This is a genomic window from Natronococcus sp. A-GB7 (assembly GCF_029688865.1).
Taxonomy (GTDB): Archaea; Halobacteriota; Halobacteria; order Halobacteriales; family Natrialbaceae; genus Natronococcus.
Map to the genome: position 1 here is coordinate 1 of NZ_JARUKV010000030.1, position 57,519 is coordinate 57,519.

Below are 57,519 nucleotides of genomic sequence, written 5' to 3' on the forward strand. Positions count from 1 at the left end.
CGGTGGTATACTGAATAAAGTCCGTCGGTCGGGACACTCGGCCGTTCGCCGCCCGAGACCCCCTACACCGGACCCGGTAGAGGAGGGAATCTCGCGGAGAAGCGGCGGGCGGTAGCCGTGGTTCGGCGTTTTCCAGGGCTGGACCACGGCTCGCCTCGGTGTTCAGTGGTTACTGCGGTGCAAAAGGCGTGAGCGAGGGCTATTCTGGGATGGGTTGTCAGTCCTGCTGTTCTTCAGGGCCCGCACGTCGGCGCAGCCACTCGAGGCCGAGCACGCCGCCGGCGATCCCGGCGCCCGTCGTGAATCCGGGCGTTGCCTCGGCGTCGTCCTCCTCGGGCTCGGGATCGGCGTCGTCGGTCACGTCCTCATCGTCGTCGGCTTCGTCCGCGGAAGAGTCGTCGTCGCTCGGGTCGTCCGCCGTTCCCTTCCCTTCGGCTTCCTCCTCGTCGCCGTCCTCGCCTTCTTCCTCTGTTTCTTCCGTCCCGTCGTCACCCTGCGAGTCGTCCGCTTCGCCGCTTTCCGACTCCCCGTCTTCGTCCGCTTCCTCGTCGGCGTCCTCGCGCTCCTCGAGTTCGGCCTCCGAGCGAATCGCGAGCAGTCGATCGCTGCCTCGTCCGTAGACGGTTCCCTTGACGAGGGTCGCGTCTAGTCGGGGTACCCCGTCCTCATCGTCCGGAACGACGGACCACTTCACGGCACCGTCCTCGTCGAACACGAACAGGCCGTGCTCGTCCTCCTCGACGTCCTCCTGACTGCCGTCGATTCCGACGTAGATCCCGTCGGCGGCGACGACCGGCTGCTGGGCTTGTTTGATCGGCTGGTCGGGATCCCACACCTGTTCGCCAGTTTCGCGGTCGAAGCCGGCCGCGTCGTACGTCGGGTTCGTGTAGACGCGATCTTCGGTGATCGTCGCGGGAACGTTGCCGTCGTACCGCTCCCCCTCCTCGCCGGTTTCGGTGTCGTACAGGACGACGTTACTGGGGTACGGCCCCTCACCGTCGTCCATAGCGACGGCGACGGAGCCCTGGGCTGCGATGATCGGATCGTGACTGACGGTCCGTTCCATCTCGTCGGGAATCTCGGACGTCCAGCGCTCGGAGCCGTCCTCGAGTTCGCGTGCGAAGACGTACGACTCGCTGCACGCGAACACCGCCCCGTCGGCGACGGGCGGAGCACCGTTCGTGTAAAACTCCTCTTCGGCCTCGAAGCTCCAGCGCTCGGAGCCGTCCGAATCGAACGCGTACAGCGCCGTCTCGGAGAGGGTGTACACGCCACCGTCGTAGACGTTCGGGGGCGTGAGCTCCCCCTCGTCCTCGAGGTCGGCTTGCCAGCGAACGCTTCCGTCGTCGGCGTCCAGCGCGGTCAGCGAATCGCCGCCGACGTAGAGGGTTCCGGAGTCGATCGCCGGCGTTCCGGACGCGCCGACGGCGTCGCTCTCCCAGCGTACCGACCCGTCCTCGGCATCTAGCGCGTGAACTTCCTCGTCGGTCGTCTGGTACACTGTTCCGTTCCGAACCGCGATCGGACCGCCGCGGTCGCGTTCCCAGTCGATCGCGACGGGCGCCTCCGGGCCGGACCGATCGGGGAAGTAGGCGTTGTTGCCGGGGGTTCCTCTGGTCGACGTCCAGCCGTCTTCGGACTCGACGTTCGATTCGTGGCTCTCGCCCGTGGCGGCCGTTCCGACCGACCCGAGAATCCCGCTGACTGCGAGCGCTCCGCCGCTCGCTGCGAGGAGCTTCCGGCGCGTTGACAACAACATACGTTAGGAGTCTGGCAGGCCCCATCATAATTACCGACGACGTAGAAACTTTCGACCCGAAAACAGTCGGGCCGAACGGTTGTGCCGGAGTTCGAACGAGGTACGAGCGCCCGCTACGGCGAATCGATCCCTCAAGGCCAAACGAATCGGGCGACGGAGATCACGCTTTCGCCGCTAGCAGCGCGCTCGAGGGAGGAGACTCTGCAACGGTACTGTCTTTGCGGGGTGGCGTGACGACGGTCACTCTGCCGGCGGAACGGACGTGAAACAGTTGCCACGAGCCGAACCGTCCGTTCACCGGACGATCGTCACCGGTACCGGCGATCGTCGGGCGACTGTCTCGGCGATACTGCCCAGCAGGATTCGACTCGCACCGGTTCGGCCGTGGCTGCCGAGCACGACGTGATCCACGCCGCGGTCCTCGGCGTAGTCGACGATCGTCTCCGAGACGTCGCCGATCACGTACTCGGTCTCGAGTTCGACGTCGGCGTCTGCGGCCCGTCTGCGTGCGGTTTCGAGCAGGTTTTCGGCCTCCGTTTCGTGCTCGTCGCGGATCCGTTCGTAGTTCGACAGCGATCCGGTCTCGAGCCCGGTCGCCGCGTAGATCTCGCTGGGATCGATCACGTGAAGGGCGGTGAGCCGAGCCGACGGGTACTCCTCGAGCGCGAACTCGAGGGCGTCCATCGATCGATCGGAGTCGTCGAAGGGAACCAGAACGCGGGAAACCATAGCTCCGGGTTCGGTCGGTTCGATTATAAAGCTCCGCCGTCGGCCGGATCCGAAACGTCGATCTCGACTACGAAACGCTCACGGGGACAGTCACGCTCGGCTCAAAATGTGCTAAGTACTCTCGAGCGGTACGTCCAGACATACCATGGACACCATCATCATCGCAGTGGTGGTCATCCTGCTCGGGGCGTGGTGGGCCAGACTGCTGGTCCGCCAGCGCGACGCCGACAACGACGACACCGCTCCGGAATCCGGTGACGGCGAGGACTCTCTCGACGGGTTCGCATCTGGCGGATACCAGCCCGCAGGCGTGGAGTACTGGAGCCAGACTCACGAGCGGACGGTCGACCCCCACCCGCCCGCTCCGGGGGTCTGCCCGACCTGCGAGACCGAGAACGACCCCACCTACACGTACTGTCGGAACTGCGTCGGGCGTCTTCGACCCGCGTAGCCGACGTCCTTTTCCCAGGGTTGTCCTTGGTTAGATCATCTCTTGGGTTGGTATAGAGAGATTGTTCAGGGTTGTTTTTATTTCCCTACCCTGTCATCCAATTAGTGTGTTGAGCAGGCGATATTTATGTGACGAGTCGGGCTCACCGTTCCGCTGTCGACCTCGTCAGTCCCGAAGTACGGTTTCGCCCGTGTCCCGTCCCGCGAGCGGTCGGGTATAGTATTCTTTCTTGGTTGTGCGTTATCACACACGACCGCGCAGGATCTTCACTATTCTTCTCCTTACTGTGGATCGCAGACCTATCATGAACGACGACACCCCAGAACGCGACACCGAATCGCCTCGCTTCTCACCCGTCACACGCCGGACGGCTCTCGGCGTCCTCGGTACCAGTGCGGTCGGCATCGGCGCGGCCGGCTCCGCCAGCGCGGACGGCCACGAGGACGAGTTCCACATCGAGGCTGCCGGGCCGAACGTGGACGCGATGGTCACCGCGGACGGCGAGGGCCTGCCAGATGAGCCGGACCCGGAGACCGAACTCTTCGACGCGGAGCCGGAGTTTCCGCCGTTCGTGAACTTCGAGCAGATGCGGGAGGAACACAACTCGGGTGCCGTCAACCGCTATCTGCAGGAACACGGCGTTCCGAACCTCCTGTCGTCCCGGCGACTGGTCGTTCAGCCGGACGCCGAGGCCGACGGCGCGGCGACCTGGGAGGAGTTCAGCGGCGCGAGCGCGACCGCCACCGTCGAACCCGCCAGCGCGAGTCAGGGTGGACGAAACTGCTCGCACGTTACCGTCGAGTTCGACGGGCTCTATCCCGATGGCATCTACACCGTCTGGGTCGTCCACGAACCCGGGAACCACCGACCGCTCGGCGGTAACGACGGCGGCGAGAACGCCTTCACCGCGGACGGCGATGGCCACTACACCCTCGAGGCCGTCGACCACCCCGACGAGCTGACCCTGCCGCCGGCCGAGAGCGGCGACGACTTCCCGATCACACAGCAGCCGCTCCACGAGATTCCGGGCGAGTTCTTCTTCGTCGTCGCCTACCACTACGACAACCGGACCTGGGGGCCCCAGCCGGGGCCGTTCTGGGTTCCGCAGCTGGTCATCAACCAGTTCGACCACTGATCGCTTCGTTCGCTCAACGAGCCGTCGTGGGTCCCGTGGCGATCGAGCTCGATCGTTCGAACGGCGGGAACGACCGCGAAACCGCGTTGTACACACAGCGCGAAGGAAACGACGATGAACACCGGGTCAACGACGCGGCGAGCGGTTCTCCGTACCGCAAGCGTAGCCGCTACCGCGGCGATAGCCGGCTGTCTCGGCACGCTCCGCGAGGACGATCCGGAGAACTACACGACGCCGGCAGCCGCCGAGTTCGACGATGTCGTCGACAGCAGCTGGCTCGAGGACAATCTCGAGTCGGTGAAGCTGCTCGACGTGCGAGACGAGTCCGAGTTTACCGAGGGTCACGTCGCGGGCGCCCACCGGCTCCCCGACACCGAGCTGATGCGGAATCACTACGAGGAGACCGACGACGGCTACGAGGCCTCACCGGAGGTGATCGCAGAGATCGCGGCCGACGCCGGAATCGAGCCCGACGACGACGTCGTCGTCTACGGCGAGGGGTCGAATCTCTGGGAGACGTACGCGATCTACACGCTCCGGGCGATCGGCCACGACGGCACCGTCGCCCTGCTTGACGGCGGGTACACCGTCTGGGAGGCCGCCGACGGGGCGATCGAGACCGGAACCCCAGACGCCGAGAGCGCGCGGTACGAGCCCGAACTCGACACGAACGTCGTCGCGACGCGTGCTCGCGTCGCCGAGCGCGTCCACGAGGACGGCGCCGACGTCCAGCTCGTCGATAACAGAACTCCCGAGGAGTACCGCGGGGAGGACGACGACGACCGCGTGACCCGCCACGGTCATATCACCGGTGCGATCAACGTCGACTTCCCGCAGAACCTCGTCGACGACGGCGCGAGGCTGCGTTCGCCCGAGGAACTCGAGCGGTTGTGGCTCGAGGACGCCGGTCTCGACCCCGGTGAAGAGACGATCTCCTACTGTACGACCGCCGTCCGCGGGTCGGTCGGCTGGTTCGTAATGGAACAGCTCGGCTGGGAGGAGTGTCGGAACTACGAGGGCAGCTGGCTCGACTGGGGGCTACTCACCGAGGACGACGGCTACTACTACAGCTCCTGTGCGGATTCCGGCACCGTGGTCGACACGTTCGCCGACTGAGCCGGCCTCGGTTCGAAACGAACGGGTAGCCACGCGGCCCGCGAACGACGAACGCGGGTCCGCTGCACTCGTGAGGGCCGAACCGGCGGAGCCCGTTTAGACCAACTGAATGATGTTCCCGTTGTGGGTCACGTGGAGATCCCGCCCCATCTTGTATCCCTGGTTGGATGCGAGGTCGACGTACCCCGAGAAGCCGCTCATGTTCTGGTGAGCGGGGATGAGATGCTGGGGCTGGAGCGCGTCGAGCATCTCGTAGTGGCCCTCTCGACAGAGGTGGCCCGAGACGTGGACGTCGTCGTAGACGCGGGCGCCCTGCATGCCGAGGAGCTTCTCGGCCTGGTAGCGCTGACCCTCGTTCGTGGGCTCGGGGATGACACGGGCCGAGAAGACAACCTTGTCGCCCTCCTCGAGATCGTACGGGGTCTCGCCGCGGGCCATCCGGGTGAGCAGCGCTCGCGGCTCGCCCTGGTGGCCCGTCACGACGGGCAGGAAGTTGCCCTTGCCGTCGTTCATGATTCGCTCTAAGGTCTGGTCGATGGATCGGCGGTAGCCGACCATTTCGACGTCCGACGGGAAGTCGATACCGACCTGCTTTGCGGTACCGGAGTACTGCTCCATCGATCGGCCGAGCAGGATCGGCTGGCGGCCGATCTCCCGCGCGAACTCGATGATCGACTTGACTCGAGCGATGTGACTCGAGAACGTCGAGGCGACGATCCCGCCGTTGTAGTCCTCCATGCTGTAGAGGACGTCCCGCAGGTGTTCGCGAGCGACGTTCTCGCTGGGGGTCCGTCCCTTCTTGTTCGCGTTCGTACAGTCCTCGATGTAACACAGCACGCCGTCGCCCTCGCGGCCGATCTCGCGGAACCGCTCCATGTCGATCGGGTCGCCGATGACCGGCGTGTGGTCCATGCGCTTGTCCAGCCCGTAGACGACCGCACCCTCGGGGGTGTGAAGCACGGGGTTGATCGCCTGGACGATCGAGTGGGTGACGTTGACGAACTCGAGGTCGACCGCTCCGGAGTCGCCGATCGACATCGTCTCGCCGGCCTCCATCTCGACGATATCGTTGTCGAAGCCGAACTTCTGCTCGTCGTCGACCTCCTCGCGGACCAGTTCACAGGTAAACGGCGTCGCCACGACCGGCGCGTCGTACCGGTGGGCCAGTTTGGAGATGGCACCGATGTGATCTAAGTGGCCGTGGCTCGGGACGATCGCCTGAACGTCGCCCTCGAGGTCGCTCATGATCCGGTCGTCCGGGATCGCGCCCATGTCGATCAGATCCAGACTGTGCATCCCTTCCGTCCGGAGGTTGTCGTGTATGAGGACCTTCGACAGGTTCAGCCCCATGTCGAAGATCACGATGTCGTCGCCGGCGCGAACCGCGGTCATCTGTCGGCCGACTTCCTCGTAACCGCCAATCGTTGCAATTTCGATTTCCATTGGTAGACCCGATCATAGCAGTCCTAGCGAACAGTCCCGGAGCCCGAACGGCTGCGGTCGAAGGAACGAAACGGCCGGTGACGTGAGAATTCACGTCCTTGGCGTTACACTGTTCCCGACTGTGCCAAGGACAGCGCCTCTTTCGGTTACTCGGACGGTGACGCCCCAGACGTAAGTACTCCCGGGGTCTCGCCGCGGAACCGCGCGACGGCCGGATCACTCGAGCCAGTCGACGAACGCCTCGCCGGCCGTCGCCCGCCGGATGTACGTCCGCTGCATCCCCGCTACTGCGCTCTCGAACGTCGCTCCGTCATCGAGTCGGCGTCGAACCTCGCGGCGTTTCCACGTGCTCGGGGACGTCCGGGCGTCCCACCGCGCCTCGATCGGCTCGAGCAGGGCGTCGATGCGGGCGGACTCGAGGCCCCGGTCGTCGAGTCCGAGCCGAGCCAGTTCGAACAGTTCCTCGTAGATCTCCGCCGGTTCGCCGGTTCGGGTTCCGTCGCGGGTAACCCACTCGAGATCGGCCTCGAGACCGTTCTCGACGGCCGCGTAGAACGACTCGCGGGCGGCCGTCCAGGGGAGCGCCGCCAGGGGGTGGTCGGTCGCGACGATACCGTGGACGAGGCCGACGACCAGCGCCTGGAAGCCGATCACGTCCGCGACGGCGGGCTGAGCCGCGAGCGGGCGGTACTCGAGGCGCGGCCCCTCGGGACCGAGGATCGGCCGGATCCACCGCCAGCAGGTGCCTTGCTTGTGCAACAGCTCCCAGTAGTCGTCGGCAAAGCCCTCGCGAGAGTCCGCTCGGAGCCACTCGCGCAGCGCGGGGACACACGGGCGGTCCGCGACGATTCGATCGATCGCGTCGACCGGCGCCTCGAGGTCCCGGGGGAACCTGACCTTCCCCGGGTCGCAGACGTTCATGGACTCGAACACCGGGACGCGGAGCTCGACCGGTCCCTCGAGGGCGGCTTCGGGATCGTCGTACAGCTCCGGCGGCAGGAACGGCGCGTTCGCCGCCAGGGCGAGTACGGGACCTGCCGTGCGCAACGCGACGTTGAAGGCGTCGGGAAAGCTCGGAGTCGGCACCTGGAGGTGGACCTGCATCGAGGCGGCGAGTGACTCGATGAGGATCGTCGGGAACGACCGCCGACAGCCCGTGACGTCGAGTTCGACCGGGCCGTGAGCGGTGATATCCGCGTCGAGCGCGTAGTAGCGCGGCCTGGGTGCGACGTTCGTCGGAACGCGGGTCCCGTCCTGGTCGCTGTCGACCGCATCCAGGTAGGCTCGAGCCCCCTCCGGCGGCGGAGTCGTCCACAGTCCGTCGGTGACGAACCGCACGTCCTCGCGTTTGCAGACTTGGCTCACTGCGTCGACGCGGTCGGCGAGTTCGTCCGCTTGAGCGTCGATTCCCGCCGGATCGAACCGCGAGACGGGCGTGTTTACCTCCGCGTTGTGTCGGCCGAGTTCCCGCTCGCAAACGCCGTCGAACGCCGGCTCGGGAACGGCCGCGAGCCGCCCCTCGGAATCGGCGGCGTACCCCTCGAGCTCGAGGCCGAGGCGGAATCCGCCCTCGAACGCGCCCGCGGCGAACGCCTCGCGAAGCGCGTCGGCCTGCTCGTCCACTCGTCGAGCGAACTCGGCACGGGTGCGGTCCCGCCGCGTCTCGCGGACGAACTCCACAGGATCCATTTGCCATATATGGGGTGTGTTAGCACATTAATCTACTCCGTCGGCAGAGCCGACGGCCATTTCGAGCTCGCCGGCGGGGAGTAACCGTTCGAGACCGACTTCCGGCGCGACGCTCGAGGATCGAGGCGTCGCTACGGGAGTCGAGAACGAGAGGCGACGTTCGACCGAAGATCGGGTCCGAACTCGCCGAAAACGGCAGGAAAGAGCAGAGAGACGCGACCGTCGCCGTTCTCAGCCGTGAACGGCCGGCGCGTCTCAGTAGCCGAAGTAGACGTCGAGCGCGAGACCGGTCGAGACGAGGAGGGCAAACGCGATGACGAAGGCGAGCAGCGCGGTCTGACGCTGGAGAAGCGGTTCGTACGATTCTACATCAGGAGTGCCTGGAAGATAGGGCTTTGTCCTCATGGATGTATAAAGGAACTGCAGGCATAAAGTGTTGTTTCGAGCTGCGTCACCACTACTCACTTGCGAAACCGTGTTTCGAGAACCGTCAACACATCTCGAATGGGGCCGGCGATCAGTACTCGATCGAGACGAACACGATCAGAAAGATCACACCGGCGAGGGCGCCGATACCGAGAAACGCCTCGTCGAAGTAGCCGCGGTCGGCGATCGCACCGAAGACGACCGGGCTCGCCGCACCGATCGCGAGGTAGACGGTTCGGAGCGCCCCCAGATTCGTCCCCTGGGTCCCGTCCGGCAGTCGCTGCGTGAGATCAGAGATCACGACCGTCTCGAATCCGAGGAGGCTGCTCGCGAGCACGGTCACGAGGGCGAACGCCCAGACGGTCTCGACGAAGGGGAGCACCACGAGGGCCAGCCCGGCCGAACTCACGACCGTCAGCAGCGGGACTCGGACGCCTAGACCGTCGTAGGCACGGCCGGCGATCGGCTTCAACACGATTCCGAGCGCGAAGAAGAACCCGAACAGGACGGCCGCCGTCTGCGCCGAGAACCCCCGCTCGTCGATCAGGAACGTCGGGTAGAACCCCATGAACGCCTGGATGATCACCCCCCACAGCACGAGCAACAGGGTACCCCGGAGCACGACCGGCTGCGAGAGCGTCGGGACGACGTCCTCGAGTGCGAACTGCTCGCGCAGCGGTGCCGCCGCGGTCGACTGACTCGGAAGCGTCCACCAGAGCCCGACCGCGGCGACGAGAAAGAGGGGAACGGCGAACCCGAACCCGTACTGCCAGCCGACCGTAACGGCGAGGACCCCGGCGAGCGGTGGCATCACCGCGTTGCCGACGTCTCCGGCGGCCATCGTCGCACCCGTCGCCGTGCCGAGCTGGTCGGGGTAGATCTTGTCGAGGATCGTAAACCGGGAGACGCCGTACAGGGCGGTCCCGGCGCCGAACAGGGCCGTGGCAGCGAAGAGGACGACCGCCGAGTTCGCGAGGACGACGAGCGCGAGCATCGTCGCCGCGAGCAGGGAACTGACGATCAGGAGGATACGTTCGCCGGCCCAGTCGGCGAGGATACCGCCGGGAAGCTGCCCGAACGCGTACGCGATCCACAGTACCGTTAGGAGGAAGCCGGCGGTCGTGAGCGTGAGTCCGTACGAATCGCGGATGTGGGGCAACAGCGTGGGGTAGATCATCCGGACGCTGATCGACAGGAACCAGCCGAAGGCGACGGCGAGCAGGATCCTCCCGCGCCCATCGCTCCGGAGGTCGGTGATCGCGTCTCTCACCGTCGCGCGATAGTTCACGAGGGGTGAACGCTCGGTTGCGGTCTTGAGTCTTGCGACCTCCGTCGGACGCCGGCGGACGAGCCGACGCCGCGCTCGCTCAGTGTCCGCTCCGGCGCATCGCCCAGAGGTCGTCGAAGTCGATGACCTCGACGTCGTCGCCCTTCCCGTCGATGTACTCGAGCAGTTCCTCGTACTCCGATTCGGACACCGTATTGTGCTGATCGAAGGCGTGGAAGTTCAGGATCGTACACTGTCGGTGGGCCGCGGCGCGGTCGACACACCGCTTGGCGATCCCCAGGTCGTGGCCGATCGTCCGGGGCATCGCCAGCGGGTCGAAGCCGGCGACGCCGGTGAGGTTGACGTCGCCGGCCTGGTTGAACCCGCCCGCATAGTAGTAGTTCGAGACGATATCGAGCACCCGGTCGTCGAAGTCGTTGTGCGGGAAGACGAGGTAGTGGCCTCCCTCGAGTTCGGCGTTGACGGCCCAGTTCTTGTCCGTTCGCAGTGCGTCGTCGAGGTCCCCGTCGCTGAGATCCGAGAACTCGGTGTGCGTGCCGTGGGCGACGATCTGGTCGCCGGCCTCCTGGCGCTCCTTGAGTTGGCCGATCGTCATAATTCCGTCGCGCTGGCCTCTCGTCCACTGACGAACGGCGGCCTGAACCGCGTTGACGCCGTACTCGTCGTGCATCGGACTCGCCGTCTCGTAGAAGTCCTCGAACCCGTCGTCCCAGCACAGTACCACGTACCCCTTCTCGGGTTTCGGGTGGGTGCGCAGGTCGTCGACCCAGACCTCCGCGTCGCCGGTGTTGTGAACGGTGATCCGGACCGTATCGATGGCGTCACGCTCGAGCGGGGTCGAACTCTGTTCGAAAAGGCCGGGACAGGTCCGGAACCAGCCGACGTCCGACGTGCGGTACGTGACCGACCGGAGCTGGTGACTCGCGTACCCGCCGTAGAGATCCAGAAGCTGGATGTCGATCGCGATGTTGCCCGGCGTCGACGTTCGAACGGCCATCGAAACGTCGAGATCGGTCATATCTGTCGTCTCGATCTCGGTTTCGACGACGGCGTTACCACCGTCTTCGGCCGTCAGCCGGAGACTCTGGGAGCCGTCGAAGTAGGTCCCCTCGTCCGGCTCGGCCGTCCCGTCGACGACGTCCCAGTCGTCGGAATCCTCGAAATTCTCGAGCTGTTCGCCCGGTTGGCGGAACTCCTCGCGACTGTCGTACTCCGTTTCGACCGCGAGTTCGGGCGATTCGACGCCATCGTCGGTTGTCGGCTCCGCACTGCTCGTCTCCTCACCGGTACCGTCGTCGTTGTCGCCGTTGCCGTCCCCGCCGTTCGGAAGCGCGGAGTTCATCTGATCCATGCACCCAGCCACGGCCGCGAACGCCGTTGCACTGGAGGCAGCGAGGAACCGTCGTCGGCCGTTGGATTTCTCGGTCATCGATACTAGTTAGATATCAGAACAGTTTCTTTGTTATACAGTGATTAGTCACCGATAACACGTACATTAGATATCATCATTTAAAATCTGGAAAGATAGGTTCGTGAAACATCTCGCGGCATATATCAGTAATAGTGAGCTCGGCCCCAATTGGTAATAATGGAGTTAATTCTTCTCTAGGTATGTGTATCGCCGGCTCATCGAGGCCGTGGAAGTGGGTACGTCCTCGCCCCGAACATCACTCGACCAGTGACCACGAGCGTATGCCGTATCGTGGCAAACCCGCCGAAACGCCTCTCCGAGGGGACGTTGCCACACCGGTCGTCGTCTCGGACGTCGACGAGCAGGAACGCTCGAGACACGTCCCCCGTTTCCGGCTCGAGTTCGGTGTAGACGCCGCGCTGGTCGAGGGCGCCGACGGCGTCGGTTCCCGCCTCGAGTGCGGCGATCCGTGCGGGGCCGTCGTACTGCCAGCGTTCGGATCCGTCGGCGTCGTACGCGGTCACGCGGCCGTCCAGGTCGCCGACGTACAACGCCTCATCGGAACCCCGCATCGCCCGGACGAAGCCGTCGGTCTCGGTCTCGCGTTCGTCGTCACCCCGGTCGCTGGCGAGGCGATCGCGGATCGTTCCCGACGCCGGATCGAACCCGACTACCGTTCCGTCCTCCCGGGGGATCCACCCGCTCCCGGCGAACGAGACCGGGCTGCCGGTCCAGTCGACGCTTCCCTCGAGGTCTCCCTCCCACCGTCGATCACCCGTCTCGGGGTCGACACCCACCAGCGTTCCCGCTCGCGTGGCGACGACGACCGTCTCCTCGAGCAGCCCGAGCCCGTTCGAGACCGGCGCGTCGAGTTCGGTCGCCCACCGGAGCTCCCCCTCGCTCGCCGAGACGCCGACGACGACGTTCGACCCCTCGAGCTCGTCGTGATCCGGATCGTTGACCGAGGCGACGACGGTGTCGTCGTGGACGAGCGTCGCGACGCCCATGTGTCCCTCGACGTTACCGCCCGCGTCGAACTCCCACTCGAGCCCGCCGGTCTCGCGGTCGAACGCGAGCAGTGTGTTCTCGCCGGTCGAGGCGAACACGCGGTCGTCGGTCGGTCGGGGGCGTCCGATCCCGCCCGCGAGTTCACGCCTGGCGACCCACTTCGGCTCTCCGCTCGGCTCGAGCGCGAGCAGCCGGAACATCCGGGATCCGGAGCTCATCTGTACGATTCCCGCTCCGCCACCGACGAAGACCGTCGTGCTGTCGACGACCGGTTCCGACCAGGCGTCGAACGTCGACTCCCAGAACTCCCGGTCCGGCTCGAGGAACTCCGGACAGTCCACTGTGTCGGAGCCGCGGACGTACCAGTAGCCACCCCCGGCGAGCCCCGCAGCGCTGGCGCCCAGCACGCCGAGCAGTTGTCGTCTGCTGAGCGACTCCATACTCTCAGAGCCCTCCACCACCACGAAAGTCTTTTGAAGGAATGTATGTGGGGAACCGTTCCACAACGGAACGCCGGCGAACGCTTAAGCCTCTCATTCGTGATTGATCGTTCATGCTCCGCGCGAAAGGGCCACTGCTGACCGTCGACGTCGGCGAGCGAACCGCGACCGAGACGACCATCGACGACCATCTCGAGGCGTGCGTCGGCGGTCGGGCCGTCGCGACGGCGCTGGCCCACGACCGCATCCCGTTCGAGGCGGACCCGTTCGGACCGGAGAACCGGCTCTACCTCTCGACCGGACCCTTACAGCAGTCGAAGATGTCGTTTACCGGTCGGATGAACATGACAGGGCTGTCGCCGCTGACCGACGGCCTCGTCTCGACGAACGCCGGCGGCTACCTCTCGCGGAACTTCGTCGACACGGGGATCAGCGCCCTCGAGGTCGTCGGCGAGAGCGACGAACTGCTGGCCGTCCACGTGACCGACGGCGCCGACGAGTCGCACTCGTCGGGCGGCGAGACGGCGTCTCGCCCGCGCGTCGAGTTCGAGGCGGTTCCCGAACTCGAGGGGGCGACGGTTCCCGAAACTTCCGATTACATCGAAGAGCACCACGACCTCGGCCCCGAGCACTGCGTCGTCGTCGGGCCCGCCGGCGAGAATCAGGTTCGGTTCGCCTCCGTGATGACGTACGACCACCGGGCGTTCGGCCGCGGCGGACTGGGCGCGGTGCTGGGCTCGAAGAACGTCAAGTGCGTCACGTTCGAGGGTGAGTCAGCACCGTCGGTCGAGATTCCGGACCCGCCGGAGATGGACATCCACGGCGAGGCGGCCCAGTCCGAGGACCTGATGCGCCGACAGGGGACGACCGGCAACACCGAGATGATCAACGAGGCGTTCTCGTTGCCGACCCGGTACTTTGCGGAGTATGAGTTCGAACACGCCGACGCGATCGGCGGCGACGCCGTCGAGGAGAAAAAGTACAAGAAAGGCGCCTGTTCGGCCTGCGCGTACGCCTGCAAGCTGCCGACTCGAGACGAGGAGAGCGGGCTCGAGACGGAGGGGCCGGAGTTCGAGACGGTCTACGCCTTTGGCTCCCTACAGGGCGTCGGCGACATCGTCGACGTCATGAAGAGCAACGACCTCTGTGACACCCTCGGGATGGACACCATCTCCGCGGGCGTCACCGTCGCGGCCTACCTCGCGAGCGAGGACGAGTTCGGCAACGCCGAACTCGCCCACGACGTGACCGAGCGGATCGCCCACCGGGAGGGGATCGGCGACCTGCTCGCCGAGGGCGTCGAGCGCTGTCACGACGAGCTGGGCGTCGACAGCTACGCCGTCAAGGGCCTCGAGCTGGCCGCACACGACGGGCGCGTCCTCAACGGACAGGGGCTCTCCTACGCCGTCGCGAACCGCGGCGGCGATCACATGTACGAGTCGCGGGTGATGTCCGCCGAGTACGGCGGTCGCATCGACCCCGAGGGAACGCTCGGCAAGGCCGAGGCCCTCGTCGAGGGGGAGAACGAGGCCGCGTTCCGCGACACGGGGATCGTCTGTGCGTTCGGCAGCGGCTACGTCACCGACGAGCGCCTCGAGGCGCTGTTCGACGCCGACCACGAGGACCTCCTCGAGATCGGCGCGCGGACGGTCGAACTCGAGCGTCACTTCAACAATCAGCGCGGCTTCGACCGGGAGGACGACCGACTGCCGTACGAGCTTCCCGACCTCGAGGCGGCCATCTCGGAGTACTACGAGGCCCGCGGGTGGAACGACGACGGGACGGTACCGTCTTCGGCGATCGAATCGGTGGCGTCAGCCGACGACTGACGAACGAGTCTCGATTCTCCGCCGAAATACCAACGAAGCTATACTACTTGTTGCTATAGTATTGTGGGAGGCTCGAAAGCTCCCGTGAGTTCGAAAGCGAATCGACCGGTCGACCGGTCACAGGAAATTCGGTTCTTCTGGTGTTCTATCCCCTCGAGCCGCGGGTCATGGCATCGGTCGACCCGAACGGGGATCGATCCCTCTTCTCGGCGGAGATACGGTACAGACAGCCGATTGTCGCGGATTAGAGGCGATGAACGGCCGATCAGACGCGACTCACTTCGATTCAACTATCGTGCTTTGTGTTCAGCTATTTATGAACAACCATTTTGGAAAGGAATGTAGATCGATGGTTCAGCTACCGAACCACTGAACGTCCGTAGGCCGAGAGGTGAACCGTTTTGTACGCGGGGTCGAGAGACGTCGCCATGAGCAGCGTACTCGTCCTCGCCGACGACTTCACGGGCGCGATGGATACCGGACACGGGTTCGCCGCCCGGGGCTGTGCCGTTCGGGTCGTCGTCACGGAGCCGAACGCCGACGACACAGACCGACCGTCCTCGGGTGAGTCGGACGTCCTCGCGGTCGATCTCGACACCCGCGACCTCGAGCCCACCGCCGCCTCCACGGCCGTCGCTTCGTTCCTCGAGCGTGGCCCCGTTCCAGAGGTCGTCTACAAGAAGATCGACTCGACGCTACGTGGAAACGTCGTCAGGGAGGTCGACGCCGCCCTCGAGGCGACCGGGGCGGAGCTGGCGGTCGTCGCGCCTGCCTTCCCCGGAACCGGCCGCGTGACGGTAAACGGGCGCCACCTCGTCGACGGACGGCCGCTCGAGGACGCCGGCTACGGGACCGACTCCGATCTTCCAGCGCTGTTCGAGAGTTCCGAGTACGACGTCGCGACCCTCTCCCTGGAGAGGGTTCTCGAGGGGGCCGACGCCGTCGCGGCCGCGCTCGCCAATCGCGGACGTGACGGCCCGGAGATCGTCGTCTGCGACGCGGTCCACGATCGCCACCTCGAGGCGATCGCGGCGGGCGCCCGGCGCTGTGATCGCGAGGTCCTCTACGTCGGCAGCGGTGGGCTGGCGAGTGCAGTGTCGGTACCGGATGCGTCGCGGTCGCCCCCGGAAGCGACCCCCGAGGGCGAGAGCGCCCTCGGGATCGTCGGCAGCGTCAACGAGCGCACGCTCGAGCAGCTCGAGGCCGTCCCCGACGACTGGCTCGTCGAACTCGATCCCGCTACGGCCGTCGCGAATCCCAGCGAAGCGGGCCGGGACGCCGCAGCGGAACTCGAGTCGGTCCGCCGAGCGCACGGACGGGCTGTTCTCGCGGGGGCGACTACGCGAGGCGACGTGGACCGCGCGAGCGAGGTCGCAGCCGAGCGCGGCGTCGACGCGGGCCCGAGGATCGCGCGGGCGCTTGGCGTCGCGACCGCGGAGGCGACCGAGACCGATCCGCCGGCGGGACTGCTGCTGACGGGCGGGGCGATCGCCCGAGCCGCACTCGAGGAGCTCTCTGCGAGCGCGATCGATCTCACCGGCGAGGCGGTCGTCGACGGCATTCCGGAGGGCGTGATCGGAGACGGCCCGGCGGCGGGAACCCCGATCGTGACGAAAGCGGGCGGGTTCGGCGACCGGAGGAGTATCGTTAACTGTCTGAGTTTCCTTGCTTCGAGCGATGAGCCAGAGTGAGCGACCAGTCGTCGCTGTAACGATGGGCGACCCCGCCGGCATCGGGAGCGAGATCGTTGCCGCCGCCTACCCGGCGTTGCTCGAGTACGCGAACCCGATCGTCGTCGGCGACGCGAGCGTGGTCCGTGCCGGCGTCGACGTCTCGGGTGCCGACCTCGAGATCGAGGCCGTCGACGCGGTCGCGGACGCGACGTTCGCCGAGGACGCGATCCCCGTCCTCGACCTCGACGCCGTCGCCGACCTCGAGTACGGCGTCGTCCGCGAGGAGTACGGCGAGGCGAGTCTCGCGTACATCGAACGCGCGATCGAACTCGCGGTCGACGGCGAGATCGACGCGATCGCGACGGCACCGATCAACAAGCAGTCGACGCGCCTGGCCGGCAGCGAGTACGCCGGCCACACCGGGATGTTGGCCGACTACACCGACACCGAGAACTACTCGATGATGCTCGTCGAGGACGACCTCGTCGTCACCCACGTCAGCACCCACGTCCCGCTGCGGGAGGCCTGCGAGCTGGTGACGACCGAGAACGTCCTCGAGACGATCCGGGTCACCGACGAGGGGCTGCGCGACCTCGGTATCGAGGAGCCGACGATCGCCGTTGCGGGTCTCAATCCCCACGCCAGCGACGGCGGCCTGCTGGGCGAGGAGGACGACGCCGAGATCCGCCCCGCCGTCGAGCGCGCCGCCGAGGAGGGGATCGACGTCCACGGTCCCGAGTCGCCCGACACCGTCTACGTCCAGGCCGCCCGCGGGGAGTACGACTGTGTCGTCTCGATGTATCACGACCAGGGCCACATCCCCATCAAGACGCTGGGCTTCTCGAGCGACGACGCCGTCTCCGGGGTCAACGTCACGATCGGCCTTCCGATCGTCCGTACGAGCGTCGACCACGGTACGGCCTTCGACATCGCCGGCGAGGGGATCGCCAGCGAGGCGAGCCTGATCGACGCGGTCGAGGTCGCCGCGGAGATGGCCGAGCGTCGACGCGAACGGGACAAAGTGCCGCCGAGGGGTGAGGGATGAACCTCGAGTTCCCCGACGCCGACGTCCTGCGGGCGACCAACGACCACACCGTCGCGGACCTCCCGCGGTTCGCCGTCGCCCGCCGCAAGCGGGAGCTCGAGTCGGTCGACGACGTCGAGGCCGCGGCCAGGGCCGCAGTGGACGAGATCGACGCCTTCGACTCGCTCCCGGCGGGTGCGGAGGTCGCCGTCACGGCCGGTAGCCGCGGGATCCACGACATGCCCGCGACGCTTGCGGCCGCCGTCGACGAACTCCAAGAGCGGGGATTCGAACCGTACATCATCCCCGCGATGGGGAGTCACGGCGGGGCGACCGCCGAGGGCCAGCGCGAGACTCTCGAGGCGCTGGGCGTCACGCCCGAGCGGATGGGCTGTGAGATCCGTTCGTCGATGGCCGTCGAGGCCGTCGGCGAGGACGCGCTCGGCCGTCCCGTCTACGCCGCGAAGGACGCCCTCGAGGCGGACGCCGTCCTCCTCGCGAACCGTGTGAAGGTCCACACAGACTTCAACGGCGCCGTCGAGAGCGGACTCTCGAAGATCGCGGTTATCGGCCTCGGAAAACATCGCGGCGCCGAATCGCTGCACAACGCCGCTATCGCCACCGAGTTCGCCGACGTGATTCAGGACCGGGCGGGGATCCTCCTCGAGGAGACGCCGATCGTCGGCGGCATCGCCCTGCTCGAGAACGCCGCCGACCGCGCGGCCCACATCGAGGGCGTACCCGCCGCCGAAATCCCCGAGCGCGAGCCCGAACTGCTCGAGAAGGCGCGGGGCTACTTCGCGCAGCTCCCCGTCGACGACCTCGATCTGCTCGTCGTCGACGAGGCCGGGAAGGAGAAATCGGGGACCGGGATGGACACGAACGTCCTCGGGCGGTACTCCTTCCACGGCGAGGACGAACCCGAGTCGCCGTCGATCACGCGGGTGTACGTCCGCTCGCTGACCGAGCCCTCCCACGGCAACGCCCTCGGGGTGGGCCTCGCGGACTTCGTCCACCGCGACTACGTCGCCGACATCGACTTCGAGGACACGTACGTCAACATCGTCACGAGCGGCGAGACCGATCGGGCGAAGATACCCTTCGTCGTCCCCGACGACGCGACCGCGTTCGTCGTCGCCTGTTCGACGACCGGGATCGCGGGACCGGAGGAGCTTCGGGCCGCCAGAATCCCGAGCACGATGGAGCCCGACTCGCTGGTCGTCTCCGAACCCGTTGCCGAGGAGTTGGCCGAGCGCGAGGACGTTGAGGTCGGCCCGCTCGAGCCGCTGTCGTTCGCGGACGAACGGCTGCCGCCGGATCCGTACGGACTCGAGTAGCTCCGGTAGCGGGTCAGCGCTCTTTTGGCTCTTCGGGGACGACGACCACCGGGCGGTCGGCCTCGAGGAGCACCGACTGCGTGACGCTGCCGAACAGCGCCTTCCCGACCCGGGAGCGCTGTCGGCCGCCGATAACGACGTACTCGGCGTCGACGTCGCTCGCGTACTCGAGAATCTCCGCTGCGGGATTGCCGCGGCGGCCGACGGTCTCGAACTCTCGGGTGAGGTCGGCCGCGGCGTTTTCGGCGGCCGTGGTGGCGACCCTCGATCGCTCCTCCTCCGAGAGCGACTCTCCCGCATCGAGGGCCTGATTGAGGAGGTGTTCGTGTTCCGAGTGCTCGTAGACCGAGAGTAGGTGCAGGGCTGTGTCGGACTGATCGGCCAGCGTTGCAGCCGCCTCTGCGACCGTCTTCGCTCCCGTCCCGCTGTCGACTGCGGCGACAACTGTCATGAGTCAACGGACAACACATTACTGCAAGTAAATTACGATTCGAACGCAAGACGTTGCGTTCTCCGATCACGTGTACCGTCTATTATGTTAATCAATAAGTACCCGTGATATGATGTTCCTCGTGCATGGTACTCTCAAACCCGCTTATACCGTTCGTTATCGGGTTGGTCATCGCGGTGGTACTGTTAGTATGGGTGAAGCTCCCGGCGTTCGTCGGGTTGATCATCGCGGCGATGGCGATCGGGGTGGTGACGCCACAGATCGCGTTCGACGCGGTTCCCGCGCAGGTCGCCGAGTCGTTCGGCGATGTGATGGTCTCGATCGGGATTCCGATCCTGATGGCCGCGATCATCGGCAAGACCCTAATGGACAGCGGGGCGGCCGAACGGATCGTCCGCGCGTTCCGGTCGCTCACGGGCGAGGACCAGTCCGAGTGGGCGCTGATGGGCAGTAGCTACGTGCTGTCGATTCCGGTCTTCTTCGACAACGTGTTCTTCCTCCTCGCACCGCTCGGACGGTCGATGAAGGCGCGGACGGGCGTGAAGTTCTCGCTGTACATCTCCGTGTTGTGTGCCGGGGCGCTGGCGACGCACATGCTCGTCCCGCCGACGCCAGGTCCGCTCGCGATGTCTGCCGAACTCGACGTCGACGTCGGGCTCGCGCTCCTGGTGGGGGTCGGGCTCGCGCTTCCGACGTCGCTGCTGGGCGGGATCGTCTACGGCCGATTCCTCCACAGCCGCGAGGACTTCCCGCTCCGTGAGGCGATGGGGTCGTCCCCGGAGAGCCTCAAGGAGAAAGCGGAGACGCCGGTCGACCAGCTTCCGGGGCTGTTCGAATCCTCGCTCCCGATCGCCGTCCCGGTCGTCTTCATCGCGTCCGCGACGATCACCGACGCTCTCTTGGGAGACGGATCGTTCGTCGCCGACCTCGCGGCGTTCCTCGGCGATCCGAACTTCGCGCTGACTGCGGCGGCGATGCTCTCCGCGTTCACGTTCTTCCGGATGGAGATGGACGGGGACCGCTCGCTGTTCAGCGACGAACTGACCGAGTCGATCAAGTCCGGGGGGAACATCATCGCGATCACCGCGGCCGGCGGGACCTTCGGCGCGATGCTCGAGATCGCCGGCGTCGGCCAGTACATTGCCGACGGACTCGTCGACTTCGGCCTGCCGCTACTGTTCGCCGGCTGGCTCGTAGCCGCCGTGATCCGCGTCGCCCAGGGGTCGGGCACCGTGGCAATCCTCACCGGCGCCGCCATGATGGCACCGCTGACCGGCGATCTCACGGCACACCCCGTCTACATGATGATGGCCGTCGGCTTCGGCGGGATGATCGCGCCGTGGTACAACGACAGCGGGTTCTGGACCGTCAGCAAGATCGCGGGCATCACGCAGGCCGAGACGTTCAAGACGTACTCCGTCGTCGCGACGATTATGTCCGTCTCCGGGCTGATTCTCGTGCTTGCGGCTTCGGTCGTCATGCCGCTCACCTAGGGAACGTCGTTTCGCTCACCCGGAGAACTTCGTTCCAACTTCGCTTCGAAGCCGTAGTTGGACCTCGTTTGCGGTCCCCGCTGCCAGATCTGGTAGCGTCTCCGTAAAGTACTCGCCGCTCAGTCGGTTCTCCGGGCCGGCGACCGCGATCGCACCGTACAGATCCTCCTCCTCGAGGACGACCGGGCTGGCAACGGCGCGCCAGCCGTCGATGTTCTCGCCGTCGTTGAGCGCGTACCCCCGTTCTGCGATTCGTTCCCGAGCGTCCTCGAGCTCGCCGCGGGTCGTGATCGTTCGCTCGGTGTGACGCTCGAGGCCGTGCTCGGCGACGATCTCGTCGACCCGATCGTCCGGTAGCGCCGCGAGGATCGCCTTTCCGCCCGCGATGGTGTGGAGGGCGCTTCGCGTGCCGATCGAGGCGTAGGGCTGGAGCGCGTCGCGTCCGAGCCCTCTCCCGGCGTAGACGCCCCGGCCGCGCTCCTCCACGATGTACCAGACGATCTCGCCCGTCTCGTCGGCGAGTCGCTCGAGGGCGGGCTCGACGCGATCCGCGTAGGCGACGCCGTCTCTCGCGTAGGTGCCGTGCGTGAGAAACGCGAGGCTGAGATCGTACTCCCCGCCGTCGTTCGTCAGGTACCCCAGCCGGGTGAGCGTCGTCACGTAGTCGTGGACCGTACTTTTGGGGAGTTCGAGCGCGTCGGTCAGCTCGCTCACGCTGGCCCCGCCCTCCTCGCGAATGTGCTCGAGTATTTCGAACGCCCTGGCGACGGTGGTCAGCGGCACGTCGGCTGTCATTGGGCAGTTCTGGCCCGCTCGAGTCAATAAGCGTTCCGTCTTTGTAGAGCGGTGTCGTCCGCACATTTCGGACGTCTCTTTGCTACGTCTGGCTCACCGGAGAGTGCGACTGGAGTATCGGTCTCGAACGGGCGGTAGGGCGACGGTCCGAAACGCGCGTACTCCAAGCGGCCGGAACGCTTCGGGCGCACTACGGAGGGTCCGAAATAACCGGATAAGACGGCACAAAACCGTTTGAACGGGGAGGCTCCCTGTCCACCGTAGTGCCCGTTTCCGCGAGGGAAGAACGCATGGAGGAGTCGGTCAGCGAAACAGGAGCCATCGCTTACATCCATATGGCCGTAAATCTACGTTACGGTCCGGAACTGACGGACGTGTTCACTCTCAGAGATTCCGTCCTGCGACGGATTTTTGATCCGCAGATTCGGTCGGAAACCGCAGATGGCACCATCTGGACGGACACGTTGTCGGAGTTCTGCGAATCGGTCGAGGTATCGTCCGGCCATTCCGGACGGGCTTCGCGAGGGAGATTTGCCACAAGACGCACACGACCGTTCACGCTGCGGCGGGGGGAGAAAACACGTCGTTTCTCTTCCGGCGACCGATCGCCCGGTCGGAGCCGTCGCATCGCCCGAATCGGTCGAATCGAACGTCACGGATCCGTTGTGACTCCTACGTCTCTTCTTGCGCGTCGACCGTCGCGACTGCCGCCAGGTTCACGATGTCCCTGACGTCGTCCTCGCGCTGGAGGACGTGGACCGGTCGATCCATCCCGGCGAGCATCGGCCCGACCGCCTCCGCGCCGCCCAGCCGCTGGAGCAGCTTGTAGGCGATGTTGCCCGCCTCGAGGTTCGGCAGAACCAGCACGTTCGCCGGCTTCTCGAGCTCGGAGAACTCGAAGGTGCCCTCGAGGAGGTCCTCGACGACGGCGGTGTCGGCCTGCATCTCGCCGTCGACGGGGAAGTCGATCACCGGATCCTCCCGGAGCTTCCTGGCCGCCTGCCGGGGTTTTCGGGTTCCCTCGTTGTCGACGCTGCCGAAGTCGGAGTACGACAGCAGGGCGGCGCGGGGCTCGACGTCGAACCGTCGGGCGATGTCGGCGGCGTGGCGGGTGACCTCCGCGAGCGTCTCCTCGTCTGGATCCTGGTTGACCGTCGCGTCCGCCAGGAAGACGACGCGGTTCTTGAAGGTGAGCATGTAGACGCCCGCGGCGTACTCGACGTCCTCGGCGGTACCGATCACCTGCAGCGGCGGGCGCAGCGCCGAGGGGTAGTGGTTGGTCAGTCCGGTCAGCATTCCGTCGACGTCGCCCCGCTGGACCATCACCGAGGCGAAGTAGTTGCTATCCCGTACGAGTTCGGTCGCCTCACGCCGGGTGACGCCCTTGCGCTGTCGCTGCTCGTAGAGCGCCTCGGCGTACTCGCCGTTCGTCCCGTCGTCGGGGTCGACGACCTCGGGGTCGAACGCGAGCCCGAGGTTCGCCGCGGTGCGGTCGATCTCGGCCTCGTCGCCGATCAACACCGGCTCGGCGAGCCCCCGCTCCTCGAGCTGGTAGGCCGCGCGGATGATCTTCTCGTTGTGGCCCTCCGCGAGCGCGATCCGCTTGGGGTCGCTTTTCGCCTTGTTTCGGACGATCCGCGTCATCTCACGGGACTTTCCGAGGCGGGCCTCGAGCTCCTCGACGTAGGGCTCGCGCTCGAGGTCGACGCGGGCGGCCCCCGACTCCATCGCGGCCTCGGCGACCGCGGGCGCGAGCTCGAACAGTACGCGGGGGTCCATCGGCTTCGGCAGGATGTACTCGGGGCCGAACTGCAGCGGCTGGTCACCGTAGGCCTCCCGCACGCTGTCGGGGACGTCCTCGCGGGCCAGCGCCGCCAGCGCCTCCGCGGCGGCGACCTTCATCGGCTCGTTGATCTCGGTGGCGCGGACGTCCAGCGCGCCCCGGAAGATGAAGGGGAAGCCGAGCACGTTGTTGACCTGGTTCGGGTAGTCGGAGCGTCCGGTGGCCATGATGACCGTGTCGTCGCGGGCCGACTTCGCCGTCTCGTAGTCGATCTCGGGATCGGGGTTGGCCATCGCGAAGATGATCGGATCGGCGGCCATGGACCGCACCATCTCCGCGTCGACGATCCCGCCCGCCGAGAGGCCGACGAAGACGTCGGCGCCTTGCATCGCCTCGGCGACCCCGCCCGCAGGGACGTCGCGGGCGAACTCCCGGCTGTGGGGGTCGAGGTCGCCCGACTCCGCGCGCTCGGTCGTGAGGATCCCGTCGATGTCGGCCATCGTGATGTTGTCGCGCCGAACGCCGAGCGAGACGTAGAATCGGGCGGTCGCGATCGCCGCCGCGCCGGCGCCCGCGAAGGCCACCTCGAGCTCCTCGAGTTCTTTCCCCGCGATCTCGGCGGCGTTCAACAGCGCCGCGCCGCTGATAATCGCGGTGCCGTGCTGGTCGTCGTGGAAGACCGGGATATCCATCCGCTCGCGGAGGCGCTGCTCGATCGTGAAACACTCCGGGGCCTTGATGTCCTCCAAGTTGATCCCGCCGAACGTCGGCCCCATGCCGGCGACCGACTCGATGAAGGCGTCGGGGTCGTCGTGCTCGAGCTCGAGGTCGAAGACGTCGATATCGGCGAAGCGCTTGAAGAGGACGCCCTTCCCCTCCATGACGGGTTTCGAGGCCTCGGGACCGATATCGCCCAGCCCCAGCACGGCAGAGCCGTTCGAGACGACGCCGACCAGGTTCCCGCGGGCGGTGTAGCGGTAGGTGTCGTCCGGGTCGTCGGCGATCGCGCGACACGGACCGGCGACGCCGGGCGAGTACGCGAGACTCAGCTCCCGCTGGGTGTTGGTCGGTTTGGTCGTCTCCACCGCGATCTTTCCGGGCGGGTCAGCCTCGTGGTAGTCCAGGGAGTCGTCTTCTAGTGACATGGGCAGTCATTTCCCGTAGGCCTACAAAAACGTACGGTTGACCGCATCGCTGTCCGACAGGCGTCACCCAATACTGTTCGCAGGTGTGCATTTCGCACGCTTTTGTAGTAGCAGCGAAAGGGGGTGATCGGTCCGATCCACCCTCGCCCTGTTCCGTATTGACGGCCGTCCTAAATGGGTATAGAACACAGTATTGTACATTTCCGAATGCGAATATCGGGGGAGGGACGCTCGTTCGAAGTTCCGGTTCCGTACGAGTTCGACGCTCACTCACCGCTCACCGGTATAAAAGGGATCGAATCGATTCCACAGAAGGATCGAGATATCGGCGGTTTTCAGCTCGACAGGATACCGATCCCGAAGGAGGCCCAATATTGTGTGATAGACACATACCTCTGGCTCAGAGTGCGAGGTTCCAGTTCGGTACGCTACTGATTTTGAATGCCCCGCCGCCGACACCTCCGAGCGAGACGCATCGAACGGATTCTGACTCGAGCGCACCGCGCCCGAGCGCCCGTCCTCGGGACCCACCGAGCTACTCCTCGCTCTCGTAGGGCTCGCCGACCGACGACGGCATCCGCGTCTTCCCCCAGACGGTCAGGACGACGATCACGCCGACGTACGGCAACAGACCCATCAGCCGGCCAGAGACCGCGATGTCGACGGTCTGGAACTGGACCTGCAGTCCCTCGAGCCCGCCGAACAGCAGGGCGGCCAGGGCGGCCCCGATCGGGTTGTAGTTTCCGAACAGGTAGGCGACGATCGCGATCCAGCCGCGGCCGTCGACCATCGTGTCGCCGGTGCCGATGAACGTCCCGGCGTGGGCGAGCAACACCGCGCCGCCGAGGCCGGCCATCGCTCCCGAGAACAGTACGGTGGCGTACCGAACCCGGTTGACGTCGATCCCGGCGGTGTCGAGCGCGGTCGGGTTCTCGCCGGCGGCCTGGATCCAGTACCCGTACCGGGTGCGGTAGAGCACGACCCAGGCGGCGACGACGACGACGAGCGTCAGGACTACGAGCGGCGACTGGTTGAACAGGATCGACCCGACGACGGGGACCTCTGCGAGGTAGGGAACCGAGTAGCGGTTCATACTCGCCAGTCCCGGACTCCGGACGGTCCCCCACAGCAGCGAGGCGAGGAAGGGCGCGAACCCGAGACCGATGAACCACACCGCCAGGCCGGCGACGATCTGGTCGGCCTTGTACCGGATCAACAGCACGGCGTAGCCCGCCGTCAGCGCCAGCGAGACGCCGACCGCGGCGACGATGGCGAGCCAGACGTGGAGCTGGCTCGAGGCGCCGACCAGCGACAGCGTCGCCGCGGCGGTGATCGCCCCGAAGATCATGAACCCCTCGAGACCGATGTTGAAGACGCCGCTCTTCTCGGCGTACAGTCCGCCGACAGCCGCTAGCGCGATCGGCGACGCCAGCATCAGCGTCCGGTTGAGAAAGCCGACCGTAAAAATGCGCTCGAGGGGGACGTCGAACCGGACGACGAGCACCGCGGCGAGCGCGACGGCCGCGAGCAACGCGAGCCCGCCGAGTCGCAGCCGTCGCCGACTCGTACCTGTAGCCAGGCTCATCCCTTCTCACCTCCAAGACCCGTCCGCTTGGCGAGCATCCGGAACAGCTCCGGGGCGGCGACGAACAGGACGACGATCCCAACGATGCCGTCGATCAGCTGGACGGGAACGTCGCTGTGGATCTGGACGTGCGAGCCCGAGGACTCGAGCGCGCCGAACAGCAGCGACGCGGGAACGACGCCCACGGGATTGTTCGCCGCCAGCAGGCTGACGGCGATCGCGTCGAACCCGTAGGTGCCGATCCCGGAGGGATCGATGAAGTAGCCCTGAACCATGATCGCGAAGACGGCGCCGACGAGGCCGGCGACCATCCCCGACAGCGTCATCGTCGCGACGATCGTCCGCTGGGGATCGACCCCGGAGAACGTCGCCGCGCTGGCCTGGTAGCCGCTGGTGACCATGTCGTAACCGAAGCTCGTCCGGGTCATCCCGACGGCGACGACGCCGACGACGCCCAGCGCCAGCCCCAGCCCGAGAATCGAGAAGTTCGGGTCCGAGAACACGACCGATGGGAGGCCGACGCCCTCCGGGAGGTACTCGGTGCGAACCGAGCGGGCGTCCTCGGGGCGGAGGGGGCCGTCGACGGCCCAGCCGACGATCCCGATCGCGATGAAGTTGAGCATGATCGTCGTGATGATCTCGTTGGCGCCGTAGTAGGCCTTCAACACGCCCGGCAGCGCCGCGTACAGCCCGCCGGCGACGACCGCCGCGAGCAGCCCGACGAGCGTCAGCCCGACGCCGCCGAGCGTTCCGTTCGGGACGAACGGCGCCAGCCAGAGGATCGAGAGCACGCAGGCGATCCCCCCGACGATCAGCTGACCCTGGACGCCGATGTTGAAGACGCCCGCCCGAAAGGCGATGGCGACGGCGACGCCCGCCAGGATGAACAGCGTCGTAAAGCGCAGCGTCCGGGTGAACGCACCCGTGCTCCCGACCGAGCCGACGACCAGCTGCTGGGCAAACAGTAGCGGGTTGTGCCCGGCCGCCGCCACGACCACGAGGCCGATCAGCAGCGCCAGTCCGGTCGATCCGACCGCGATCCCGACCCGCTCGTACACCGATGCGTCGAGCAGTCGGGCCGCAACGCGGTCCAGCGCTCCCCGAACTCGACCCGGATCGTCGCTCATCGCTCGCCGTCACCTCCGGTCCGTCGGTCGACCGTCGCCTCCGCGTCGGACTCCGACTGCGTCCCCTCGAGGTTCGACCGACCGTTCGTCTCGCGTTCGGCCCCCTCGTCGAGGCGCTGTCCGGCCATCAGGAGCCCGAGTTCGGCGTCGCTCGTCCCGGTGGGGTCGACCTCGTCGATGAACGTCCCCTCGTACATGACGACGATTCGATCCGCGAGCGCGCGGAGCTCGTCGAGCTTCGAGGAGATCAGGACGATCGCCAGCCCCTCCTCGCGGAGCTCGAGCAGGCGGTCGTGGATGAACTCGAGCGAGCCGACGTCGACCCCGCGAGTGGGATGGGCGGCGATCAGGGCGTCCGGGTCGTGACCGATCTCCCGGCCGACGACGAACTTCTGCTGGTTCCCGCCCGACAGCGAGCCCGCCGTCGCCGACGGATCCGGCGGGTGGACGTCGAACTCCTCGATGATCTCCTCGGCGTGAGCCTCGACCGCCGACCAGTCGAGCCAGCCGTCGTTCGCGTACGGTGGGACCGTCTGGTTCCCGAGCAGGGCGTTCTTCACGAGGTCGTACTCCTGGACCAGCCCCTCGGCGTTGCGATCCTCGGGGATGGCGGCGATGCCGGCCTCGAGTCGTCGGCGCCGACCGACGTCCGTAACGTCGTCGCCGCGGAGACGAACCCGACCCGCGTCCGGGACGCGGTGGCCGGTCAGCGCCTCGATCAGCTCCGTCTGGCCGTTACCCTGGACGCCGGCGATCCCCAGGATCTCGTGTTCCCGAACCGTGAGATCGATCTCGCTGACCCGCTCGAGGCCGCGATCGCCCGCGACCGACAGCTCCTCGGCCTCGAGGACCGGCTCGCCGGGTATCGCCTCGCGAGCCGGGCGGTCGAACGACACCTCGCGACCGACCATCATGCGGGCCAGTTCCTGACGGGAGGTGTCGGCCGCGGCGACGGTGTCGACGGCGCGGCCGTCCCGGAGGACGGTGATCCGGTCTGCCGCCGCGAGTACCTCTTCGAGCTTGTGGGAGATGAAGATCAGCGAGCGCCCGCTCGCCCGCAGCTCCTCGAGGAGGTCGAGCAGCCCGTCGACTTCCTGCGGGGTCAACACCGCGGTCGGCTCGTCGAGGATCAGGGTGTCGGCGCCCCGGTAGAGGCTCTTGACGATCTCGACGCGCTGGCGGGTGCCCAGGTCGAGCTCCTCGACGGGCGTCTCGAGGTGGTCGTCGACGTCGAACCCGTAGCGGTCACACAGCGCCTCGATCTCCTCGCGGGCGGCGTCCTCGTCGACGAGCCCGCCGTCGACCGGTTCGTGACCGAGCACGACGTTCTGCAGGACCGTCATCGGCTCGACGAGCTGGAAGTGCTGGTGGATCATGCCGATCCCGGCGGCCATCGCGTCCTGGGGCGAGTCGAACGATCGCGGTTCGCCGTCGACGCGGATCGTCCCCGCGTCCTGGTCGTACAGCCCGTAGAGGACGTTCATCAGCGTCGTCTTCCCCGAGCCGTTCTCGCCGAGCAGCGCGTGGATCGACTCCCGCTCGAGCCTGAAATCGACGCCGTCGTTCGCGACGACGTCGCCGAACGTCTTGGTGATCCCCTCGAGTCGAACCGCGGGCGGTGCATCAGCCGTCATGCTGTCGCTGTGGATCTGTAATCATGGAGTGGCTCCCGAGCGGGGCCTCAGCAACCCGTCGGCCCGCAGGTGAGGTCGACCTCGCCGGCGACGTACGCCTCTTTGGCCGCCTCGATGTTTTCCTCGAGCGAGTCGGGCAACTCGCCCTCGAACTCCTGGCCAACGACGAAGTCGATCCCCTCCTCCTCGATGCTGAGGTTCTGCTCGCCCGAGACGCTGTCCCAGTCGTCCTCGACGACGGCCTCGGTGACCTGGTAGGTCGCCTCGTCGAGCGCCTTGATCGCCGAGCCGAGGATAACGTCGGCGTACTGGTCGTCGGCGACCGACTGGTCGCTGTCGACGCCCATCGCGAACCGGTCGTTGTCCTGGGCGGCGGCGAACGCACCCGCGCCCGCGGCTGCGGCGGCGTGCCAGACGATGTCGGCACCGTCGTCGAACTGAGAGGTGGCGACGTCGTTCAGCGCCTCACTGTCGGAGAAGCTCCCGCCGTACCCCGTGAGCACGTCGACGCCGTCGTCGACCCACTCGACGCCCTCGATGTACGACTGCTCGAAGGCGTTGATCAGATCGATGTCCTCGCCGCCGACGAAGCCGACGACGGCCTCGTCGGGGTCGGTCGCGCTGTCGCCGTGTTCGATCTCCTCCTGGGTCAGCGTGGCGGCGGCGACGCCCGCGAGAAACGACATCTCGTTGTTCATCTCGATCCAGCCCGAGACGTTGTCGGCGCCCTCGACGTGGTCGTTGATCAGCATCCAGTACTGGTCGGGGTAGGCCTCGGAGTGTTCGACCAGCCCCTCGTAGTGCTGGTAGCCGACCATCACGATGAGGTCGTAGCTCCCGTCAGCCGCCAGATCCTCCTGTCGGGCCGCGAACTCCGCGGTCTCGGTCTCCTCGACCTGCGTCACCTCGAGGTCGAACTCGTCGGCCGCCTCCTCGAGCCCCTCGAGGGCGTTGTCGTTGAACGCGTTGTCGCCGAAGCCGGCGTCGCTCGAGATGATCGCGACCTGGTCGCCACCGCCGCCGTCCCCGTTCTCGTCGCCGAGACACCCCGCGACTATCGTGCCGCCGAGGACGACGCTCGAGGCCAGCACCGACCGACGGCTCGTCCCGAGCGTCGACGACGTTCGCCCCCCGCTTCCACCCGTATCAGTCTCGTTACCAACCATCACGACCTGTAGTGTTACAAGACGTACATTAAATCTTTCTTACAGAATGGGAGAACCTGCTAGTTTCTGACTGTCTTTCGTGTGATACTTTCTCGGCAGTGGACCGAAACTCGATCCGAACAGGAACACGTGCGGACCGCTCGGCCGGACGAAAGCGAGCGACCGTCGGTGAACGCGGGAATCGTTTAAGTCGAATGGTGTGTTCTGCCCTGTCATGAAGGTAGGGATCGCGGGTGCGGGGTTCATGGCCCGCACTCACGCGAGCGCGTACGACGGGATGGACGTGGAGGTAGTCGCCGTCGCCTCCCCGAGCGGGCCCGAGCCGTTCCTCGAGGAGGCCGGGCTCGAAGCCGACGCCTACACGGACCCGAAAGAACTCTGTGAACGCGCCGATATCGACTTCCTCGACGTCTGTACGCCGACGGACACCCACCGCGCTCTCGTCGAAATCGCCGCCGAGACCGGAACCGACGTCTTCCTCGAGAAGCCGATCGCGCCGACCCTCGAGGCGGCCCGCGAGATCGAGTCACTGGTCGACGAGGCCGACCTGACCTGCGGGGTCGGCCACGTCGTTCGGTTCGATCCCGCCTACCAGCGAGCCCGCGACTGCGAGATCGGGACTCCGGGCGTCGCCCGCGCTCGACGACTGTCGCCGTTTCCCGACTGGGGGACCGAGGACTGGTTCGCCGACCCCGACCGCAGCGGTGGCCTGTTCGTCGATCTGGCGATCCACGACCTCGACTACCTGCGGTGGTGTTGGGGCCCAGTCGATCGGGTGTTCGCCAGACGGACTCGCGACGAACGGGCCGCCCACGGCACCGCCACGCTCCGGTTCGCCAGCGGCGCGATCGGCTACGTCGAGGCGTCGTGGGCCCAGCCCGCGTCGCGCCCGTTCGCGACGGAACTCGAGCTGGCGGGCGACGACGGGCTGGTCGAACACGAGAGCGCGGACCCCCGGGCCTACCGCGCCTGGACTGCCGAGGACGCCATCCGCGATCCGGCTCCGGCGAAGACGCCCTACCAGCGCGAACTCGAGCAGTTCGTCGCCGCGCTCGAGACGGGCGGCGAGCCCGCCGTGGGGCCCGCCGAAGCGATAGCGTCGCTTCGGCTCGCGCTGGCGGCCGAGCGGTCGGCCGAGCGGGGGACGCCCGTCTCCCCCGCGGAGGTGGAGGGATGACGGTCCGTGTCGGCCTGCTGTCGGCCGCCCACGTCCACGCCGACGCCTACGTCGCCGCACTGGCCGAGCGCGAGGACGCCACCCTCGTCGGCGTCGCCGACCCCGACGCCGACCGGGGCCGGGAGACGGCCACCCGCCACGACCTCGAGTACGTCTCGGACCCCGAGGATCTGCTCGAGCGGATCGACGCGGGCGTGGTCTGTGCGCCCAACGTCGCCCACCGCGAGTGGATCGAGCGGGCGGCCGAGGCGGGCGTCGACGTCCTCTGTGAGAAACCGCTCGCGGCGACCCTCGAGGACGCTCGCGCGATCGTCGAGACCTGGCGGGACGCCGACGTCGCGGTCGGCGTGGCGATGCCCTTGCGGTTCGCCGAATCCGCGCGTCGAGCCCGACGGACGCTCGAGGCCGGCGACCTCGGCTCGTTGCGGGCGATCTCCGGGACGAACCGCGGGCACATCCCCGGCGGCTGGTTCGTGGACCCCGAACTGGCCGGCGGCGGCGCCGTGATGGACCACACCGTTCACCTCGTGGATCTCGTCGCGGCGCTCACCGGGGAGCGCGTCGCCGAGGTGTACGCCGAGGTCGACACGCGCTTTCACGACGGTGAGGTCGACGACGTGAACGTCCTCCCGATGGAGCTGACCGACGGGACGGGGTTCCTGCTGGACGGCTCCTGGAGCAAGCCCGACGCGTGGCACACCTGGGGCGACGCGACACTCGAGTTCGTCGGCACCGACGGGACGCTCGCGATCGACTGTACGGGCGAGTCGCTCACCCACACCGTCGCTTCGGGCGAGGAGGCGGGCGTTCACACGGTTCCATACGGTGCCGACCCGACGGCGAACCTGGTCGCGGACTTCGTCGCGGCCGTTCGGGAGGGGCGGGAGCCGCTGGTGACGCCCGACGACGGACTCGAGGCCGTCGCCGTCGTCGAGGCCGCCTACGAGTCGGCGGCGAGCGCCGAATCGGTCGCGGTCGAGACCCGACGCGGAGCGAGTGAGCCCTCGGACGGGTGAGTCCGGGGTCGGCGTCCGCGATAGCGTCGAGTCGGTCCGTCTGCACACGCCTCGAGATCGGCCAGCGCCTCGCCGTCGCGGGCCGTTGCGTCGACCGTCCAGCCGTCGGCGAGAAGCGCGCGGACGGCCGAACGGCCGATACCGGAGCAACCGGTGGCGAGGACCGCGTTCGTCGTGTCGAACGGACGGCGGGACGGGAGAGATCTCGGGTCGACTGCCGCGACCGCCCGCGGTCTACCCGAACTCGAGGGTGTCGCGGATCCCGGCCTCGATGCGGTCGGCGTCGGGCAGGTAGTCGTCCTCGCGGGCGAACATGGGCATCGGGACGTCGTACCCCGTCACCCGCTCGATCGGCGCCTCGAGGTAGAGAAACGCCTCCTCGTTGAGCCGGGCGATGATCTCGCCGGCCATCCCCGCGGTCTTGGGGGCCTCGTGGACGATCGCACAGCGTCCGGTTTTCTTCACGGAGTCGACGATCGTCTCGGTGTCGAGCGGGTACAGCGTCCGCGGGTCGATCACCCCGACGCTCGCGTCGATATCGTCGACGGCGTCGAGGGTCTCCCGTAGCATCGACCCCCAGGCGACGACGGTGATGTCCTCGCCGGGCTCGACCACCCGGGCCTCGCCGAGCGGGATCTCGTGGTCGTCGGGGACTTCCTCGCGGAACGAGCGGTAGAGCCGCGTCGGCTCCATGAAGACGACGGGATCGGAACTCCGGATCGACGCGGTGAGCAGCCCCTTCGTCTCGGCGGGCGAGGAGGGGAAGACGACCTTCAGGCCGGGGATGTGGGCGAACCCCGCCTCGAAGCTCTCGGAGTGAAGCTCCAGGGCGTGGATCCCGCCCCCGTACGGCGTCCGGATCGTCATCGGGCAGGTGATCGTCCCGCGGGTTCGACTCCGCATGCGCGCGACGTGCTGGGCCAGCTGGTGGAACCCCTGGTAGAGGAAGCTCTGGAACTGGATCTCCGCGACGGGACGCATCCCGGTCGCCGCCAGACCGACGCCCGCTCCGACGATGCCCGCTTCCGCGACGGGCGTGTCGAACACCCGGTCGGGATAGTCGTCGATCAGTCCCTGGGTCGCTCGGAACACGCCGCCGGCCTCGCCGACGTCCTCGCCGTAGACGACGACGTCGTCGTCGCGTGCCAGTTCCGCACCCAGCGTGTCGCGGACGGCCTCGACCATCCGGAGTCGCTCGCTCATTGGCTCTCACCCCCCTTTTCGGCCTCGAACGCCGCGAGCTGTTCCTCGAGTTCGGGCGGCAGGTCCTCGTAGACGTGCCGGAACATGTCCGCGGGATCGAGCTCCTCGCGCCGTTCGTTGGCCTCCTCGATCGCCGCCGCGAGCTCCTCCTCGATCCGCTCGGTGATCGCCTCCTTCGTTTCCTCGTCGAGAACGCCTCGGTTCTCGAGGTACCGCTGGAACCGGAGGATGGGATCGCGGGCCTCCCACTCGGACTCCTCCTCGCTCTCGCGGTAGGCGGAGGGATCGTCCGAGGTCGTGTGCATCGATCGGCGGTAAGTCAGGGCCTCGATGAGGACCGGCTCGCCGTTGCGAGCCTTCTCGACGGCCTCCCGCGCGACGCGGTAGACCCCGAGGACGTCGTTGCCGTCGACCTGCACGCAGTCGATCCCGGCCGCGATCGCCTTCTGGGCGAACGTCTCCGTGTTAGTTTGCTTCTCGGTCCCCGTCGAGATGGCGTACCGGTTGTTCTGGCAGACGAAGACGGTCTGGGCGTCGTAGACGCCGGCGAAGTTCATCGCCTCGTAGACGTCGCCCTCGCTTGTCGCGCCGTCGCCGAAGTAGGTGATCGCGACGTTCTCCCGGTCCTGGAGCGCCTCGCCCCAGCCGATCCCGGTGGCGTGCAGCGGCTGCGAGCCGACGGGGATCGCCGGCGGAAGCGCGCCGTCGCCGTCCGGAATCTCCGCCCCCTCCTCCATCCCCTTCGCGTACTGGAGGATCGCGTCCGGTTCCGTGCCGTGGACCAGGAGCGCGGGCTGTTCGCGAAACGACGGGACGAGCCAGTCGTCATCGGCGAGGGCGAACGCGGTGCCGACCTGTGCCGCCTCCTGCCCGATCGCGGGGGCGTATGTGCCGAGCTCTCCCCGCCGCTGGAGCGCGATGGCGCGCTCGTCGAGGCGACGGGACCGCTTCATCTGTTCGTACACCGTCAACAGCTCGTCGTCGCTCAGGTCCGGAACCAGTTCGTCGTCGACCGTTTCGTCCTCCGCCAGCACTTGGACCGATCGGATGTGAAACTGAGCGACGGTCTCTTCGGGCATAGGGATAGTACGGGTTCGATAGTGTTAATCTACTGGTCGGTCCGGAATGGGAACGGGACGAAGCGTGACGCGGCGACCGCGGGTCGTAGGCCGACCGACGCGTCGGCGGCCGGTGGCGATCCTATCGCCGCCGATCGGTGGTCCCGAAACCGCCCGATCGGGCCGTCCGAACGCTCGCTCGCTCCGCGTTCGCGACCTTATATTGTCCATATCCGTAGGTATACGTCCGACCTTCTCGACCGACATGGGAAAAGTAACGAATCGTAAACGACTACTGTTTAGTACCCTCATACGTATCCTACCCGTATGGATTTGTTCGTGGTACGAGCAGGTCAGCTCTATTTGAAGTCCGTTTGTAAACTCGCAGCTGCGAGTTCGAGCGGCGGAGGGAAGCGGCCGTGACCGACCTCGTTCCGACGACCTGTATGCGGTGTGCAGTCGGCTGTGGCCACGTCCAACAGGCCGTCGACCAGGGGTACGGTATCGAGAGCGTTCGCGGCGACGCCGCCCACCCGGTCTCGAACGGGCTCGCCTGCCAGCGCGGGATCAGCGAGAGCGCCGATCCCGACGGCGAGTGGCTGACCCGCCCGCTCGTTCGCCGCGACGGCGAGCTGGTGGCGACGACCTGGGAGACCGCCCTCGAGCGGGCCGCGGAGGGACTCGACACGGCCCTCGAGGGCGGTCGCAACCGCGTCGCGGTACTCGGAAGCGGCCAGCAGACCAACGAGGCCGCGTACGCGCTGGGCAAGCTCGCTCGCGGCGGGATCGGTACCCGGTATTACGACGCCAACACGACGCTGTGTATGGCCTCGGCGGTGGCCGCCTACTACGATGCCTTCGGCAGCGACGCCCCGCCGCCGACCTACGACGACGTCCCCGAGGCCGAGACCCACCTCGTCTGGGGGGCGAACCCGGCCGCGGCCCACCCCGTGCTGTTCCGGTGGATCAACCAGTCCGCCGACGAGGACGATTCGGAGCTGCTCGTTGTCGACCCGGTCGAGAGCGAGACCGCCGAGGTCGCGGACCACCGCGTTCCGCTCGAGCCCGGCGGCGACCTCGCGCTAGCGCGTGCGGTCCTGGCTCGGCTCGTCGAAACCGACCGAGTCGACGAGGGGTTCGTCGCCGACGCGACGACGGGATTCGAGGAGCTCCGCGAGGAGCTGCCGGCCCCCGCTCGAGCGGCCGAGCGCGCGGGCGTCTCGATGGCCGACGTCGACCGACTCGCCGGAGCGCTCGAGAACCGAACCCTCGTCTACTGGGGGATGGGAATCAACCAGAGCGTCAACGGAACCGACGCTGCGGGCGCACTGATCGACCTCTGTCTGGCGACGGGCAACCTCCGTCCGGGCTCGGGTCCGTTCTCGCTGACCGGGCAGGCGAACTCGATGGGGACCAGGGTCTGTTCCTCGAAGGGGACCTGGCCCGGACAGCGATCGTTCGACGATCCCGCGGCCCGCGAGGACGTCGCGGCGACCTGGGGCGTGCCGGAATCGCGGCTGCCGGCCGATCCCGGGCCCGGACCGGTCGGGATCGTCGACGCCGTCGAGGACGAGGTCGAGGCCGTCTACGCCGTCGCGACGAACCCCGTCGCGGGGATGCCCGACGCGACGAACGTCCGCGAGCGCCTCGAGGACGCCTTCCTCGTGGTCCAGGACGCCTTCCGCAGCGAGACGGTCGAGTTCGCCGACGTCGTCCTGCCCGCCGCGACCTGGGGGGAGTCCGAGGGAACGGCGACCAACATGGAACGGACCGTCTCGCGGGTCCGGGCCGCGACCGAGACGCCCTCGGGCGTGCGGACCGACCTCGAGCTGATCGGTGCGCTGGCCGATCGGCTCGCGCCGGGGTTGTTCGACGAGTCGCCCGAACCGGAGCCCGTCTTCGAGGAGTTGGCGGCGATGACCGAGGGGACCCCCGCTGATCTCTCGGGCATCTCCTACGAGCGCCTCGAGGCCGAGCTGGCGGTTCGGTGGCCGGCGCCGGAACCCGACGCTGCGGGCGGATACCGCTACTACGAGGACCGGACGGACGCCGACGGCGACGAAACCGAGACGTGGTCGTTCCCGACGCCGTCGGGCCGTGCTCGCTTCTCGGACGCGCGGGCCGAACCGCTGCCCGAACCGACCGACGACGACTACCCGTTCACGCTGACGACCGCGCGCCGACCCGACGCGTACAACACCGGCGTTCGCACCCGCGAGGACGGCCCGCCGACCGCGCGGGTCAGCCCCGCGACGGCCGTCGCTATCGCGGACGACCTCGAGCAGGGTACGGACAGGCGGTACGGGCGCGTCGTCTCGAGGCGGGCGTCGGTCACCGTCCGCGTCGAGGCCGACGAGTCGATCCCCGACGGCGTCGTCTGGCTGCCGATCCACCACCCCGACGTCAACGACCTCACCCTCCCCGCGGTCGACCCGCGCTCGAGGGAGCCGAACTTCAAACAGTGTGCGGTTCGGCTCGCTCCGCCCCGCGACCGGGAGCTCGAGGCCGTCGCCGAGGCGAACGCCTAACACGGATTGCTGTACCGACGTACCGGCGCAACGGCGATCTCGGATGGCAGTTGCGCCGGAACTGACGTACGGCAAACCGTACGACCGCCGACGAGCTGAGGGACGTCCTCGCTCGGGTCGGTGAGTCCGGCGATCGATCAGTCCTCGGCCGCTTCGTACCGGGCCTCGGTCCAGATCTCCTCGCCGGTGCCGTCCTCGAAGTGGATTCGGATCGCGTCGACGAACGAGTTCCGCAGCTCCTGTTGCCACTCCTCGAGGGCCGCCTCGTGATACTCGTCGACGACGGCCTCGGTCACGTCGCCCTCGTAGTCCTCGCGGGCGGTCGCTCGAGCCTCCTCCCGCGACGGGGCGGTCAGGTGCGTCTCGTTCGGGTGCACTCCCGCCTCGTTGCGAACGAACGTCGCGGGGACGAGGTGGAGCGGTTCCGGATCGCGATCGGGCGGATAGCGCTTGGGACCGTCCTGGGCGTACGGTTCCGCGCGGTGTTCCTCCTCGAAGGGCGGGACGAGCCGGAGTACGTGCGTTCGTCGGAAGTCCTCTTCCACACGGTTTCGCTCGAACGCCTCGACGACGTCGTCGGGGTCGACGACGACGACCTGAATCTCCGTCGCCGGGTGGTCGGCGAGCGGCCCGTCCGGGTTGGAATTTTGCATGCGACGTCCACTGACGGTCCGCGCGGTTACGTCGGTTACGGTCGCCGGGTATCGAAACGGGTCCCCGCACGGTCTCGAGAACGCATTTCCGCACCGTCGTCACTGGGGAGCACCTCGAGTTCTCGAGAAGAACGCCAGGGTTCGTCGAACTGCTCGTCACCGCGCTGATCGTCCTCCAGGTTCCGGCCGCGGTTCTCGTCTCTCTCGACGCGAAGCGCCTGAACGCCACGAATCCGATCACCTACTTCTACGGGGTCCTCGTCCCGGCTGCCGGATTCGTGGTCGTTCCGGCCTCCCTCTCGAAACGGGACGAGCTTCCGCGCGACTCCGACGACCCGGAACCCGCGGATCCCTAATCGTCGCTCGAGGCGACCGCTCCGTCCGCGGGCGGCTCGGCGGCGACGAGCCAGCCGTCCTCGGTCGCGCGCTCGGCGACGGCCGGCTGGAACACCCACGCGGCGAGCGCGACGATCGGAAGCATCGTGACGGCGACGACGAGGTACCCGAGGTGGAGGTTCGGGAGGAACGGCGCGGCGAACACGAGCGGGTAGACGGTGCCGCCGATCGTGCCGATTCCGCCGACGACGCCGGCGACGCTGCCGGAGCTATCGGGGAACATCGCCGGCACCTGCGCGAAGATCGCTCCCTCGGAGAACGCACAGCCGACGCCGACGAGGAAGCCGGCGGCGACTGCGAGGTAGATGTTCCCAGAGAGGCCGGCGACGGTCATCCCGACCATCGAGACGACGACGAACACGAGCGTCGCGAACGTCCACTGCTCGCGGTAGCGGCCCTCGAACCACGGCAGAATGTCGCGTTCCCGGCGCGCGACGACGTCGCTGGTGTAGCCGCCGAGCGGCCGGAGCAGGCCGGCCGCGATCGAGAACGTCGCCGCGAACGTGGCCGCGATGACGATATCACCCTGGCCGAACCCCTCGCGGTAGTACGTTCCCAGCCAGCCGTTCATCGCGACCTCGAGACCGAAGGTCATCACGTACGCCGCTGCGAGCACGACCGCGCCGTGGCGCGTCCCGACGTAGAGGAACTGTTTGAAGCTCGCCTTATCTCTGGTCGCCTGTCGCTTGGCCTCGCTCTTTGCGGCGTCGCCGAAGACGTAGTAGACGACCCCGAGAACGACTGCGAGCACGCCGGTGTAGAAGAAGGCGGCGCGCCAGTTCGTCGCGAAGATCGGGCCCGCGTACCCTTCGCCGAAGATCCGCGGGAGGGTGAAGTACGCGCCCAGTCCCGCGCCGGCGTTACCGATCCCGGCGAAGATGCCCTCCGCCAGCCCGAGGTTCTCCTCCTCGAACCACTCGGCGACGTGCTGGATGCCGATGACGAACGTGATGCCGGCCAGCGAGGCGATCACGCGCGAGGCGGTAAACACCTCGTAGGTCGTCGCGAACGCGCTGACGACCGAGAACACGCCGACGATCACGAGCGTCACGCTGGCGGTCACGGGCGCGCCGTACTTGTCGGTCAGCGGGCCGATCAGGATCCGGCCGACCGGAACGGCGATCACGGCTGCACTCGAGACGAGCCCGAGCTGGGCGATCGAGAGGCCGAACTCGTCGGCGATCCCGCCCGTAAACGGCGCGAAGGAGAACCAGATGACGAATCCCAGGTTGAACATCGCCGTCGCCAGCAGGAGGTTCTTCCACTTGCCGTGGATCACGGACGATCACTTCCGTTCGTACCTACGGACGCGCGTCCACTTTCGCTACAGTAAAGTTCACGGTTCGGTCCCGAATCGGGCTCGAGGAAGACGTTCAGGCTCACGTGTCTACGCTACCTGGACGCGCGACACCGTATAAGCCTAATTATTACTCAGACCAAACAATCAAATCGCCACCGGTGACCAGCAATCAGTATATATTCCTCCATGGATTCGACGTTCGATGAAAATACGGTGGGGGTATTTTAATAACGGAATCGAGACGGCCGCGATCGGAGCCGATCGGCAGTCCGCGTCGGTCGTCCGGCTCAATCGCCGTCCGTCCCCTCGTCGTCGGTTCCCCACCTGTCGTCGGGGTCAACGGGCTCGACCGCTCGAGCCAGCTCCGCCTCGGTGTACTCCCGATCCTCGAGGCGCATGCTCTGGAGGCGCCACTGCCGACTCAGTTCGGGCTCGCCCTCGGGGCCGACGCGGGCGCCGTGGGTCCGGAAGAACCGTCCGTCCCGACCGAGGGCCTTCCCCTCGTAGGTGTGCTGGTCGAACGCGACGTCGTAGCGTCCGCCGGGCTCGAGCTCGTCGACGGGGTGGTCGTACCGCGGCTCGCGCCCCTCCTCGCGGGCGGCCGCACGCTCGGCCGAGAGCTCGCCGAAGTAGTCGTCGGCGTGGGAGGCCTCGCGGCTCGAGGGCGCCCGGGCGGCCGCCAGCGCGGCGTGGACCGCACAGAGCCGCCCCTCCCAGGAGCTTTCCGACCAGCGCTCGCGGGCCAGCTCCTCGTAGCGGGCGATCAGCAGGGCGACCTCGTGGCCGGCCCGGAGGTCCTCGACGACGTAGAGGTTGATCCGATCCCAGAAGTTCCAGGCAAACCCCGATCGGGCCAGCTCCCAGGCGGCCCACGCCGCGACCTCCTCGTCGGATCGCCTGACCGCCTTCTGGAGCAGGCTCGAGACGTCGTAGCGGTTCGCGCCCGATCTCGTCTCGTTGTCGCCGCGCTCCTCGCCGAAGTCGTTGTGTTCGGGACCCGTCTCCTCGTCCTCGGTCCGATCCGCGTCGCTGTCGGTTCGAAGCTCCCCTTCGGAGCCGAACGTGGCCTGTTTCCCGTCGTCGTCCATACACCACTCTCGTGACGGTCGAGGGAAATAGCTGACTGCTCGAGCGGGCCGACGGCCACGCGACGCCGGCTCGGGACCAAGCACGTGAGGCGCTAAACGACGAACATGACGCCTTCGAACTCCGTTCCATCGGGCGTCGTACAGCCGATCTCGTACTTGCCGACGAACGGGAACTCCCACGAGTGGCTCGTTCCGTGGTCGTCTCCCGACCACCCGCAGGGATCGGGCGTGTCGATCGGGTATATCTCGTAGCCGATTTCACCCCACGTCCACGTGACCTCCGCCATCTCGTCGACTTCGACGGAATCCGGTTCGAACCGCGCCTCGCCGTCCGGAGCGACGGCGATTTCGACCGTTTCCTCCCCCGTTCGATCGACGAGCTCGTACTCCTCGCGCTCGTCGAGACGGGTGTCGTACCCCGCCTCGTCGTCGTCCGCCTCGTCGTCGGACGTGTCCGCTTCGTTCTCGTCGTCTCCGAGACATCCGGCGAGACACGCGGTCGTGCAGACGGTCGCGACGAACGCTCTGCGAGAATTCATCGGTTTTCGTACGTCCGGCGGAATAATAACGGTTCGTTCCGATTCCCAGATAGTCGGGAATCCCTCGGCTGTCGGTCGACGACACCCGTAACTCTGGGCGGTTCGCCGAGCGGGTCGACTGCTCGAGGAACCTGCCCAACCGGCACTCAAGTAGACAGTTTCATTGTAATCGTCTCCGTTCTGTAGAATAGTATGCGAACGACGACGCGGTTCGGCGTTATCGGTCTCGTGGCGGTGCTCGCGATCGGGTTGCTCTCGGCGGGTGCAGTCGCTGGCGGCAATAGCGCCACCGACGACGTGACTCAGGTCGGTAGTATCGACGCCTCGCTCGAGGACGAACACGTCGAGCTCGACGGTCTCGAGCTCTCTTCCGACGGACTCCCGTCCTACGAGATCGACGAACGGGCGTACGACCTCGAGTCGGCTGGCATCCAGAGCGACGGGGTCACCGTCGACGTCAACGACCGAACCTACGAGATCTGCTCGGTCGACATCTCGCTCGAGAACGTTTCGATAACGGTATCGGACATCTCCATCAACGGCGACGAGTAGGCGGCGACCGGCAGCACCGCATCGGTTTTCTGCAGGACTGTACCGCGAGGAGTCCCTCGTCCCGTCGTTCCATCGTCGAGGAAACAGTTATCCAGACCGGTGTGGTGACACACGACATGGTCGAGGAGTTCACGGTCAAATCGTTCGGCGCTCCCGACGAGACGGTCTCGTTCGACAACGGTCGGGCCGAACGCGTCGAGCTGGGAGGGCGAACGTTCTGGCGTTCGACGGTCGAACCCGGGTGGCTGTTCTCCAGGGACAACGCCTCCGAACTGGGAACGGATCGCTGCCCGAACCCACATCGTCTCTACATGCTCGCCGGGCGCATGACCGTCGAAACCGACGACGGAACCCGGAAAACCCTCGAGCAGGGAGACGTCGCGCTGATCCCGCCGGGACACGACGCGTGGGTCGACGGGGACGAACGGGCCGTCTTCTTCGAAGAAACGCTCGGAACGTAACCACCCTTCGAGGCGGTGCCTGGTCGTCCGTCCGCGACAATCGGAGACCCGTCTGTCGAACGGGTGGCGATACTGACGGGCGCCGATACTGTTAAGTCCCACCTTGTGTATTGATAGCACATAACGTGATCTGAGATGCCAACCTGCCACAACTGCGACACCCCGATCTCGGCGAACTTCGTCCGCGTCTTCGGCGACAACGACGGCTACCTCGAGGGCTGTATCCACTGCCTGAGCTCGGCGGAACTCACCGGGGCCGACGAGGAGCGCGATTCGACGGCGCTGTTCGCCTGACCCTCGGACGGATCGGCCGAGTCGGTTCGGTCGTCGGTCGACATCGAGAGCCGGCGGACCGTGTCTGATAGCAATTTCTATGAAGGTGTCCCGAGACGGCCCCATATGGGCACCGTCTACGAGTGGCCGTCGCCGGCCCGCGACCGGCTCGGAATCCTCCTGGTCGTCGTCTCCGCGGTGGGGTTTGGAACCCTCGGAATTTTCGGGCTCTACGCCCAGGAGGCCGCGCTGTCGATCCCGACCGTGCTCGCGTTCCGGTTCCTGCTCGCGGCGGTCCTCGTCTGGGCGCTGCTCGCGGTACAGGGACGGTTGACGCTGCTTCGCGGACGGACGTTAGCGATCGCGCTCGGACTCGGCGCCTTCGGCTACGCGACCCAGAGCGGGCTCTACTTTCTGGGGCTCGAGTACATGACGGCGGGGCTCGTCGCGATCGTGCTGTACACGTACCCGGCGTTCGTCGTCGTCCTCGCGATCGCGGCCATCGGCGAGCGCGCGACCCCCGTGATGCTCGTCGCGCTCTGTCTGGCCCTCGGCGGCGTCGTCCTCGTCACGGGGGCCGACCCCGACGGCGCCTCGCTGATCGGCGTCGCCATCGTTCTGGGCGCCGCGATGGCCTACGCGGTCTACATCACGGTCTCCCGGGCGCTGCTCGACAGGGTCGATCCGCTAGTGCTGACCGCCTACGTGCTTCCCGCGGCGGGCGGAACGTTCCTCGCGATCGGCACCGCTACCGGCGAGTTCGCGGTTCCGACCGCGCCGTCGGCGTGGCTGATTCTGCTGTGTATCGCCGTGGTCGCGACGGCGCTGCCGGTCGTCACCTTCTTCGCCGGGATCAAGTACGTCGGCGCGAGCCGCGCGGGGATCATCAGTACTGTCGAGCCGCCAGTCACGGTCGCGCTCGGCGCCGCGCTCTTCGCCGAACCCGTCACGGCGGCGACGCTCGCCGGTGGCGCCCTGATACTGATCGGGGTCGTCCTCCTCGAGCGCGAGTAACGCAAGATGCGCATCGGTCACAACACCAATACGGGATCGTTTCGTAACGGGTGTATGGACACTGAGAGCAGGACACAGGTTCGGGACGTAATGTCGACGCCGCTCGAGACCGTCTCGAAGGACGCGACGCTGACCGAGGCGGCGTCAGCGATGCGCGAAAACGAGATCAGCGCGCTGGTCGTCCGGACCGACCCGCCCTCGATCGTGACGAGCACCGATCTGGTCGCGGCCGCCGCGGACGGTCACGATCCGACGACGATCGACGTCGACGCGGTGATGACCGAATCCGTCGAGACCGTGCCGCCGGACCTCTACCTCGAGGAGATCGCCGCGATGATGACCGGGCTGGGAATCACCCACCTTCCGGTCGTCGACGGCAACGACTACGTCGGCATGATCTCTTCGACCGACGTGACCGCGCAGCTCTCCTGATCGACCGAACGATAGCTATTGAGTGCTCGGTATCGAACGGGAACCCATGACCGATCAGTACTCCCTCCTCGGCGTGTACGTCAGTCGGCCCGTCGCCGACGCGCTCTCCGAGGCCGCCTACGAGTCGGCCGGGGTCGTCGACCTCGAGGACTACTTCGCGGAGACGACGGCACCCATCCCGACGGGCGATCCCGGCGCCGAAGCGACCGACGAGATCGTCGCCGACGTCCTCGCCCGCTTCCCCGGGCTGTACGACGCCGCCGAGTTCGACGCGGTCGAGCGGCTCGAGCCCGACGCCTTCGACCTCGTCCAGCTCGCGGCCGCACCGGACCGAGTCGCGAACGCTCGAGAGCGGTTCCGCGCGGCGGCGACGGTTCGGGACGCGGATCTCCGCACCGTCCAGACGGCGATCCTCGCGGCCGCGCTCGAGGTCGATCCCGCTCCCTCGTGACGCGGCGGAAGCGACGGTCGTGGCTACCGGGCTCGATCTGTCACGTTCGAAATCGGAGAGCGGTGCTGTCGTACCGTCTCGGCGGACATACGGGTAACCGGGTCGTGTAATCAAAAGGGTGGGGAACGGAGCGGGAATCGCACTGGGAAACGCGATTCCAGCAGACGACAGGGGATTACGCGGCGTGGGGTGGGAGTGGGGGTGCCGCGTCGGGGGGTGGGTGCGAGTGAACGACGGTACTGAGGTCGTTCGGCTGGCAGGGTGGCCATCGGTGGGTGATGGGTGGTGGGTGGGTAGGTGGTGGGTGGTGGGGTGGCGTCCTGCCGATTATGCGTAAGAGTGGGATCGTAAAAACGCTCATTCCAAACTGTGTTGGAACTACGCCGTGACGGGACCACAGGTATCCGATTCCGTTCCCGGGAGCGGCAGGTCGCGCGTGCTGAGCGCTCCGACGGGTTCTCGCGTCGGGATCCGCTCACGAACAGTCATCCTTGCCGTGGAGTTAGTGTATACGGAAAACAGTAAACTATCTGGTTTTTGCGATTTATTTATAAAAATGATTATAATTAATTCTGTTGTACGGGTAACGGCATGCAAGAGAATCCGAGTATGTTGAACAGGCGGCGGTTTCTGGCCGGAACGGGCGCGGCCGCGGTCGGCGTCGCCGCCGCATCGGGAAGCGCCAGCGCACGAGCGGGAGACGAGGCCGAACACGACGATGGCCGGAAGGATCGGGCGACGGTGATCGCTCATCGCGGGTTCGCCGACACGTACCCGGAGAACACCGTCGCCGCGTTCGAGCAGTCGGTACAAGGCGGTTCCGACGACGCGGCCGACCGCCGCGGCGCCGACTGGATCGAACTCGACGTCTTCCCGACCTGTGACGGCGAGATCGCCGTCTTCCACGACACGGAACTCGGCGAGCTGACCGACACCGACGGCGTGTTGTACGAGACGCCCGCCAGCGAGGTGTTCGCGGCCGAAGTGCTCGAGAGCGGCCAGACCGTCCCCTCGTTGACCGAGGCGATGGAGGTGATTCCGCCCAACGTCGGCGTGAACATCGACATCAAGGAGGGGTCGCCCGACGTCGAGTTCGGTCGGGTCGACGATCCCGAGGCCGAACGCGAGGAGTGGGAGTGGCTCGAGACGGTGATCGACGTCGCGACCGACTACGACAACGAACTTCTCCTGTCGACGTTCTGGGAGGGCGCGCTCGCTGCCGTTCGCGACATCGACCCCGACGTTCCGGCGGCGTACCTGCTCTACGACTCCATTCAGGAGGGTCTCGACGTCACCGACAAGTACGATACCGAGGGGGTCAACCCGCCGCTGGAGATGATCTACGGGACGCCGTTTTTCGACGACGAGACCTACGAGGAGATCGACGTCGTCGCCGAGGCACACGCCCGCGACCTACCGGTCAACGTCTGGACGATCAACACCTGGTACGAGGTCGAACAGCTGATCGAGGCCGGGGTCGACGGACTGTTCCTCGACTACTCCGAGATCGTCCGATGGGGTGGACTGCAGAGCTAGCTCGGTAGCCGTTCGGTCGACTCGAGTCGGCTTCAGTTCGGAAGGGCCGATCGGAACACGTTTCGAGTATCGAAACTGACGACGCTTCTATCCGACCAGCTAGACGTTCGGCCGACGTTGACCCTGACGCTCTCGAGCGATCCATCCATCGGTGTTGGAAGCGCTCTCTCGAGGTTATAGCGTCTCCGTCTTCCGCTCGTTCCGCGATCGTTTCGAACGCGTTCCACGGACGCCCGTGATACCACGAAACGGCGCTCTCGGGACTCGTTCACCCGAGTACTCCTGTCGTGGGAATACGGGACTGCTCGAGCGATCGCTACCGAGGGCCTCGATCGCGCGGAGTGGTGTCAGAAATAGTGTGTTTATCGTACTCTGTCAAGACGGCAGTGTCTCGAGGCCGACTTCCGTTCACACGACCGAACGCTCGAGTGTGACTCGAGTCGAGAGAAGCGATGAATTCGGGGTTAGCTGACCTTCTTTCGCAGGTACGCCGAGACGACCTCGCTGATGATCACGATTCCGAGGATCGCGATCAGGATCGTGAGGACGTTCGACCACTGGAAGAAGTTGATCGCCGTGTCGAGGTAGACGCCGATTCCGCCGGCGCCGACGAAGCCGATCACCGTCGCCTCGCGGACGTTGATGTCCCAGCGGTAGGTCGCGACGCCGACGAACGCCGGTTTGATCTGCGGGACGATCCCGTAGACGACGACGTCGAGCGGCGAGCCGCCCATCGCGCGGATGGCTTCGACCTGTCCGGCGTCGATCTCCTCGATCCCCTCCGCGATCAGCTTCGAGACGAAGCCGATCGAGCGGAACGCGACGGCCAGCACGCCCGACAGCGCGCCAGTGCCGAAGATCACGACGAAAAACAGCGCCCAGATGATCACGTTCACCGAGCGAGTCCCCACGATGAGGAACTTGCCGAGCGCGTAGGTGACGGCGTTCGGCGTCGTGTTCTCGGCGCCGATGTAGGCGATCGGTAGGGAGATCAGGATCGCCAGCCCGGTCCCCAGGATCGCGATATTGATGGTCTCGACCAGCGGCGGGAGGATCTCCGCGCCGTAGGCGAGGTTCGGCGGGTACATCCGGAGCAGCAGGTCGCCGAGGTTCCGCGGCGCGTCGACGACGAACGTGTACTGGATGTCGAGCGCGCGCCAGGACAGCGCCGTGATCGCGATCGCGACGACGATCGCGAGATACCGAAGCGCGCGTGCCCGTCCGTCGTGTTTCCGCCACGTGGTGGATCCTTCGTACGACATTACTGGACCCTCCGTCGAGCGACCGCGCTCAGGATCTCGCCGAACATGACGACGGCGATGATCGCGAGGATGATCGCGAGACTGAAGTCGTACTCGTACCGGTCGAAGGAGTTGAGCAGGGTGACGCCGATCCCGCCGGCGCCGACGATGCCGACGATCGTACTCGCCCGGATATTGATGTCCCAGCGGTAGATGATCAGCCCGATCATCCGCGGAATCACCTGCGGGGCGACGCCGTAGAGCAGGACCTGCACGGGGCTCCCGCCGAGCGCGCGGATCGCGTCGGCCTGTCCCTCGTCGATGTCCTCGAGTTCCTCGGCCATGAGCTTCGCGAAGAAGCCTGGTGTCGCGATCACGAGGGCGATAACGCCCGCGAGCGGGCCGAGGCCGACGGCGACGACGGCCACGATCGCGAGCACCAGCTCGTGAAGCGACCGCGAGATCGAGACCAGCGACCGGCCGACGTAGTACACCGGCCGCGGGACGAGGTTCTCGGCGGCCATGACGGCGATCGGGATGCTAATCAGGACGCCGATCGCCGTCGCGACGATCGACATCGCGATGCTCTCGATCATCCCGTCCCAGATCCGCCCCCGCGCTTCGGGAGTGAAGTCCGGCGGAAACATCGTCGTCAGCAGGCTCGCCGCGGCGTCCGCACCGCCGATCAAGCGGGCGGGACTGGGGCGTAGCTCCCAGGCGCTCCAGAGCACGAACAGCCCGATCGCGCCGTAGACGAGGTACTTGACGTTCTTGCTGTAGAACACCGTCGGCCGCTCCCAGCTCGAGGGGTAGCCGCCGGTGCGCTCGGGGTCCGCACTACCCATCGATCTCACCGCGGTCGTGCGATCCGTTCATGTTAGAACGACTTCTCCTTGCTCGCGTCGGTGATCTCGCTCGAGGACGACTGGCTCTGTGACTGGGACTGGTCCTCGGTGCCCGTCTCCGCTCGAGATTTGCCCGATCGATAGATCGTGTCCCGTGCGCTCTCGTCGAGTTCCGCGGGAGTGCCATTGAAGACGACCTGTCCGTCGGTCAGTCCGACGATCCTGTCAGTGTAGTCGAGCGCCAGCTCGACCTCGTGGATGTTGATCAACACCGGGATATCCTCCTCCCTGGCGATCTCGGTGAGCATCTCCATGACCTCGAACGACGTTTCGGGATCCAGGGCGCTGGTCGGCTCGTCGACGAGCAGGATCTTCGGACGCTGCAGGATCGCTCGAGCGATCCCGACGCGCTGGCGCTGGCCGCCGGAGAGCTCGTCGACCCGTTTGTTCTCCATCCCGCCGACGCCGACGCGATCGAGGATCTCGTAGGCGTTCTGGACGTCTTCGTCGTCGAAGTTCCGCCGGAACGCGTTCCAGCTGCTCATATATCCCAACCGGCCGGAGAGCACGTTTTCCATGACGGTGAGGCGTTCGATGAGGTTGAACTCCTGGAAGATCATTCCCATATCGCGTCGGGTCTTTCGGAGCTCCTTCTTCGAGAGCGTCGTAAGCTCCTCGCCGTCGAGAACGATCGAGCCGGACGTCGGCTCCGTGAGGCGGTTGACGCACTTGATGAGCGTACTCTTGCCGGCGCCGCTGGGACCGATGATCGAGACGACTTCGTTTCCGTCGACCTCCATCGAGACCCCCTGTAACGCCTTGTCGCCGGTCGGATACACCTTTTCGAGGTCAGTTATCGTAAGCATGAATTGAAGTAAATTTCGAGAGTAGTCGCCGCGCTGTTAGTCGATGTCGCCCGGATCGGTCAGGTCCACGTCGTTTGCCTCGTGGGTGACCAGGATGTCGTGCCAGTGAGTCGCGTAATCGATCTCGGTGAACTGGCCGCGTCCGTCGAACTCCTCGGCGAGCTCCGTATCGGAGTAGTCGTACTCGAGGAACGCTCGCTCGATTCCCTCCTGGACGTCCGGGGGAAGGTTGTACCGGTAGGAGAACCCGGTGGTGACGATCGGGTCGCTCTGCCAGACGACCTTGATGTCGTCCGGGTCGACGTCGCCGCGGTCGGCGACGCGGGTCACGCAGTAGCTACAGACGGGTGCGACTTCGTGGTCCTGGTGGTACACCGACAGGATGAGATTCTCGTGACTGCCGATGTGTTCGACGTCGTAATCCTCGTCGGGCTCGACGCCGAACTGGTCCTCGAAGATCGCCCGCGGCATCAGGTTCCCGGAGTTCGAGGACGGGTCGCCGTGTGCGCCGTTCCGACCCGCGAAGTCCTCGACGGAGTTGATGTCGGTGTTGCTCATGTGAGTGATCGCCCAGAGGAAGTAGCCGGCGTCCTCCTCGGAGACCTGGATTGCGAACGGAACTGCTCCCGCGAGGTTGACCGCGAACGGGAGCGGCCCCGTCGAGAATCCGGCGATGTGAAGCTGTTCGCTGCGCATCGCCTCGACCTGCGCCGCGTAGTTCTCGACCAGGTTGTTCTCGACGTCCCGGCCGGTCTCCTCCTCGATGTTCTCGATGAGAGGATCGAACATTCCCTCGTAGGCTGCCGGGTCCTCCGTCGGCGTCATCGCGAACAGCAGCGTGTCCGGATCGATCAGTTCGTCCTCGTCCTCGGGCGTCTCCTGGACCGGGTTACCGTACACCGGTTCGTCGCGCTCCTCGAACCCCTGGATGTCCTCGACGGTCCCGTTGTCGTAGTCCATCAGCGTCGACATCCGCTGTGGGAACTCGGGACTTTCGGGGTCCCACTCCGGGAAGTCCTCGTCGGCGTCGTCCGGAATCCCGCCATCGTCGTCCTCGCTTACACAACCAGCCAGTGCACCCGTCGCCGCAACCCCGGCCCCCGCCAGCAGGTCCCGCCGGCAGATACTACAACACGGTATGTTCTCTCGAGCCATTGCGAAATGGTATTGTAAAACCTGATATTTATAGCTGCCGGTTTAAAAAGAAAAGCGGGTAGAGCCGTACCCTCGAACGGTATCGGCCAGCCCGGTCGGCGGCTCCGCTGCTACGATAGCCGGGACTTGAGCCGGGCACTCAGGGGCTTCATCTGCCGGTACGACCGACCCTCCCAGACGAGATCGCCGTCCGGATCGATCGCGTACAGGGGTTTCTTCTCGAGGGACTGGCTCAGGTAGACGAGCCACCCCTCGTCGCTCGAGTAGAGTCGAGCGTGGCTGGGGCTGGCCCACGTGCTCGTATGGGTCAGTCGAACCGACCCGTCCGGGACGTCGATCAGGTACGTCGTCTCGTCGGGCGATTTCGTCCGAACGACCGCGATCCGACCGTCTGCGGAGAGGTCGACGTCCGAGACGTTCGCGTCGAACTGCCGGACGAAACGCGAGTTGCCGTCGGCACCGAACACGCGAACGGTGCCGTCCAGTTGGTCGGCAGCTCCGCCTTCGAGGATCAGTACCGTCCCGTCGTCGGCAACGAGCCCGAGCGTCGGGTGCTCGAGGGGATTCGTCCACTCGAGGGACCCCTCCCGGAACAGAAAGCCCCGGGACTGACCGTCCCGTCCCGGAGTCCCGTACGCGATCGACCAGTCGCCGTCGGCCGACGTCGTGCGGCGACAGACGTACGTTTCGCCCTCGTAATCGACCGTCGTCCGGTCGGACCGCCCGGTGTGGTCCAGCCAGGGACCGTCCCGGTCCCACTCGAGCCCGGGTGTCGGGTCGTCCTCGTTGCGTCCGAAGAGCATCGATTGCCGATAGGTATCGGGTCTGCCGGCAAAACGCTGCCGATGATCCGGAACCGGGCTCCGGACGGGATCGTCTCCGCACCTACAGCAGCAACACGGGTGCGCCGAAGACGACGCCGACGCCGATCAGGACGAGGTTCCAGAACAGTACCGGTCGAACGAGCTCCCGGGAGATACTCGCGGCGAAGAACGTCTTGACAAGGATGCTGGCCGCGGTTCCGGCGATTACGCCGGCGACGGCCGCGTTCTGCGAGATCTGACCCGTGCTGACGAGCGTGACGGCCGTCGTCGTCGCGGTTCCGCTCGAGACCAGCCCGGCCAGGAACGTCGTCGCGAGGAAGCCGGTCGTCCCGAACAGCTCCTCGGCGGCGACCGAGAGCAACAAGACCGCGAGAAACAGCCCACCGAAGGTGAGCGCGTTCCGGAGGCTGAACGGCGAGTTGAGGTCGGCCTCGAACTCCGTCCGCCAGTCACTCTGCCAGATCGCGATCCCGACGCCCGCGATCGCGATCGCACCCAGGGGAGCACCGACGATGATGGCGGCCTCGGGGACGAACGCGATCACGATCACGGCGTTTCGGACCGCCATCGCGGCGTTGGCGAGCAGGATCGCGCCGACGGCCAGTCCGAGCAGTTCCGACTGGTTGGTCGCACGCTTGCCCATCTCGGCGACGACCGCCGTCGAGTTGACGAGGCCGCCGAAGAAGCCGGTGACGGCGATTCCGCGCCCCTGGTACTTCTTGACCAGCACGTAGTTGACGAACCCGATCGCGCTGATCGCGATCACGAGCGACCAGATCAGCCGCGGCTGGACGGCGCCCCAGGGGTCGATCGTCTCGTCGGGCAACAGCGGGTAGATGACGAACGCCAGGATGACGAACTCGACGGCACTTCGCATCTCCTCCCGGGAGAGCCCCCACGCGAACTCGTGGAGCTCCCGTTTCAGGACGAGCAACAGCGACGACAGCACCGCTACCGTCACCGATTCGATCAGGAACCCGTTAGCAACGAGCGCACCGATACTGTAGGCGACCAGCATCGAGACAGACGTCGTCAGCGAGAGCCCGTCGATCTCTTCCTCGATGAAACTCTGTACGGCCAGTAGTACGGCGTGTGCGATGATCAGGAGGCCGCCGACGAGCAACAGCCCCTCGTGATCGATGATCGTAAAGACCGCGGCAAGCAGACTGATCAGCGCGAACGTTCGGATCCCTGCGGACTTCTGGGACCACTCGCGCTCGAGGCCCAGGAACATTCCGAGCAGCGTCGCGATGACGATCTTGGCTACGTCCTCCTCGAGGTGGACGAGCAGGTCGAAGTCGATCATGGTCGAAGAACCGATTCGATCTCGCCGAGCGATTCGAGGACGTAGTCCGGTTCTATCGTTGATGCCGAAACCGCATCCCGGTCGGTAACGCCCGAGAGGACGAGCACCGTCGTCATGCCGGCGGACAGGCCCATCTCCACGTCGGTCTCGAGTCGGTCCCCGACGACGAGACATCGCTCGGGGGTTACCCCGAGTCGTCGGACGGCGGCCTCGACGGCGAACCGCGAGGGCTTTCCGAGGACACCGTCGAGTTCGCGACCCGTCGTTCCCTCGATCGCGCCGACCGTCGCCGCCGTATCCGGGATTTCGCCGGTCGCGGTCGGACACGTTCGGTCCGGATTGGTCGCGTAGAACCGCGGGGCGGACTCGCCCTCGAACGCCTCGAGAGCCGCACGGATGTCGGCGTACTCGAGCGATCGATCCATCGACGCTAGAACGACGGTCGCTCGGTCGGGATCGTTCGTCACGTCGACTCCTGCACGTCGGAGCTCCTCGACGAGTGCCGGCTCGCCGACGACGAGCGCGGAATCCTCGGGATGGGCCGTCGCGAGGTAGTCGGCCGCGATCCACGCGGCGGTGACGATTTCCTCGGTCGTCGCGTCGATACCGAGCGTCCGAAGCCGGTCGCGGTAGACCGAGCGATCTTCGATCGGGTTGTTGGTCAGAAAGACTAGATCGAGACCCGCCTCGCGGAGCTGCTCGACCCCCTCCCGGGCACCAGCGACGGGCCGATCCCCGAGGTAGACGGTTCCGTCGAGGTCGATTACCGCTCCCTCGAGTGCGCTACAGCTCATCACGTCCCGTCCGTCGATCGTTCCTTCCGAGATGATTCGTCGTGTGCATACGAACGCGAGTTCACGAACTGGTGTATGGCCGACCGTCGTACCTATATCTTACTATATAGCACTACATAGTTGTCGTCCAGGCGTACGGAAATCTCGGATCCGCTCGTTCGTTCGATCTCCGCGGGCTGGCGGAGTGCAAACGGGTTCGTCGGCGAATCGGCGCGGTCAACAGTCGGAGTAGCGGACGGGTCCGACGCTCGGTCTCGAATCTCGCCGCCCAGTTCCCCGTCCCGACTCTGCGAATGCTTCTGTGTGTAGTTTGAATATTCTACCCCGACGGTGTTTGATTGGCCGGATTTCGGACGGGTCGTTACTGCTTCGCAACAGTATCCGGATTTGTGTTCTAACACCGCTTCGGGCGGCCGCTCTCCGTCGGTCGTGATAATTTAATATGTAGAGAATTACTGAAATAGAACATACTCGCCGAAGCAGAAGCTCCGCTACCAGAAGAACCGACTTATATCGGGGTTCTCGAGCGCTGTACAGCCGATATTACTGCTAAATATCTACAGAAAATAGTACTATATTCGTATATATAGTGGTATATAGCAGCCTGTTTACAAAAGTATGTATGTAAGATCATACCCCGCCGTCGGTTTCCGTCGCAACCGCGACCGAACGGCGGCAGTATTCCGAAGCGGAGTTCGAAATGTAACGTGTATTTTACTACTCAGTGAAACCGTCCGAGTTAAAGTACCGCTTCAATTACTTCTTTGAACGGTGATATCTATATCGGTATATTGTATTTCTTACAAACTACTAATCCGACGACGAAATCGTCCGAGAGCTACTTCCACCGTTCGCCCGTTCGATTTTTCTCTCGAAAGGATCACCGTATACTGGACGCCATCACTCCGTTAGATGTGTATCATTCGATAATATCTGCATCGAGACGTAATCGAAACCATCGAATATCCAATGCTTTTGAAGGTCGTCGCCCCGCGTCTAAATGGCAACCCTCGAATACGTCTACCGGCTCGAGTTCCGTGGAGTGACACACGAACCGTCCGGCGCTCGACGGACCGGAACTCAACACGAACTCGCGGTCGTCGTCTCGAGTCCGTGCTCGGAGACGATGATCTCGGTTCGAGCGTCCGCACAGTCCGTCGGCTGCGTGACCGAGGTCTCGCTCCGTCCGGTCTCGGTCTCGACGATCAGGTCGTAGGTCCCGGTCTCGAGCAGCGTGACCTCGAAGGCGTCCTCGGACGGGAGCGTCTCGGTCCGCTCGAGGGCCGTCTCGCCGTCGCGGCGGAGTTCGATCTCGACCGTTCGCTCCTCCGGGCCGGCGTTGCGGACGATCACCTCGGTTCCGTCTTCAGCGTCGCCGTCGCCGACAGTTACGTGCTCGCCCTCGGAGTCCATTACCTCCGAGAGCGCCCCGAGACAGCCGACCAGCGTCGTGATTCCGGTTCCCGCCGTTAGTCCGATGAGGGTGCGCCGATCCATACCGGAAACACGCCGTCTTGGGTAATGTTCTCTTTTCACGGAATCCGATCTGTCAACCCGCCGAATACGGGTGTTCGGTCCGTGGGCAGGACGAGCGACCGGAATCAGTCAGCAACGCGGAACCTCGAGAAGGGGAGCGTTCCGTCGGAACCCGCTCGAGACGACCGTGGGCGCCACTACCGACGATTCGCCGAGGCTGTATCGACCCTCATCGCGACGGCGACCGGGACCGACGCGCGGAGACGCACGAACCGAACACGCAGTTTCCGACCGAGGATCTTTGCTGATCTGTCTCCAGTTCGATACAGTGCGACACATTCAGGTCACGGTGCCGGTAGGCAAACGTGGGGCGGTGCTCGACGTGCTGGACGAGGAGGGGATCGAGTACGTCGTCACGGAGGAACACAGCACCCGGGAGTACGACTCCGTCGTCTCGTTTCCGCTGCCGACGAACGCGGTCGAACCGATCCTCGACTCCCTCCAGGAGGTCGGTATCGAGAACGACTCCTATACGGTCGTCACGGATGCCGAGACCGTTATCTCGAGGGACTTCGACGAACTCCAGCAGGAACACACCACGGAGTCGGTCAAGGACGAGGAGATCTCCAGACAGGAGCTACTGACTCGGGCGGAGGAGCTGACGCCGACCTACAGCGTCTTTTTCGCGATGACGCTGATCAGTTCGATCGTCGCGACGGTCGGACTGCTGCTCGACTCGCCGGCGGTCGTCGTCGGCTCGATGGTGATCGCGCCGCTGATCGGGCCCGCCCTGAGCGCGTCCATCGGGACCGTCGTCAACGATCGCGACCTGTTCTTCAAAGGACTTCGCTACCAGTTCTCGGGCGTTCTCGGCGGGATCGTTATCGCGGCGATCGTCGCGTGGCTCTTTCAGTCGATGTTTCTCGTTCCGCCCGGGGCCGAACTCACCGAGATCGACGAGGTGGCAGAGCGGATCGCCCCGGAACTGTTACTGCTGCCGGTCGCTCTGGGAGCTGGCATCGCGGGCATTCTCAGCCTCGCGACCGGCTTCTCGGTCGCGATCGTCGGCGTGATGATCGCCGCCGCGCTGGTGCCGCCGATGGCCGCCGCCGGCATCGCGCTGGCCTGGGGGATGCCCGCCGCCGCGCTGGGTTCGACGGTGCTCGTGCTGGTCAACCTCCTCGGGGTCAACCTCGCCGGCCTCGCGACGCTGTGGTACATCGGCTACCGACCCGATAGCGGGTTCGGGATCTCGATCGCACAGCGCCGCGTCGTCAAACAGGCCGCCGTCTTCCTCGCCGTTATCGTCGTCCTCTCGCTGTTTCTGACCGGCGTGACCTACTCCTCCTACCAGATGTCAGCCTTCGAGGAGACGGCGACCCAGGAGTCCGAGGCGGTGCTGTCGGAGTACGACGACGCCTACCTGCTCGAAGTCGACGTCCAGGTCCGCGAGGAGGGACTCCCGGTCGATAGCTCGCTCGACGCGACCCAGCAGATCGACGCCGTCGTCGTCGAAGTCGGCGGTCCGCCGGGAACGTACGACGCGGAGCTGATCGACAGGCTCGACGAACGGATCAACAAGCAGACGACGGGCGACACCGCCGTGCAGGTTCGCTTCGTCGCGACCGGCGGCAACGACGCCTACCTCGAGGGCGACGAGCCCGGAATGGACGACGCGGACGCCGACACCTGACTCGTCTCAGACGGGTTCGGCGTCGTCGGACCCACATCGCGGACACCGCTGGACGGCCGAGTCTTCGAAGCTCGTGCCACAGCTGCGACACGAATCGCGACTCGTCTCGACCCCGCTCGTGCCACAGACGCCACACTGTCGACGGGTCGCTTTGAATTGAGCGCTGCAGGACCCGCACCTGTACGTGCCTCACATGGAGTACGGACCGTCCCGAACGGCGAAAGGAGTTTTGCCGTCGCGAGCAGCGCTCGAGCCGGCGATCGTTCGCCTCGAGCGCGAGTCCCGTCCGCTGCTCACACGTCGGGCCGCGGGCGGACCGAAACGGGTCCTACACCGGTTCGAACCGGTAGCCGTCCCAGTCCTGACTCTCGGGTTCCCTGATACCCGCACCGGGTTCGCGCAGCTCCTCGGTGTAGATCGGTTCGACCTCGTCGCCGGTCTCGACGTCGCCGTTTTCGAGTTGGACGAGCGCTCGGACCGACGTCTCACCGTCCTCGACGACGTCGCCGAGGTCGAACTCGACGATCGCGAGGTGGTTGGGCTCCCGAACGCCCGGCGGCGTCGCGGTGCTGGTCGTCCACGTCACGACCTCGGCGGTGTGTTCGCTCAGGTCGATCGTGCCGGCCGGCTCCGCGCCGTTCCGGCTTCGCGGGTGGCCGGGGTAGCTGATCGTGCCGTCGTCGTAGCGGGTCGCTTCCATCGTCATCGTGCTGCCTCCATGATGGTCGTGATAACGCAGTTGCCGAAGCCGCCGACGTTACAGCAGAGCCCGACGTCGGCCTCGACCTGTCGATCGCCGGCCTCGCCGACGAGCTGTTCGTAGATCTCGACGCCCTGGGCGACGCCGCTGGCGCCCAGCGGATGGCCCTTCGACTTGAGCCCGCCGGAGGTGTTGACCGGCAGCTCGCCCGTATCCCGTTCGGTGTACCCCTCTTCGACTAACTCCCAGGCCTCCCCCTGCTCGGCGAAGCCCAGGCCCTCCATCTGCAGGAACTCGAGGATGGTGAACATGTCGTGGAGTTCCGCGACGTCGATATCTTCAGGCCCGTAGCCGCTCATCTCGTAGGCGCCCTGCCCGCTCTCGACGACCCCGCCCATCACGGTCGGGTCCTCGCGCTCGTGGACGACGTGGGTGTCGGTCGCGCCGTCGACGCCCGCGGCGATCGCGTACTCGTCGGTGTACTCCTTGGCAACGGACTCCGGACAGAACAGCATCGCCGCGGAGCCGTCGGTGATCGGACAGAAGTCGTACAGCCGCAGCGGATCCGCGACGATCGGCGACTCGAGGATCGTCTCGACGTCGACCTCCTTCTGGAACTGCGCGTGGGGGTTGTCCACGCCGTTCCTGTGATTCTTCGCCGCGACCTTTGCCAGACTCTCTCGGGGCGCGTCGAAGCGCTCGAGGTAGTGACGCGCGGTCATCCCGGCAAAGGAGGGGAGCGTCACGCCCGCCTTGTACTCGACGGGGTGGGCGATCGAGGCGATGATATCGGTTGCCTCGCCGGTCGTCCGGTGGGTCATCTTCTCACCGCCGACGAGTAGCGTCATCTCGCTCGCTCCGCTCTGGATCGACTGCCAGGCGGCGTAGATCCCCGCCCCGCCGCTCGAGCTGGTCTGGTCGACGCGCTGGGTGTACGCCGGGATCGCGCCGATGTCGTGGGCCAGCGCGTTCATCACGCCCGTCATCCCCTCGAACTCCCCGCTG

At 66.2% G+C, this 57,519-nt stretch carries 50 protein-coding genes (1 of these 50 only partly in view); 19 read left to right on the top strand and 31 right to left on the bottom strand.

Annotated features, from left to right (window positions below; translation table 11 throughout):
* Positions 1-217 precede the first annotated feature (217 nt).
* Together QA609_RS20810 and QA609_RS20815 are read right to left on the bottom strand one after the other, a co-directional pair.
* Positions 218-1,759, bottom strand: coding sequence for a PQQ-binding-like beta-propeller repeat protein (locus QA609_RS20810; protein ID WP_278304544.1), 1,542 nt, complete (start codon positions 1,757-1,759; stop codon positions 218-220).
* A 294-nt stretch (positions 1,760-2,053) separates the two neighbouring features.
* On the bottom strand, positions 2,054-2,488 hold the full coding sequence (locus tag QA609_RS20815; RefSeq protein WP_278304545.1) for a universal stress protein: 435 nt from the start codon (positions 2,486-2,488) through the stop codon (positions 2,054-2,056).
* A 145-nt stretch (positions 2,489-2,633) separates the two neighbouring features.
* On the opposite strand from QA609_RS20815, the gene QA609_RS20820 reads away from it, so the two are divergent.
* The 3 genes from QA609_RS20820 to QA609_RS20830 all read left to right on the top strand — a co-directional run bounded on the left by QA609_RS20820 (position 2,634) and on the right by QA609_RS20830 (position 5,190).
* The gene (locus QA609_RS20820) at positions 2,634-2,939 is read left to right on the top strand and encodes a hypothetical protein (protein WP_278304546.1); all 306 of its coding nucleotides are present in this window, start codon (positions 2,634-2,636) and stop codon (positions 2,937-2,939) included.
* Between the two features lie 304 nt (positions 2,940-3,243).
* Positions 3,244-4,074: a hypothetical protein gene (locus QA609_RS20825; RefSeq protein WP_278304547.1), complete on the top strand. Its 831-nt coding sequence runs from the start codon at positions 3,244-3,246 to the stop codon at positions 4,072-4,074.
* A 114-nt stretch (positions 4,075-4,188) separates the two neighbouring features.
* Positions 4,189-5,190, top strand: a complete 1,002-nt coding sequence (locus QA609_RS20830) for a rhodanese-like domain-containing protein (protein WP_278304548.1) — start codon at positions 4,189-4,191, stop codon at positions 5,188-5,190.
* Positions 5,191-5,286: 96 nt separating this feature from the next.
* Here QA609_RS20830 and QA609_RS20835 read toward each other — a convergent pair whose 3' ends face one another.
* The 6 genes from QA609_RS20835 to QA609_RS20860 all read right to left on the bottom strand — a co-directional run bounded on the left by QA609_RS20835 (position 5,287) and on the right by QA609_RS20860 (position 12,895).
* Positions 5,287-6,633 carry a ribonuclease J gene (locus tag QA609_RS20835; protein ID WP_278304549.1) on the bottom strand — a complete coding sequence of 449 codons (1,347 nt, stop codon included), beginning with the start codon at positions 6,631-6,633 and terminating at the stop codon, positions 5,287-5,289.
* Between the two features lie 216 nt (positions 6,634-6,849).
* Positions 6,850-8,322, bottom strand: a complete 1,473-nt coding sequence (locus QA609_RS20840) for a hypothetical protein (protein ID WP_278304550.1) — start codon at positions 8,320-8,322, stop codon at positions 6,850-6,852.
* Positions 8,323-8,577: 255 nt separating this feature from the next.
* Positions 8,578-8,727 carry a hypothetical protein gene (locus QA609_RS20845; protein WP_278304551.1) on the bottom strand — a complete coding sequence of 50 codons (150 nt, stop codon included), beginning with the start codon at positions 8,725-8,727 and terminating at the stop codon, positions 8,578-8,580.
* A gap of 112 nt (positions 8,728-8,839) precedes the next feature.
* On the bottom strand, positions 8,840-10,036 hold the full coding sequence (locus QA609_RS20850; protein ID WP_278304552.1) for an MFS transporter: 1,197 nt from the start codon (positions 10,034-10,036) through the stop codon (positions 8,840-8,842).
* A 79-nt stretch (positions 10,037-10,115) separates the two neighbouring features.
* The gene (locus QA609_RS20855; protein WP_278304553.1) at positions 10,116-11,465 is read right to left on the bottom strand and encodes a polysaccharide deacetylase family protein; all 1,350 of its coding nucleotides are present in this window, start codon (positions 11,463-11,465) and stop codon (positions 10,116-10,118) included.
* A 197-nt stretch (positions 11,466-11,662) separates the two neighbouring features.
* On the bottom strand, positions 11,663-12,895 hold the full coding sequence (locus QA609_RS20860) for a PQQ-binding-like beta-propeller repeat protein (protein WP_278304554.1): 1,233 nt from the start codon (positions 12,893-12,895) through the stop codon (positions 11,663-11,665).
* A gap of 113 nt (positions 12,896-13,008) precedes the next feature.
* Between QA609_RS20860 and QA609_RS20865 the strand changes: the two genes are divergently transcribed.
* The 4 genes from QA609_RS20865 (at position 13,009) to QA609_RS20880 (ending at position 18,758) form a co-directional block, all read left to right on the top strand.
* Positions 13,009-14,724 carry an aldehyde ferredoxin oxidoreductase C-terminal domain-containing protein gene (locus QA609_RS20865; RefSeq protein ID WP_278304555.1) on the top strand — a complete coding sequence of 572 codons (1,716 nt, stop codon included), beginning with the start codon at positions 13,009-13,011 and terminating at the stop codon, positions 14,722-14,724.
* Between the two features lie 428 nt (positions 14,725-15,152).
* Positions 15,153-16,415, top strand: coding sequence for a four-carbon acid sugar kinase family protein (locus QA609_RS20870; RefSeq protein ID WP_278304556.1), 1,263 nt, complete (start codon positions 15,153-15,155; stop codon positions 16,413-16,415).
* Positions 16,402-17,442 (top strand): 4-hydroxythreonine-4-phosphate dehydrogenase PdxA, encoded by a 1,041-nt coding sequence (gene pdxA / locus QA609_RS20875; RefSeq protein ID WP_278304557.1) that lies wholly within the window; start codon positions 16,402-16,404, stop codon positions 17,440-17,442. Before QA609_RS20870 ends, pdxA begins: the two co-directional genes overlap by 14 nt.
* A complete protein-coding gene (locus QA609_RS20880; protein ID WP_278304558.1) occupies positions 17,439-18,758 on the top strand; it encodes a lactate racemase domain-containing protein in 1,320 nt (439 codons plus the stop codon). The genes pdxA and QA609_RS20880 overlap by 4 nt, the downstream gene beginning before the upstream one ends.
* Positions 18,759-18,771: 13 nt before the next feature.
* On the opposite strand, the gene QA609_RS20885 is transcribed toward QA609_RS20880, so the two are convergent.
* Positions 18,772-19,209, bottom strand: a complete 438-nt coding sequence (locus tag QA609_RS20885) for a universal stress protein (RefSeq protein WP_278304559.1) — start codon at positions 19,207-19,209, stop codon at positions 18,772-18,774.
* A gap of 125 nt (positions 19,210-19,334) precedes the next feature.
* On the opposite strand from QA609_RS20885, the gene QA609_RS20890 reads away from it, so the two are divergent.
* A complete protein-coding gene (locus tag QA609_RS20890) occupies positions 19,335-20,702 on the top strand; it encodes an SLC13 family permease (protein WP_278304560.1) in 1,368 nt (455 codons plus the stop codon).
* Positions 20,703-20,717: 15 nt separating this feature from the next.
* On the opposite strand, the gene QA609_RS20895 is transcribed toward QA609_RS20890, so the two are convergent.
* The 6 genes from QA609_RS20895 to QA609_RS20920 form a co-directional block, all read right to left on the bottom strand.
* Entirely contained in the window at positions 20,718-21,497 is a 780-nt protein-coding gene (locus tag QA609_RS20895) for an IclR family transcriptional regulator (protein ID WP_278304561.1), read from the bottom strand.
* Between the two features lie 672 nt (positions 21,498-22,169).
* Positions 22,170-24,425, bottom strand: a complete 2,256-nt coding sequence (locus QA609_RS20900) for an NADP-dependent malic enzyme (protein ID WP_278304562.1) — start codon at positions 24,423-24,425, stop codon at positions 22,170-22,172.
* Positions 24,426-24,960: 535 nt separating this feature from the next.
* Entirely contained in the window at positions 24,961-26,010 is a 1,050-nt protein-coding gene (locus QA609_RS20905) for an ABC transporter permease (protein ID WP_278304563.1), read from the bottom strand.
* Positions 26,007-27,137, bottom strand: coding sequence for an ABC transporter permease (locus QA609_RS20910; RefSeq protein WP_278304564.1), 1,131 nt, complete (start codon positions 27,135-27,137; stop codon positions 26,007-26,009). Before QA609_RS20910 ends, QA609_RS20905 begins: the two co-directional genes overlap by 4 nt.
* Positions 27,134-28,771 carry an ABC transporter ATP-binding protein gene (locus QA609_RS20915; protein ID WP_278304565.1) on the bottom strand — a complete coding sequence of 546 codons (1,638 nt, stop codon included), beginning with the start codon at positions 28,769-28,771 and terminating at the stop codon, positions 27,134-27,136. Before QA609_RS20915 ends, QA609_RS20910 begins: the two co-directional genes overlap by 4 nt.
* 47 nt (positions 28,772-28,818) lie before the next feature.
* Positions 28,819-29,937 carry a BMP family protein gene (locus QA609_RS20920; RefSeq protein WP_278304566.1) on the bottom strand — a complete coding sequence of 373 codons (1,119 nt, stop codon included), beginning with the start codon at positions 29,935-29,937 and terminating at the stop codon, positions 28,819-28,821.
* A gap of 214 nt (positions 29,938-30,151) precedes the next feature.
* Between QA609_RS20920 and QA609_RS20925 the strand changes: the two genes are divergently transcribed.
* Together QA609_RS20925 and QA609_RS20930 are read left to right on the top strand one after the other, a co-directional pair.
* A complete protein-coding gene (locus QA609_RS20925) occupies positions 30,152-31,114 on the top strand; it encodes a Gfo/Idh/MocA family oxidoreductase (RefSeq protein WP_278304567.1) in 963 nt (320 codons plus the stop codon).
* On the top strand, positions 31,111-32,130 hold the full coding sequence (locus QA609_RS20930; protein ID WP_278304568.1) for a Gfo/Idh/MocA family oxidoreductase: 1,020 nt from the start codon (positions 31,111-31,113) through the stop codon (positions 32,128-32,130). The genes QA609_RS20925 and QA609_RS20930 overlap by 4 nt, the downstream gene beginning before the upstream one ends.
* Before the next feature lie 234 nt (positions 32,131-32,364).
* Here QA609_RS20930 and QA609_RS20935 read toward each other — a convergent pair whose 3' ends face one another.
* Together QA609_RS20935 and pdhA are read right to left on the bottom strand one after the other, a co-directional pair.
* The gene (locus QA609_RS20935) at positions 32,365-33,333 is read right to left on the bottom strand and encodes an alpha-ketoacid dehydrogenase subunit beta (protein WP_278304569.1); all 969 of its coding nucleotides are present in this window, start codon (positions 33,331-33,333) and stop codon (positions 32,365-32,367) included.
* Positions 33,330-34,412 (bottom strand): pyruvate dehydrogenase (acetyl-transferring) E1 component subunit alpha, encoded by a 1,083-nt coding sequence (pdhA, locus tag QA609_RS20940; protein WP_278304570.1) that lies wholly within the window; start codon positions 34,410-34,412, stop codon positions 33,330-33,332. Before pdhA ends, QA609_RS20935 begins: the two co-directional genes overlap by 4 nt.
* Before the next feature lie 398 nt (positions 34,413-34,810).
* Here pdhA and nasA point away from each other — a divergent pair, with 398 nt between their 5' ends.
* Positions 34,811-36,919, top strand: coding sequence for an assimilatory nitrate reductase NasA (gene nasA / locus QA609_RS20945; protein WP_278304571.1), 2,109 nt, complete (start codon positions 34,811-34,813; stop codon positions 36,917-36,919).
* Between the two features lie 137 nt (positions 36,920-37,056).
* On the opposite strand, the gene QA609_RS20950 is transcribed toward nasA, so the two are convergent.
* From QA609_RS20950 to QA609_RS20965, 4 genes are all read right to left on the bottom strand, one after another.
* Positions 37,057-37,572 (bottom strand): hypothetical protein, encoded by a 516-nt coding sequence (locus QA609_RS20950; RefSeq protein ID WP_278304572.1) that lies wholly within the window; start codon positions 37,570-37,572, stop codon positions 37,057-37,059.
* A gap of 352 nt (positions 37,573-37,924) precedes the next feature.
* Positions 37,925-39,247, bottom strand: a complete 1,323-nt coding sequence (locus QA609_RS20955; RefSeq protein ID WP_278304573.1) for an MFS transporter — start codon at positions 39,245-39,247, stop codon at positions 37,925-37,927.
* A 308-nt stretch (positions 39,248-39,555) separates the two neighbouring features.
* Complete coding sequence (locus tag QA609_RS20960) at positions 39,556-40,356, bottom strand: hypothetical protein (RefSeq protein WP_278304574.1); 801 nt, start codon at positions 40,354-40,356, stop codon at positions 39,556-39,558.
* A gap of 92 nt (positions 40,357-40,448) precedes the next feature.
* A complete protein-coding gene (locus tag QA609_RS20965) occupies positions 40,449-40,895 on the bottom strand; it encodes a hypothetical protein (protein ID WP_278304575.1) in 447 nt (148 codons plus the stop codon).
* A 192-nt stretch (positions 40,896-41,087) separates the two neighbouring features.
* On the opposite strand from QA609_RS20965, the gene QA609_RS20970 reads away from it, so the two are divergent.
* From QA609_RS20970 to QA609_RS21000, 7 genes are all read left to right on the top strand, one after another.
* Positions 41,088-41,447: a hypothetical protein gene (locus QA609_RS20970; RefSeq protein ID WP_278304576.1), complete on the top strand. Its 360-nt coding sequence runs from the start codon at positions 41,088-41,090 to the stop codon at positions 41,445-41,447.
* A 116-nt stretch (positions 41,448-41,563) separates the two neighbouring features.
* Entirely contained in the window at positions 41,564-41,908 is a 345-nt protein-coding gene (locus QA609_RS20975; RefSeq protein ID WP_278304577.1) for a cupin domain-containing protein, read from the top strand.
* A 135-nt stretch (positions 41,909-42,043) separates the two neighbouring features.
* The gene (locus tag QA609_RS20980; RefSeq protein ID WP_278304578.1) at positions 42,044-42,202 is read left to right on the top strand and encodes a hypothetical protein; all 159 of its coding nucleotides are present in this window, start codon (positions 42,044-42,046) and stop codon (positions 42,200-42,202) included.
* 105 nt (positions 42,203-42,307) lie between these two features.
* The gene (locus QA609_RS20985; protein ID WP_278304579.1) at positions 42,308-43,195 is read left to right on the top strand and encodes a DMT family transporter; all 888 of its coding nucleotides are present in this window, start codon (positions 42,308-42,310) and stop codon (positions 43,193-43,195) included.
* A 90-nt stretch (positions 43,196-43,285) separates the two neighbouring features.
* Positions 43,286-43,627 carry a CBS domain-containing protein gene (locus QA609_RS20990; RefSeq protein ID WP_278304596.1) on the top strand — a complete coding sequence of 114 codons (342 nt, stop codon included), beginning with the start codon at positions 43,286-43,288 and terminating at the stop codon, positions 43,625-43,627.
* Positions 43,628-43,673: 46 nt separating this feature from the next.
* Complete coding sequence (locus QA609_RS20995) at positions 43,674-44,078, top strand: hypothetical protein (protein WP_278304580.1); 405 nt, start codon at positions 43,674-43,676, stop codon at positions 44,076-44,078.
* Between the two features lie 591 nt (positions 44,079-44,669).
* Entirely contained in the window at positions 44,670-45,614 is a 945-nt protein-coding gene (locus QA609_RS21000) for a glycerophosphodiester phosphodiesterase (RefSeq protein ID WP_278304581.1), read from the top strand.
* A gap of 464 nt (positions 45,615-46,078) precedes the next feature.
* On the opposite strand, the gene phnE (QA609_RS21005) is transcribed toward QA609_RS21000, so the two are convergent.
* From phnE (QA609_RS21005) to QA609_RS21040, 8 genes are all read right to left on the bottom strand, one after another.
* Positions 46,079-46,876: a phosphonate ABC transporter, permease protein PhnE gene (gene phnE, locus QA609_RS21005; protein WP_278304582.1), complete on the bottom strand. Its 798-nt coding sequence runs from the start codon at positions 46,874-46,876 to the stop codon at positions 46,079-46,081.
* Complete coding sequence (gene phnE / locus QA609_RS21010) at positions 46,876-47,700, bottom strand: phosphonate ABC transporter, permease protein PhnE (RefSeq protein WP_278304583.1); 825 nt, start codon at positions 47,698-47,700, stop codon at positions 46,876-46,878. The genes phnE (QA609_RS21005) and phnE (QA609_RS21010) overlap by 1 nt, the downstream gene beginning before the upstream one ends.
* Positions 47,701-47,732: 32 nt before the next feature.
* Positions 47,733-48,566: a phosphonate ABC transporter ATP-binding protein gene (gene phnC / locus QA609_RS21015; RefSeq protein WP_278304584.1), complete on the bottom strand. Its 834-nt coding sequence runs from the start codon at positions 48,564-48,566 to the stop codon at positions 47,733-47,735.
* 36 nt (positions 48,567-48,602) lie between these two features.
* On the bottom strand, positions 48,603-49,721 hold the full coding sequence (gene phnD / locus QA609_RS21020) for a phosphate/phosphite/phosphonate ABC transporter substrate-binding protein (protein WP_278304585.1): 1,119 nt from the start codon (positions 49,719-49,721) through the stop codon (positions 48,603-48,605).
* A gap of 110 nt (positions 49,722-49,831) precedes the next feature.
* Positions 49,832-50,524 (bottom strand): hypothetical protein, encoded by a 693-nt coding sequence (locus QA609_RS21025; protein WP_278304586.1) that lies wholly within the window; start codon positions 50,522-50,524, stop codon positions 49,832-49,834.
* Positions 50,525-50,606: 82 nt separating this feature from the next.
* Positions 50,607-51,851, bottom strand: a complete 1,245-nt coding sequence (locus tag QA609_RS21030; protein ID WP_278304587.1) for an MgtC/SapB family protein — start codon at positions 51,849-51,851, stop codon at positions 50,607-50,609.
* A complete protein-coding gene (locus QA609_RS21035) occupies positions 51,848-52,645 on the bottom strand; it encodes an HAD-IIA family hydrolase (RefSeq protein ID WP_278304588.1) in 798 nt (265 codons plus the stop codon). The genes QA609_RS21030 and QA609_RS21035 overlap by 4 nt, the downstream gene beginning before the upstream one ends.
* Positions 52,646-53,725: 1,080 nt before the next feature.
* Complete coding sequence (locus QA609_RS21040; RefSeq protein WP_278304589.1) at positions 53,726-54,142, bottom strand: hypothetical protein; 417 nt, start codon at positions 54,140-54,142, stop codon at positions 53,726-53,728.
* 307 nt (positions 54,143-54,449) lie between these two features.
* Here QA609_RS21040 and QA609_RS21045 point away from each other — a divergent pair, with 307 nt between their 5' ends.
* Complete coding sequence (locus tag QA609_RS21045) at positions 54,450-55,814, top strand: TIGR00341 family protein (protein ID WP_278304590.1); 1,365 nt, start codon at positions 54,450-54,452, stop codon at positions 55,812-55,814.
* A gap of 328 nt (positions 55,815-56,142) precedes the next feature.
* On the opposite strand, the gene QA609_RS21050 is transcribed toward QA609_RS21045, so the two are convergent.
* Entirely contained in the window at positions 56,143-56,520 is a 378-nt protein-coding gene (locus tag QA609_RS21050; RefSeq protein WP_278304591.1) for a nucleic acid-binding protein, read from the bottom strand.
* Positions 56,517-57,519: the 3' portion of a thiolase family protein gene (locus tag QA609_RS21055; protein WP_278304592.1), read on the bottom strand. 164 nt of this gene lie beyond the right edge of the window; 1,003 of the gene's 1,167 nt are visible here — the last part of the coding sequence; its start codon lies beyond the right edge, outside the window — the gene reads right to left on this strand; it ends in the stop codon at positions 56,517-56,519. The genes QA609_RS21050 and QA609_RS21055 overlap by 4 nt, the downstream gene beginning before the upstream one ends.

Excerpts from the sequence above, each read along its gene's own strand:
- pdhA (WP_278304570.1), bottom strand. The coding sequence starts at position 34,412 with ATGCCCGAAGAGACCGTCGCTCAGTTTCACATCCGATCGGTCCAAGTG.
- QA609_RS20930 (WP_278304568.1), top strand. The coding sequence starts at position 31,111 with ATGACGGTCCGTGTCGGCCTGCTGTCGGCCGCCCACGTCCACGCCGAC.
- QA609_RS20820 (WP_278304546.1), top strand. The coding sequence starts at position 2,634 with ATGGACACCATCATCATCGCAGTGGTGGTCATCCTGCTCGGGGCGTGG.
- QA609_RS20890 (WP_278304560.1), top strand. The coding sequence starts at position 19,335 with ATGGTACTCTCAAACCCGCTTATACCGTTCGTTATCGGGTTGGTCATC.
- QA609_RS20990 (WP_278304596.1), top strand. The coding sequence starts at position 43,286 with ATGTCGACGCCGCTCGAGACCGTCTCGAAGGACGCGACGCTGACCGAG.
- QA609_RS20910 (WP_278304564.1), bottom strand. The coding sequence starts at position 27,137 with ATGAGCGACGATCCGGGTCGAGTTCGGGGAGCGCTGGACCGCGTTGCG.
- QA609_RS20935 (WP_278304569.1), bottom strand. The coding sequence starts at position 33,333 with ATGAGCGAGCGACTCCGGATGGTCGAGGCCGTCCGCGACACGCTGGGT.
- QA609_RS20880 (WP_278304558.1), top strand. The coding sequence starts at position 17,439 with ATGAACCTCGAGTTCCCCGACGCCGACGTCCTGCGGGCGACCAACGAC.
- QA609_RS20920 (WP_278304566.1), bottom strand. The coding sequence starts at position 29,937 with ATGGTTGGTAACGAGACTGATACGGGTGGAAGCGGGGGGCGAACGTCG.
- QA609_RS20830 (WP_278304548.1), top strand. The coding sequence starts at position 4,189 with ATGAACACCGGGTCAACGACGCGGCGAGCGGTTCTCCGTACCGCAAGC.
- QA609_RS20810 (WP_278304544.1), bottom strand. The coding sequence starts at position 1,759 with ATGTTGTTGTCAACGCGCCGGAAGCTCCTCGCAGCGAGCGGCGGAGCG.
- QA609_RS20870 (WP_278304556.1), top strand. The coding sequence starts at position 15,153 with ATGAGCAGCGTACTCGTCCTCGCCGACGACTTCACGGGCGCGATGGAT.
- QA609_RS20885 (WP_278304559.1), bottom strand. The coding sequence starts at position 19,209 with ATGACAGTTGTCGCCGCAGTCGACAGCGGGACGGGAGCGAAGACGGTC.
- QA609_RS20855 (WP_278304553.1), bottom strand. The coding sequence starts at position 11,465 with ATGACCGAGAAATCCAACGGCCGACGACGGTTCCTCGCTGCCTCCAGT.
- QA609_RS20960 (WP_278304574.1), bottom strand. The coding sequence starts at position 40,356 with ATGGACGACGACGGGAAACAGGCCACGTTCGGCTCCGAAGGGGAGCTT.
- QA609_RS20895 (WP_278304561.1), bottom strand. The coding sequence starts at position 21,497 with ATGACAGCCGACGTGCCGCTGACCACCGTCGCCAGGGCGTTCGAAATA.
- QA609_RS20900 (WP_278304562.1), bottom strand. The coding sequence starts at position 24,425 with ATGTCACTAGAAGACGACTCCCTGGACTACCACGAGGCTGACCCGCCC.
- pdxA (WP_278304557.1), top strand. The coding sequence starts at position 16,402 with ATGAGCCAGAGTGAGCGACCAGTCGTCGCTGTAACGATGGGCGACCCC.
- QA609_RS21035 (WP_278304588.1), bottom strand. The coding sequence starts at position 52,645 with ATGAGCTGTAGCGCACTCGAGGGAGCGGTAATCGACCTCGACGGAACC.
- QA609_RS20835 (WP_278304549.1), bottom strand. The coding sequence starts at position 6,633 with ATGGAAATCGAAATTGCAACGATTGGCGGTTACGAGGAAGTCGGCCGA.
- QA609_RS21050 (WP_278304591.1), bottom strand. The coding sequence starts at position 56,520 with ATGACGATGGAAGCGACCCGCTACGACGACGGCACGATCAGCTACCCC.
- QA609_RS20860 (WP_278304554.1), bottom strand. The coding sequence starts at position 12,895 with ATGGAGTCGCTCAGCAGACGACAACTGCTCGGCGTGCTGGGCGCCAGC.
- QA609_RS20950 (WP_278304572.1), bottom strand. The coding sequence starts at position 37,572 with ATGCAAAATTCCAACCCGGACGGGCCGCTCGCCGACCACCCGGCGACG.
- QA609_RS20905 (WP_278304563.1), bottom strand. The coding sequence starts at position 26,010 with ATGAGCCTGGCTACAGGTACGAGTCGGCGACGGCTGCGACTCGGCGGG.
- QA609_RS20925 (WP_278304567.1), top strand. The coding sequence starts at position 30,152 with ATGAAGGTAGGGATCGCGGGTGCGGGGTTCATGGCCCGCACTCACGCG.
- QA609_RS20865 (WP_278304555.1), top strand. The coding sequence starts at position 13,009 with ATGCTCCGCGCGAAAGGGCCACTGCTGACCGTCGACGTCGGCGAGCGA.
- QA609_RS21000 (WP_278304581.1), top strand. The coding sequence starts at position 44,670 with ATGCAAGAGAATCCGAGTATGTTGAACAGGCGGCGGTTTCTGGCCGGA.
- QA609_RS20845 (WP_278304551.1), bottom strand. The coding sequence starts at position 8,727 with ATGAGGACAAAGCCCTATCTTCCAGGCACTCCTGATGTAGAATCGTAC.
- phnE (WP_278304582.1), bottom strand. The coding sequence starts at position 46,876 with ATGTCGTACGAAGGATCCACCACGTGGCGGAAACACGACGGACGGGCA.
- QA609_RS21025 (WP_278304586.1), bottom strand. The coding sequence starts at position 50,524 with ATGCTCTTCGGACGCAACGAGGACGACCCGACACCCGGGCTCGAGTGG.
- QA609_RS21040 (WP_278304589.1), bottom strand. The coding sequence starts at position 54,142 with ATGGATCGGCGCACCCTCATCGGACTAACGGCGGGAACCGGAATCACG.
- QA609_RS21030 (WP_278304587.1), bottom strand. The coding sequence starts at position 51,851 with ATGATCGACTTCGACCTGCTCGTCCACCTCGAGGAGGACGTAGCCAAG.
- QA609_RS20840 (WP_278304550.1), bottom strand. The coding sequence starts at position 8,322 with ATGGATCCTGTGGAGTTCGTCCGCGAGACGCGGCGGGACCGCACCCGT.
- phnE (WP_278304583.1), bottom strand. The coding sequence starts at position 47,700 with ATGGGTAGTGCGGACCCCGAGCGCACCGGCGGCTACCCCTCGAGCTGG.
- phnC (WP_278304584.1), bottom strand. The coding sequence starts at position 48,566 with ATGCTTACGATAACTGACCTCGAAAAGGTGTATCCGACCGGCGACAAG.
- QA609_RS20975 (WP_278304577.1), top strand. The coding sequence starts at position 41,564 with ATGGTCGAGGAGTTCACGGTCAAATCGTTCGGCGCTCCCGACGAGACG.
- QA609_RS20980 (WP_278304578.1), top strand. The coding sequence starts at position 42,044 with ATGCCAACCTGCCACAACTGCGACACCCCGATCTCGGCGAACTTCGTC.
- QA609_RS20965 (WP_278304575.1), bottom strand. The coding sequence starts at position 40,895 with ATGAATTCTCGCAGAGCGTTCGTCGCGACCGTCTGCACGACCGCGTGT.
- phnD (WP_278304585.1), bottom strand. The coding sequence starts at position 49,721 with ATGGCTCGAGAGAACATACCGTGTTGTAGTATCTGCCGGCGGGACCTG.
- QA609_RS20995 (WP_278304580.1), top strand. The coding sequence starts at position 43,674 with ATGACCGATCAGTACTCCCTCCTCGGCGTGTACGTCAGTCGGCCCGTC.
- QA609_RS20815 (WP_278304545.1), bottom strand. The coding sequence starts at position 2,488 with ATGGTTTCCCGCGTTCTGGTTCCCTTCGACGACTCCGATCGATCGATG.
- QA609_RS20985 (WP_278304579.1), top strand. The coding sequence starts at position 42,308 with ATGGGCACCGTCTACGAGTGGCCGTCGCCGGCCCGCGACCGGCTCGGA.
- QA609_RS20915 (WP_278304565.1), bottom strand. The coding sequence starts at position 28,771 with ATGACGGCTGATGCACCGCCCGCGGTTCGACTCGAGGGGATCACCAAG.
- QA609_RS20825 (WP_278304547.1), top strand. The coding sequence starts at position 3,244 with ATGAACGACGACACCCCAGAACGCGACACCGAATCGCCTCGCTTCTCA.
- QA609_RS20970 (WP_278304576.1), top strand. The coding sequence starts at position 41,088 with ATGCGAACGACGACGCGGTTCGGCGTTATCGGTCTCGTGGCGGTGCTC.